This is a genomic window from Candidatus Afararchaeum irisae (assembly GCA_034190545.1).
Classification (GTDB): domain Archaea; phylum Halobacteriota; class Halobacteria; order Halobacteriales; family Afararchaeaceae; genus Afararchaeum; species Afararchaeum irisae.
In genome coordinates this window covers 1-44,330 of record JAXIOF010000057.1, presented here as the reverse complement: position 1 = coordinate 44,330, position 44,330 = coordinate 1, and the positions used below count along the sequence as shown (strand labels likewise).

Annotated in this window: 49 protein-coding genes and 3 pseudogenes; 18 read left to right on the top strand and 34 right to left on the bottom strand. The window is 55.8% G+C overall.

Annotation, left to right across the window (positions count from 1 at the left end):
* The 3 genes from SV253_07315 to SV253_07305 all read right to left on the bottom strand — a co-directional run.
* On the bottom strand, positions 1–336 hold a 336-nt coding region (locus tag SV253_07315), incomplete at its 3' end, for a DbpA RNA binding domain-containing protein (GenBank protein ID MDY6775866.1).
* 70 nt (positions 337–406) lie between these two features.
* Complete coding sequence (locus tag SV253_07310; protein ID MDY6775865.1) at positions 407–1,621, bottom strand: protoglobin domain-containing protein; 1,215 nt, start codon at positions 1,619–1,621, stop codon at positions 407–409.
* A 55-nt stretch (positions 1,622–1,676) separates the two neighbouring features.
* Entirely contained in the window at positions 1,677–2,267 is a 591-nt protein-coding gene (locus SV253_07305) for a NifU family protein (GenBank protein MDY6775864.1), read from the bottom strand.
* Positions 2,268–2,352: 85 nt separating this feature from the next.
* On the opposite strand from SV253_07305, the gene SV253_07300 reads away from it, so the two are divergent.
* A complete protein-coding gene (locus SV253_07300; GenBank protein MDY6775863.1) occupies positions 2,353–3,195 on the top strand; it encodes a bifunctional 5,10-methylenetetrahydrofolate dehydrogenase/5,10-methenyltetrahydrofolate cyclohydrolase in 843 nt (280 codons plus the stop codon).
* Positions 3,196–3,205: 10 nt separating this feature from the next.
* Here the strand turns inward: SV253_07300 and SV253_07295 are convergent, their stop codons facing one another.
* The 8 genes from SV253_07295 to SV253_07260 form a co-directional block, all read right to left on the bottom strand.
* A complete protein-coding gene (locus SV253_07295; protein ID MDY6775862.1) occupies positions 3,206–3,871 on the bottom strand; it encodes a hypothetical protein in 666 nt (221 codons plus the stop codon).
* 58 nt (positions 3,872–3,929) lie between these two features.
* On the bottom strand, positions 3,930–6,554 hold the full coding sequence (locus SV253_07290) for a valine--tRNA ligase (GenBank protein MDY6775861.1): 2,625 nt from the start codon (positions 6,552–6,554) through the stop codon (positions 3,930–3,932).
* Positions 6,555–6,833: 279 nt separating this feature from the next.
* Complete coding sequence (locus SV253_07285; protein MDY6775860.1) at positions 6,834–8,096, bottom strand: transposase; 1,263 nt, start codon at positions 8,094–8,096, stop codon at positions 6,834–6,836.
* A gap of 170 nt (positions 8,097–8,266) precedes the next feature.
* Positions 8,267–13,261, bottom strand: a complete 4,995-nt coding sequence (gene polC / locus SV253_07280; protein ID MDY6775859.1) for a DNA polymerase II large subunit — start codon at positions 13,259–13,261, stop codon at positions 8,267–8,269.
* A gap of 55 nt (positions 13,262–13,316) precedes the next feature.
* Positions 13,317–13,763: a peroxiredoxin gene (locus SV253_07275; GenBank protein MDY6775858.1), complete on the bottom strand. Its 447-nt coding sequence runs from the start codon at positions 13,761–13,763 to the stop codon at positions 13,317–13,319.
* A gap of 40 nt (positions 13,764–13,803) precedes the next feature.
* Positions 13,804–14,667, bottom strand: a complete 864-nt coding sequence (locus SV253_07270; GenBank protein MDY6775857.1) for a DUF2250 domain-containing protein — start codon at positions 14,665–14,667, stop codon at positions 13,804–13,806.
* A 42-nt stretch (positions 14,668–14,709) separates the two neighbouring features.
* Entirely contained in the window at positions 14,710–15,036 is a 327-nt protein-coding gene (locus SV253_07265; GenBank protein ID MDY6775856.1) for a hypothetical protein, read from the bottom strand.
* A complete protein-coding gene (locus SV253_07260; GenBank protein MDY6775855.1) occupies positions 15,029–16,033 on the bottom strand; it encodes a PGF-CTERM sorting domain-containing protein in 1,005 nt (334 codons plus the stop codon). Before SV253_07260 ends, SV253_07265 begins: the two co-directional genes overlap by 8 nt.
* Before the next feature lie 102 nt (positions 16,034–16,135).
* Between SV253_07260 and SV253_07255 the strand changes: the two genes are divergently transcribed.
* Together SV253_07255 and SV253_07250 are read left to right on the top strand one after the other, a co-directional pair.
* A complete protein-coding gene (locus SV253_07255) occupies positions 16,136–17,578 on the top strand; it encodes a sulfatase (GenBank protein MDY6775854.1) in 1,443 nt (480 codons plus the stop codon).
* A gap of 3 nt (positions 17,579–17,581) precedes the next feature.
* On the top strand, positions 17,582–18,025 hold the full coding sequence (locus tag SV253_07250; GenBank protein ID MDY6775853.1) for a GtrA family protein: 444 nt from the start codon (positions 17,582–17,584) through the stop codon (positions 18,023–18,025).
* Here SV253_07250 and SV253_07245 read toward each other — a convergent pair.
* The 3 genes from SV253_07245 to SV253_07235 are packed head-to-tail and all read right to left on the bottom strand — an operon-like array spanning position 18,015 to position 19,567.
* Entirely contained in the window at positions 18,015–18,254 is a 240-nt protein-coding gene (locus SV253_07245) for a GIY-YIG nuclease family protein (protein MDY6775852.1), read from the bottom strand. The two genes, SV253_07250 and SV253_07245, sit on opposite strands and share 11 nt — an antisense overlap.
* A gap of 20 nt (positions 18,255–18,274) precedes the next feature.
* Entirely contained in the window at positions 18,275–18,535 is a 261-nt protein-coding gene (locus SV253_07240; protein ID MDY6775851.1) for a UPF0058 family protein, read from the bottom strand.
* 48 nt (positions 18,536–18,583) lie between these two features.
* Positions 18,584–19,567 (bottom strand): THUMP domain-containing protein, encoded by a 984-nt coding sequence (locus SV253_07235; GenBank protein ID MDY6775850.1) that lies wholly within the window; start codon positions 19,565–19,567, stop codon positions 18,584–18,586.
* Positions 19,568–19,701: 134 nt separating this feature from the next.
* Here SV253_07235 and SV253_07230 point away from each other — a divergent pair, with 134 nt between their 5' ends.
* From SV253_07230 to SV253_07220, 3 genes are all read left to right on the top strand, one after another.
* Positions 19,702–20,262, top strand: a complete 561-nt coding sequence (locus SV253_07230) for a TATA-box-binding protein (protein MDY6775849.1) — start codon at positions 19,702–19,704, stop codon at positions 20,260–20,262.
* Positions 20,259–20,720 (top strand): methylated-DNA--[protein]-cysteine S-methyltransferase, encoded by a 462-nt coding sequence (locus SV253_07225; protein ID MDY6775848.1) that lies wholly within the window; start codon positions 20,259–20,261, stop codon positions 20,718–20,720. The genes SV253_07230 and SV253_07225 overlap by 4 nt, the downstream gene beginning before the upstream one ends.
* Before the next feature lie 144 nt (positions 20,721–20,864).
* Complete coding sequence (locus tag SV253_07220; protein ID MDY6775847.1) at positions 20,865–21,317, top strand: DUF302 domain-containing protein; 453 nt, start codon at positions 20,865–20,867, stop codon at positions 21,315–21,317.
* A 35-nt stretch (positions 21,318–21,352) separates the two neighbouring features.
* Here the strand turns inward: SV253_07220 and SV253_07215 are convergent, their stop codons facing one another.
* The 14 genes and pseudogenes from SV253_07215 to SV253_07150 all read right to left on the bottom strand — a co-directional run bounded on the left by SV253_07215 (position 21,353) and on the right by SV253_07150 (position 30,871).
* Positions 21,353–21,688 carry a winged helix-turn-helix domain-containing protein gene (locus SV253_07215; protein ID MDY6775846.1) on the bottom strand — a complete coding sequence of 112 codons (336 nt, stop codon included), beginning with the start codon at positions 21,686–21,688 and terminating at the stop codon, positions 21,353–21,355.
* A 78-nt stretch (positions 21,689–21,766) separates the two neighbouring features.
* Positions 21,767–22,945, bottom strand: coding sequence for a redox-regulated ATPase YchF (locus tag SV253_07210; GenBank protein ID MDY6775845.1), 1,179 nt, complete (start codon positions 22,943–22,945; stop codon positions 21,767–21,769).
* Positions 22,942–23,670, bottom strand: a complete 729-nt coding sequence (locus SV253_07205) for an SDR family oxidoreductase (GenBank protein ID MDY6775844.1) — start codon at positions 23,668–23,670, stop codon at positions 22,942–22,944. Before SV253_07205 ends, SV253_07210 begins: the two co-directional genes overlap by 4 nt.
* A 58-nt stretch (positions 23,671–23,728) precedes the next feature.
* On the bottom strand, positions 23,729–24,412 hold the full coding sequence (locus SV253_07200; protein MDY6775843.1) for a TMEM165/GDT1 family protein: 684 nt from the start codon (positions 24,410–24,412) through the stop codon (positions 23,729–23,731).
* A gap of 64 nt (positions 24,413–24,476) precedes the next feature.
* Positions 24,477–25,463, bottom strand: a complete 987-nt coding sequence (locus SV253_07195) for a class I SAM-dependent methyltransferase family protein (GenBank protein ID MDY6775842.1) — start codon at positions 25,461–25,463, stop codon at positions 24,477–24,479.
* A 7-nt stretch (positions 25,464–25,470) separates the two neighbouring features.
* Positions 25,471–26,145, bottom strand: a complete 675-nt coding sequence (phoU, locus tag SV253_07190) for a phosphate signaling complex protein PhoU (GenBank protein ID MDY6775841.1) — start codon at positions 26,143–26,145, stop codon at positions 25,471–25,473.
* An 87-nt stretch (positions 26,146–26,232) separates the two neighbouring features.
* Positions 26,233–26,559, bottom strand: coding sequence for a rhodanese-like domain-containing protein (locus SV253_07185; protein ID MDY6775840.1), 327 nt, complete (start codon positions 26,557–26,559; stop codon positions 26,233–26,235).
* 1 nt (position 26,560) lies between these two features.
* The gene (locus SV253_07180) at positions 26,561–26,857 is read right to left on the bottom strand and encodes a sulfurtransferase TusA family protein (protein MDY6775839.1); all 297 of its coding nucleotides are present in this window, start codon (positions 26,855–26,857) and stop codon (positions 26,561–26,563) included.
* 31 nt (positions 26,858–26,888) lie between these two features.
* Positions 26,889–27,161 (bottom strand): annotated as a pseudogene (locus SV253_07175) (dCTP deaminase).
* Positions 27,162–27,200: 39 nt separating this feature from the next.
* Positions 27,201–28,604 (bottom strand): annotated as a pseudogene (locus tag SV253_07170) (LAGLIDADG family homing endonuclease).
* A 12-nt stretch (positions 28,605–28,616) separates the two neighbouring features.
* Positions 28,617–28,970: pseudogene (gene dcd, locus SV253_07165) on the bottom strand (dCTP deaminase).
* A gap of 29 nt (positions 28,971–28,999) precedes the next feature.
* Positions 29,000–29,770 (bottom strand): HD domain-containing protein, encoded by a 771-nt coding sequence (locus tag SV253_07160; GenBank protein ID MDY6775838.1) that lies wholly within the window; start codon positions 29,768–29,770, stop codon positions 29,000–29,002.
* Positions 29,771–29,777: 7 nt separating this feature from the next.
* Positions 29,778–30,347, bottom strand: a complete 570-nt coding sequence (gene pyrE / locus SV253_07155; GenBank protein ID MDY6775837.1) for an orotate phosphoribosyltransferase — start codon at positions 30,345–30,347, stop codon at positions 29,778–29,780.
* Positions 30,341–30,871 carry a CDP-2,3-bis-(O-geranylgeranyl)-sn-glycerol synthase gene (locus tag SV253_07150; GenBank protein MDY6775836.1) on the bottom strand — a complete coding sequence of 177 codons (531 nt, stop codon included), beginning with the start codon at positions 30,869–30,871 and terminating at the stop codon, positions 30,341–30,343. Before SV253_07150 ends, pyrE begins: the two co-directional genes overlap by 7 nt.
* A gap of 96 nt (positions 30,872–30,967) precedes the next feature.
* Here SV253_07150 and SV253_07145 point away from each other — a divergent pair, with 96 nt between their 5' ends.
* The 7 genes from SV253_07145 to SV253_07115 all read left to right on the top strand — a co-directional run bounded on the left by SV253_07145 (position 30,968) and on the right by SV253_07115 (position 36,505).
* Positions 30,968–31,885, top strand: a complete 918-nt coding sequence (locus tag SV253_07145) for a cation diffusion facilitator family transporter (GenBank protein ID MDY6775835.1) — start codon at positions 30,968–30,970, stop codon at positions 31,883–31,885.
* A gap of 24 nt (positions 31,886–31,909) precedes the next feature.
* Complete coding sequence (locus tag SV253_07140) at positions 31,910–32,506, top strand: hypothetical protein (GenBank protein ID MDY6775834.1); 597 nt, start codon at positions 31,910–31,912, stop codon at positions 32,504–32,506.
* Between the two features lie 12 nt (positions 32,507–32,518).
* A complete protein-coding gene (locus tag SV253_07135) occupies positions 32,519–32,866 on the top strand; it encodes a rhodanese-like domain-containing protein (protein ID MDY6775833.1) in 348 nt (115 codons plus the stop codon).
* Between the two features lie 43 nt (positions 32,867–32,909).
* On the top strand, positions 32,910–33,887 hold the full coding sequence (locus SV253_07130) for a cation diffusion facilitator family transporter (GenBank protein ID MDY6775832.1): 978 nt from the start codon (positions 32,910–32,912) through the stop codon (positions 33,885–33,887).
* Positions 33,888–33,908: 21 nt separating this feature from the next.
* On the top strand, positions 33,909–34,487 hold the full coding sequence (gene tmk, locus SV253_07125; protein MDY6775831.1) for a dTMP kinase: 579 nt from the start codon (positions 33,909–33,911) through the stop codon (positions 34,485–34,487).
* Positions 34,488–34,818: 331 nt separating this feature from the next.
* Positions 34,819–35,190, top strand: a complete 372-nt coding sequence (locus tag SV253_07120; protein ID MDY6775830.1) for a hypothetical protein — start codon at positions 34,819–34,821, stop codon at positions 35,188–35,190.
* A 127-nt stretch (positions 35,191–35,317) separates the two neighbouring features.
* Positions 35,318–36,505 (top strand): redox-regulated ATPase YchF, encoded by a 1,188-nt coding sequence (locus SV253_07115; protein MDY6775829.1) that lies wholly within the window; start codon positions 35,318–35,320, stop codon positions 36,503–36,505.
* A 138-nt stretch (positions 36,506–36,643) separates the two neighbouring features.
* Here the strand turns inward: SV253_07115 and SV253_07110 are convergent, their stop codons facing one another.
* The 4 genes from SV253_07110 to SV253_07095 form a co-directional block, all read right to left on the bottom strand.
* Complete coding sequence (locus SV253_07110; protein MDY6775828.1) at positions 36,644–36,823, bottom strand: hypothetical protein; 180 nt, start codon at positions 36,821–36,823, stop codon at positions 36,644–36,646.
* A 38-nt stretch (positions 36,824–36,861) separates the two neighbouring features.
* Complete coding sequence (locus SV253_07105) at positions 36,862–37,356, bottom strand: hypothetical protein (protein ID MDY6775827.1); 495 nt, start codon at positions 37,354–37,356, stop codon at positions 36,862–36,864.
* Entirely contained in the window at positions 37,349–37,939 is a 591-nt protein-coding gene (locus SV253_07100; protein ID MDY6775826.1) for a nucleotidyltransferase domain-containing protein, read from the bottom strand. The genes SV253_07105 and SV253_07100 overlap by 8 nt, the downstream gene beginning before the upstream one ends.
* A 600-nt stretch (positions 37,940–38,539) precedes the next feature.
* A complete protein-coding gene (locus SV253_07095; protein ID MDY6775825.1) occupies positions 38,540–39,301 on the bottom strand; it encodes a Nif3-like dinuclear metal center hexameric protein in 762 nt (253 codons plus the stop codon).
* A gap of 60 nt (positions 39,302–39,361) precedes the next feature.
* Between SV253_07095 and SV253_07090 the strand changes: the two genes are divergently transcribed.
* The 5 genes from SV253_07090 to SV253_07070 all read left to right on the top strand — a co-directional run bounded on the left by SV253_07090 (position 39,362) and on the right by SV253_07070 (position 43,005).
* Positions 39,362–40,144, top strand: coding sequence for an SAM-dependent chlorinase/fluorinase (locus SV253_07090; protein ID MDY6775824.1), 783 nt, complete (start codon positions 39,362–39,364; stop codon positions 40,142–40,144).
* Positions 40,145–40,200: 56 nt separating this feature from the next.
* On the top strand, positions 40,201–41,046 hold the full coding sequence (locus SV253_07085) for a ribose-phosphate diphosphokinase (protein MDY6775823.1): 846 nt from the start codon (positions 40,201–40,203) through the stop codon (positions 41,044–41,046).
* Between the two features lie 149 nt (positions 41,047–41,195).
* Positions 41,196–41,360: a hypothetical protein gene (locus SV253_07080; protein MDY6775822.1), complete on the top strand. Its 165-nt coding sequence runs from the start codon at positions 41,196–41,198 to the stop codon at positions 41,358–41,360.
* A 45-nt stretch (positions 41,361–41,405) separates the two neighbouring features.
* The gene (cyaB, locus tag SV253_07075; GenBank protein MDY6775821.1) at positions 41,406–41,954 is read left to right on the top strand and encodes a class IV adenylate cyclase; all 549 of its coding nucleotides are present in this window, start codon (positions 41,406–41,408) and stop codon (positions 41,952–41,954) included.
* A 25-nt stretch (positions 41,955–41,979) separates the two neighbouring features.
* Positions 41,980–43,005, top strand: a complete 1,026-nt coding sequence (locus SV253_07070) for a DUF5784 family protein (protein ID MDY6775820.1) — start codon at positions 41,980–41,982, stop codon at positions 43,003–43,005.
* A gap of 42 nt (positions 43,006–43,047) precedes the next feature.
* Here the strand turns inward: SV253_07070 and SV253_07065 are convergent, their stop codons facing one another.
* Together SV253_07065 and SV253_07060 are read right to left on the bottom strand one after the other, a co-directional pair.
* A complete protein-coding gene (locus SV253_07065; protein MDY6775819.1) occupies positions 43,048–43,386 on the bottom strand; it encodes a rhodanese-like domain-containing protein in 339 nt (112 codons plus the stop codon).
* Between the two features lie 68 nt (positions 43,387–43,454).
* A complete protein-coding gene (locus SV253_07060) occupies positions 43,455–44,240 on the bottom strand; it encodes a helix-turn-helix domain-containing protein (protein ID MDY6775818.1) in 786 nt (261 codons plus the stop codon).
* Positions 44,241–44,330: the final 90 nt, after the last annotated feature.

The window sequence follows — 44,330 nt, the reverse complement described above, 5'->3', positions numbered from 1 at the left end:
CGAGCCCGCGAGATCGGAGATCTCGGAACGGGGCTTGTCCCCGAGGTACTTCACGTACTCACGCACTGCCTCCGTCTCGTCGTCGAGACGTCTCACACAGACCTCAGACCTACCCACCCTGTCGACCTCGTCGACTACTCTATCTACAGTATCCTCGCCGACCTCGACAGTAGCCTCGGCGTCCTCGATGCTTATCTCTCCTATTGCCTCGGGATCGACATCCGCCTCGTTCGTGAAGGCTCCGACTACGTCTCCGGGCTCCTCGTCTCTCAGACCTGTGATGAGAACCTCAGTCTGTGCTTCCGTGTCCGAGGACTCCGACTCTTGAGCCTGCATGTTCTCGTCTCTACGTAGATTTCACACGCCAAAATGCGTTACTCTACCGTCTCTGTCCTCTGTCGGTCTGTTAAGCCGACTCAACGCCCCTTATCTCGAACCTCGCGCCACCGTCGTCTCCCTCCACGACCTCGATTCTCCAGCCGTGAGCCTCTGTGATCTCCTTGACTATCGAGAGACCGAGACCCGTGCCCTCGTCGGATGTCGTGAATCCCGACTCGAAGATATCGTCTCTCTTCCCTTCGGGTATTCCCACACCGTCGTCCTCGACGTAGAAGCCGTCTTCGAGTCTTCCCACACGTACCTCCGAGACGTCACCGCCGTGATCCATCGAGTTCCTGAATAGGTTTTCGAGAAGCTGTATCAGACGGTCGTGGTCCGAACAGACCGAGTCGTTTCTGTCATCTACCTCAACTTCTATCTCGGCGTCTCTGGTGTCGACGTTGTCCCAAGCCTCCTCCACGGCGTCGGAGAGACTGACTGCGGATACGTTCTCTATCGACCTCCCGTGGCGCGCGAGTTCGAGGACGTCGTGTATCAGGTCTTCCATTCTTTCGAGAGCCTCATCGACCTCTCTGAGGCTGTTCTCAACCGTCTCATCGGTCGTCTGTGAGGCTGCTATCTCGAGATGACCCTGCGCGACGTTGAGAGGGTTCCTGAGGTCGTGTGAGACTACCTCCGCGAACTCCTCGAGACGGTCGTTCTTCCTCTCGACCTCCTTAGTGTACGAGTCTATGTAGGTGTCCATGGCGACCTGAAGGTCGAGGTTGGTAGCACGCAGGAAAGAGATAACCCTTTCGTTAGCCTCGTCTATATCGGCTTCGTCTGTCTTCTCCGACTTGAGCCTCTCGAAGATCTCAGAGATAACCCTGTCGTAGTAGAGCATGTATGTGCCGACGTAGTACTTGACGGGCATGTCGACCATCTCGTGGAGCTTCCCTATACGTGTCCTGTCCTCGAAGTACTCCCTGCCGTAGTCTCCCATTCCCATACGCGTGAGATAGGGTCCGTGAACCTTCTTGAGGTACTCGCTCGTCACGTCGGATCTGTCTATGACCTCGCGCGTCCCCTCGAAAGACATAGTGTGGTCATAGAAGTCCTCGGCGATCTGGTTCTCGAGACTCTCGAAGACCGACATCATCTCCTCAAGAGTCTGTGTGTCGTCGCCGTCGAAGCCGACGTACTCCTTCCTCTCGTGAATCTCGTCGTCGTCGAGACCTATCGCCTCGGCTAGCTCAGACCCCGAGATCTCCCGACGTCTTTTCTCATAATCCCTCGGGTTCATATAGAATGAGAGTAGTAACGAGGGGAACCAAGTAAGTCTTTTTGGCTCAGCCGTCTCAGAACGGTACGTCGGCACCCGCGCCGCCCGATCCCGCGTCGACCTCGACCCTAGATATGTCCTCGACCGTCTTGGGCAGTTTCCTCATTATCGCCTCGGCGGTCGCGTCGGATATGCCACAGCCCGAACACGCCCCCTCTAAGCTGAGCTTGACGTATCCCTCGTCCTCGTCGAGTTCCTCTATGATTGCCTCACCGCCGTGTCCCTGTATCTGTGGGAAGTTACGCACGAGGAACGAACGCACCTGTCCCTCGACTGTCGACTCGTCGAACTCCGCCTCGTCTTTCCCCCCAGCAGACTTCACCGTGAAGCCTCCCCTTCCGTTCTCGACTACGTAGTCGAGTGTGCTCCCCTCGACTGCGGCTTCTGACTCGGAGTCGATAAAGAGTGTCAGACCGTCAGTCTCGACGATCCTGTCGGAGTCCATCGGCTTCTGTGAGAACTCGAGAGAGTAGTCGGCGTCTCCTCCCTTGTAGTCGACGGAGATACGTATCCCGTAGCCGTCGAGACCCCTGTCTTCCATGAGTTCGTTTGCCTTTGTTGCGGCTTCTGATGTGACGTTAATAATGTTGTCGGATTCGACACTCATGGTAGTTACTTATGGAAACGGAAGTAAAAAACTAGCGGTGGCGCGGTTCCGTTAACTTGAATCGCCTCCGGGTCGATTTCGAGACATGGAAGTAATCGACGGCGAATCCGTGGCTGAGGAAGTAAGGGACTCTGTAACCGAGGAGGTCGAGGAGATGGAGACACCTCCTAAGCTGGTTGCAGTTCTCATGAGCGACGACCCCGCGAGCGAGACATACGTCTCGATGAAGGAGAAGGACTGCGGCGAGGTCGGCATAGAGTCGGAGGTCGTACGTATAGATCCCTCGGAGTCCGAGGAGAAGCTGATGTCGGTGATAGACGACCTCAACCACGACGACTCGGTCGACGGCTTCATAGTCCAGCTTCCTCTTCCCGACCACGTAGACGAGACGAAGGCACTCGAAGCGGTCTCACCCGAGAAGGACGTCGACGGCTTCCATCCCGAGAACAAGGGTCTTCTGATGGAGGGACGTCCGAGGTTCGTCCCCGCGACTCCGATGGGTGTCCAGAAGCTCCTGACGGCGACCGGCAACTCGCCCGATGGGAAGGACGTCGTTATACTCGGTAGGTCGGACATAGTCGGGAAGCCCCTCGCCAACCTCTTAGTCCAGAAGTCGGACGGCGCGAACGCGACTGTGACAGTCTGTCACTCTGGAACTCGGAACGTCAAGGAACACACCCGACGCGCCGACATAATCGTAGCCGCTGTCGGAGTACCCGAGTTCGTGACCGCTGAGATGGTCTCGGAGGAAACAGTCGTTATAGACGTCGGAATAAACAAGGTCGACGGTGAACTCGTCGGGGACGTCGACTACGAGGGGGTCAGCGAGAAGGCGGCTGCGATAACACCCGTGCCCGGCGGTGTGGGTCCCATGACACGTGCGATGCTCCTCCGTAACACGGTCGAGGCGGCTAAGCTTTCTGAGTAGAGGTAAACGATCAAGAAGTAACTTCTTCGTATGCTTCCCTGAGGTCTCTGAGACCGTCGACTGCGTCGTGTCTCTCGCCGCTGGTTGCCTGTGTCCTCTTCGCCTTGTCGCGCGCTGTCTCTATCTCCGACGGGACGTCAGTCTCGTTCTCGTTTATACGTGCATACCGCCGTATCTCCTTCGAGTACTCGTCGACGAGACGCGCGACTGCGAGGGCGTGGTAGCTGTCGAGTGACGACGGACGCTTCTCGGGTGCGGGAGGCTCTCCCGACTCTATGCCCCTGAGGAGATCTATGACGTACTCCCTCTCCTCGTCGTCGACGTCTCCCCGGGAAGTCAGAAGACCGTTTGCGATCTCGGTGACCTCCGCAGCCATGACGTACTCGGGGGATGGTGGCTGAAGCTCTCCCGCGTCTATAAATCCGTAGTTCGAGACGAACTTACGGCATGACTCCTCAGCCTCCGACAGAGTCTCCTCGAAGCTCGCAGTCTTCGAGACAAGCTCGTTGAACCCTATCCCTATCCCCGAGTTGGCACTTCCCTGTGTGTCGAGACGTCCCGATGAGGTGCTCTCGCTTCTCATGCTGCCGCAGTCGGGACATCTTATCCGGTTGGTCTCGAAGTAGCTCCACTCGTATCCGCATTCGAGACATCTCCTGTCGCCACGTATCTCCATAGAAGGAGTACGAACTCGATCCTTTGAAAGGTGTTGCTTATACTGTCGCGTCGCCGCCTTACTCGAAGACTAAGACCGTCGCGCCGTCAGTCTCTATGACCTCGACCTCTCTCCCGCCGCTACGTAGCTCGTTTTCTATACCGACGGCGTCGGAGTCGAGCTCTATAACCCCGTCGTTGACCTCGACCTCGACGGCTCCGGTCTCCTTCTCCTCTCTGACCTCCGAAGGATCGGACGACTCGAGAGCCGAGACTATCTCTCCCGCGGTGTCCCTGTACTCGGGTCCTATCACGCTCATGTCGGGGTCGACACCGACGGGCACCTCTTCGAGGTCGGGCTCTCCGGTCTCGACTGTGACTTCGGAAGACAGGGTGTCCGAGAGGTCGTCAATGTCGAGTCTCTCGCCGACAGACTCCGACTCTGCGTAGACCTCGACCCTGTCGAGCTCTGCGTTGAGTGCGATCCCTTCCTCGCTCTTCCATCTCCTCACAGACGAAGCGATCTCAGCCTGGAGCTCTCCGGCTTCGAGGGCGTCGGCGTCGTAGACCTCGACCCGGGGCCAGTCGGCGTTGTTGACGCTCTCGTCCCTGAGACCCGAGTAGACCTCCTCGGAGAAGAAGGGTGCGACGGGCGAGAACATAACGACGACCGACTCTATCAGCGTACGTAGAGTCCATCTCACAGCCTCGTAGCCGTCGCCGTCCTCCTCGTAGAGACGTCCCTTGACCATCTCGACGTAGTCGTCGGCGACGTCGTCCCAGACGAACTCCCTTAGCTCCTTGAGTGCGAGGTCGAAACGGTGTTCGTCCATCGCTTCCTCGACCTCGTCGGCTGTCTCGGAGAGCTTCGAGAGTATCCATCTGTCAGCGAGGCGCAGATCGGCATCGGGAGCCTCGTCCTCGTAGTCGTAGACGTCCTTCGTGATATGCGACGCCGAGAAGCGGTAGATGTTCCAGAGCTTAGTCATGAACTTCGAGGCGCGTTTGACCTCCTTCCACCGGAACTGTATGTCGCTTCCGGGACGTCCACCCGACGCGAGAGACTGTCTGAATGCGTCGGCGGAGTACTCGTCGACAGCCTCCTCAGGCTGGACGAAGTTGCCGCGTGACTTCGACATCTTGTGTCCGTCGTCTCCGAAGACCATTCCGTTTATGAGTGCCTCCTCCCACGGTATCTCGTCTTCGAGTGCCGCAGTACGGAGAATTGTGTAGAACGCCCACGTCCGTATTATGTCGTGACCCTGTTCCCTGAGCTGTGTGGGCTCGAATCCCTCTTCGGGCCAGCCAGCGACGTGCATCGCGCTGATCGAGGAGTCCATCCACGTGTCCATGACGTCTTCCTCGGGGGTGAACGACGTACCACCGCAGTCCTCACAGGGCGTCTCGGGGTCTTCCTCAGTGGGATCGACCGGAACCTCATCGACCGAGGCGAACTTGACACTGCCACAGTCGTCACAGTACCAGACGGGGAAAGGCGTAGCGAATACGCGCTGGCGCGATATGACCCAGTCCCACTCCATTCCCTCGGTCCAGTCGACTAGGCGGCTGTGCATGTGGTCGGGTATCCAGTCGACCTCCTCCGCCTTTTCGAGTATCTCGTTCTGTCTGACCTCTATGAACCACTGTTCCTTCGAGAGTATCTCTATCGGCGTGTCACATCTCCAGCACTTTCCGACGTTCTGTTCGAGAGGCTCCTTGTCGTAGAGATATCCCTCGTCCTCGAGGTCTTCTATGATCGCTTCCTTCGCCTCGTCTATCTCCATCCCCTCGTACTCTCCCGCTATCTCTGTGAGCCCTCCCGTCTTAGTGAACGCCTCTCTGAGATCTATGTCGTACTCCTGCCACCACTCGACGTCCTGTTTGTCACCGAATGTACAGATCATGACGGCTCCCGTACCGAACTCGGGGTCGACTTCCTCGTCCTGTATGACCTCGGCGGTCTGTCCGAATATAGGAACCTCGACCTCCTCTCCGACGTACTCCTCGAAACGTTCGTCGTCGGGGTCGACAGCCACCGCACCACACGCAGGCAGAAGCTCGGGACGTGTCGTCGCGATCTCGATCACGTCGTCGTCTCCTACGACGGGGAACTCGAGGTAGACAAGGACGCCCTCCTCCTCTTCTCTCTCGACCTCGGCGTCGGCTATCGCGGTCTCACATCTCGGACACCAGTTGACGGGATGTTTACCCTGGTAAGCGTAGCCGTCGTCTGCCATTTCAAGGAAAGACCTCTGTGTCTTCCCCCAGTACTCGGGCTCCATCGTGATGTACTCGTGTGACCAGTCCTGTGAGAAGCCGAGTACGTCCATCGTGTCACGCATCTCGTCGATCTGTTCGTAGGTGTGGTCGATACACATCTGCCGGAACTCGTCCCTCGGCACCTCCGATCTGTGGACGCCCTGTTCCTCCTCGACCTTGACCTCAGTCGGGAGTCCGTGGCAGTCCCATCCCTGTGGGAAGAGGACGTTGTAGCCCTGGAGCCTCTTGTACCGCGCCACGAAGTCCATGTAACACCAGCCTAGGGCGTTTCCTATGTGGAGGTTGCCCGTCGGATACGGCGGAGGTGTGTCTATCCTGTAGTCAGGAGCGTCGCTGTCGGGATCGTGGGCGTAGAGAGAGTCATCCCATTCGTCGCGCCATCTCTCCTCGACCTCGGAGGAGTCGTACGACTTCGGAACTTCCATGTTCGAAGATTGTATGCTAGGGTTTAAACAGTTCCGAGTCCTCGGCGGCAGTCGGAGGTAGAGTCACAGTCGAAGCCACGTCACGTCACCTTCTCCGCCCTAAAGGGCGTTCGTCAAACTTTGTTTGACGTGCCCGCGAGAACGAAGTTCTCGGGACGTTCGGAAATCTTCGATTTCCGAGCCCGCGAATTCGGAGAATTCGGGACGGAGCTTGTCAGTGGACTTCACAAGATCTTCGATCTTGTGGATTGTGAAATCAGAGATTTCACAACTCCCGTTCTAGCCGAGAAGTTCGGCAGGTCGATACTGACCATTCACGTTCAACACCCCTGACTTGAGGGCTAGGTGACTGGTAGCCCCTCCGCCGTGAGACTTTTGCTCACGGCGGAGATACTTCATAGCTATATTCTTCGATGCGTTGTAGTCGGCGTTTAGCTCATAACCACACTTCAGGCACTCGAAATCGTCACCATCACGGTTCTTCTCATGCGTAAAACCACACTTAGAACACCGTCGGCTCGTGTATTCGGGATTGACCTGTTCCACGTCAATCCCTCTCTCTTCGGCTTTATACTCCACGTACTCGTACAACCGGTTGAATGCCCACTGCTGAAACTTCTTGTCGTTTGATATATTCTCTCTAATACCTTCTAAGTCCTCGAAAGCAATGACCATACAACTGTGTTCAACTGCCTCTTCAACGATCTCGTTAGCAGTCTCGTGGAGTTTTTGCTCGCTCCAGCGAGCAAAGCGACTACCTACGCTCTTCATTGTCAGGTGAGCTGAACGAGTGCCTTTTTCTTGCATCCCACCACGTCGTTTTTCGTACTCGTTACGGACGTGGTTGATGTAGTCAGCCGATTCTACGAAATAACCTGTTGAAGTGACGGCGAAACCACCTGTTACGTTTAGATCTACGCCGAGAACCGTTCGCAAATCTTCGATTTGCGAGCCATCGAAGCTCCCGCTTCGAGACGTTCCGTTCTCGGCATCCTCCGACTCTTTATCCTCTACTTCTTTCCTAACTGTAACGTGTAGGTAGTAGTCGCCGTCTCTGTGGTGTAAAGTAGCTTCTCTTTTCTCCCAGTCTTCACTCAGATACTCTGTCTGTGGGTTGTCGTTATCATCTTCGTGAGGGAGTATGAAGTCAGCGTGGATGCGGTCATCGACGGTGGCGAGGGACACGCCACCGTCTTTGAATGTCATGGTTCTCTGGTTGTGTACCACGACATCCGACGTGAACGTAGGCTTACTTGCTTTTTCATCGTTTTCTAGCTTTTTGACACAGCCTTTGAGTGCGTCGGCTGCGAGGTTTCGTGCTAGTTGGACGTGGCTAGCCTGTAGGTCGGTAGCTTCACGTAGGCTGTCGTAAGTTCTTTCGTGAAGTTCAGTTTTGTTGTCGATTATGTAGTCTTCGGCGTGCCAGCCTACGTCTGCGACGTGTTGGCACGCTTTCTTGAACTGTTTGAAAGTCTCTTGGAGGAGTGTGTCAGCGTGGTCGTCCACGTCGAGTTTGACAGGTACTGTTCGGCGTATTTCCACGTTTCATATGTGTAATTATATATTTATCAATCTTTATATTATTTTGAATGTTTAGGGGAGTCGTAATGGTTGTGAGAGTAGTTAGTTGGGTTGTGGAGACGCGATCCTCCCCGCCCTACTATCATCGGATAAATCCGATTCACTAAAGGACAGGGTTTCCGCGCTGTTATCTACATGAAGTCGGCTATTCCCGACTGTCTCGACTTGTCGTCCTCGAATATGCTGTCTATCGACCTCTCAAGCTGTTCGAGACGCTGGAGGGTGTAGTTCGACGCACCGTACTCCTCTCCGACACGTAGCGAGACGTCGAGGTACTTCCTCACGCTTCCCTCGTGGACTGTGAGAGTGAGTTCGCTTCCACAGTCACATCTACCCGAGAGAGGCGGACGTCTGTACTTCGAGTTGCAGTTGGTACACCGAACCTCCTGCTGACCGAAGGCACGCAGGTTACCTATCAGATCGGGGAGGAAATGTGACTCAATTATCCTCTCGGCGACGTCGTCCTCCTTCACCGCGCGTATCTTCCGTGCGAGCTCCAGCTGGTTCTCTGTCTTGTCGAGCATCGACCCGAGTGTCTTGTACGACGAGTTGTCGGGTCCTCCGGCTATCTCGGTGGTCTCGACTGTGTGGTCGAAGCTCAGGTCGGGGTCGTTGAGACCGTCCTCAGCTATCGGTACGTCTACGGACTTCGAGTCGGCGATCTCACGAGTAGCCTCGTAGAAGTCGAGGGGGTAACGGTCTACGGTGTCTACGTTGTGGGACTCGTCGTCTATCTCCTCGGGGTCGATACGTGTCGTCATCACGAGAGGCGCGTCCATCTGTCCACCTCTCTTGTCTGGGAGATACGACTTCGAGAAGTTGAGAAGACCGTCCATCAGTAGCATCACACAGTCTTCATCACCGTCGCACTGCTTAGCACCTAAGTCGTTGGCTACTAACGAATGTGTGTCATTTACCGTAAGACAGTACACGAAGTCGGTGTCGCTCTTGGTGTACTCAACTTCTTCCACCGACTCGATGAGTATCTCCTCTTCGTCTGAGCTACCGTCGAAGACTATTCTTCTCTTAGCAGTTGTTTTCTGACTGAGATGTTGGGAGAGCACTGACTGTTTCCTCGGGAGATGGAATCCGACTTTCTGACCGAACGTGGCTGCGTCTTTCGAGGAAATAGACAGCCTGTAAGTCGGAAGAGAAGTCTTCTCGGTACCGGCGTCGTAGTAGTCAGGGAACTTCTCGTGGAGGCGAACTGGCTCTTTCTCTCTCACCTTCGCTTTTATACCCAGACGTGTGAGTACTGCGAGGAGATCCTCTTTCAGCTCGTCGCTTACGGTCGTCGCGTGTACCTCAAGCACGTCGGAGGAGACGTGTCCGTCACCGCTGAAGTATCCCTTAAGGTATGCCGCGGCTATACTCGGGGGAGCATCGAAGACAAAGTCGGGAACACGTTTCGTGTGTGAATAGACCCCGGCTTGTAGAACTGAATCTAACAAGACCCGTAGTAAACGTCCTGAAACAGTAATCTTGAACTCATTTTCGACGTATGGACTCACGCCAAACTCTTCCTCTAGTGTACGGAGATAGAAGTCACGGGCATCTTCCTCGGCTCCACAGAAGGTTGTCTGGTGTATACTTCCCTTTGAAGTCTCCTGTTCGCGTACAAACCCCTCAGCGGCGTAGTAGCCGAGAAGGGTTGCGACGTTCTCGTTGACATCGATGAACCGGTCTATCTCCACCGAGTCGCGTTTAATTCCGAGCTTTAGGTTGTCAGGTGTTGAGCTGACGACGTTCTCGGCTGACCCAAGTAGTTCGAGTAGTATACTCGCCGGAAGACTCCCACGGTAGATGTAGTTGCTGAGAGACTTCTTAGTCATGCCGAGATACTCCGCTGTGCTTTTTAATGGGTAGAACTCCCCGACCCACTCAGTTTCGAGACTCTCCTCGAAAAGCTCGTAGATCTCGTCTTTCTCCCAGCCCTTAACCATCAGACGGTCGTTTTCGACTTCCGGGATTCGTAGGAACTCCTCAAGCAGGTCGAAGCGGAGGTCTGAGGAGTCAGAGTCGACCGGGAGGTCATGTGGTGTTATGAGGTGGTCGTCCTCGGACATCTCAACTGCCTTTTTAGTATGGATCTCTCCCGAAGACCTGTCATAGACCTGTAACTCGTGGTCGGGTGTCAAGGACAGGCTTCGTCCGCTGCGTGTCTCTATCTCGATTAAATGTTCGGGGGAAGGATGTTTCGAAAGTGCGTCTATCCTCTTAACGACTGTCTCGCCGTCAGAGTCGACTGAGGGAACATAGAGGTCTCTGTCGTCTTCTATTTCCTGTATCAGATTACCGAAGTCGTCACGTCTCGGGTCTTCGAGATTCCCCTCGACCAACTCCTCTATACGTTCGTATCTCCAGCCATCCTCGTCTTTCACCCATACTTTAGTCTCCGGATGGAAGCAGTTCCGTCTCTTGGCTGCGTGGAAGAATGGATGTGCGTATCCCACAGAAGCTGACGTGAATCCGACGACCCTCCCGAGGACTCCCGCGCTCGTGTGTGGCGCGAGTCCCATCACGAGCTCTCCGACGAGATCGTCCCTGTCGTCTATCCCGTAGTAGGGCTCAGTACCGTAGTACTCTTCGAGGAGATCGTCGACGTAGTCGGCGACTGATACCATGTACTCGGCGGCGTCGTCGCTCAGAACCACGTCCTGTGGCTTGAGTTCGACGACCTGTTCGGGGTCTCTGAGGGGCTCGCCGTCTATGTCGGTCTCGTATCCGAGTTCGCGCACCTTGTCGACTGAGACGTCTAACTCAGCGGGTTTGAACGCCGTGAGTGGAAGGTCGGTGAGGTCGTACCGCGAGGTGCCGTCCTTGAAAGCCGAGACGTCGTGTTTCGCTCTCAGCACACCCTTTTCGAGGGGCTCGGGTGTCTTGTCCTCCGATGAGAGACCTTTGACGCATTTGAGTATGTCGTAGCTGTCACGTTCGCCGAGTTCGTCGAGTGCTTCCCTGTACTCCGACTTTATGTCGATAGTCGTCTCCTCGACCGACGAAGTCTCGCCGCCACATCTCGGACATTCGTCTCTGTCGTCGACCTCGACACCACATCTCGGGCATTTCTCGACGGGCTCTGTCCTCTCGCCGCAGTCACAGACGGTCTCGTAGGTAGTCTCTCCGCAGTCGGGACACCGTCTCACGCCGACTTCGACGTCTATACGTCCCGTGCTCTCACGCATAGTTTCAGAGTACGAAGTCGCCTCGTCTATGTCCCTCTGTGAGCCTCCCGCTTCGCCTATCGGGAAGAGACAGTGGACACGCGGGTTCATGTCACGTCTCTTCGACTTCTCGGGACGTCCCATACGTGCGCCTACACTTGTCGGCGCGCGCTCTCTCGTCTCTATTCCCGAGACCTCCTCTACGGCGTCTAAGACAGTCTCGGCGTCGTCCGGCGGAGAGTCGGCGTCGAGGTACCTTTCGAGTACCACGGAGTCCCTGTCTCCGACCCGTACGGTGTCGTCGTTCTGTATATGCGGGACGAGGAGCTTTTCGAGTAGCTCGGAGACGTCGCCTTCGAGGAGAAGCTTGCCGTCTTTCTTCTCTATCACACTATTGAGAAGACGTGAGTACTCGTCGAGGCTTATGTCGTGCCAAAGATACGTAAAGCTGGGATGGAGAGGAACCCCGTACTTGTCGCTCAGCCTGAGAGCCTGTCTCGGGTCTACATCTTCGAGGTCGAAAGCCTCCGATAGCTCTTCGACATCCGCCTCGGTCTCTCCGAGCTCCTGTATCCACCAGTCGTAGACGTAAGACGCCGGAGCAAGTGGATGGTTATTTTCGAGGAAGTCGCCGTAGTTGACGGCGATCTCGCCCATGTCGATGATCTTCTCGACTCCGTTTCTGATCCTCCTCGCCTCGTCGGCGTCGTCTATACGTCTCACCTCGCCGTTGTGGAGCCTCACCGTAGGACCCTCCAACGAGTCGACTGGAGCGACCCCCGCCGCCTTACCCGGTCTCTCGGTCTTCAGCTGTGTCCCGGGCGCGAGGAAGTCGTCGACGAGAACCATCGTCGCGGGACTGATCCCAGAGGCGGCGTATCCCGTGTTCCGTGCCCTCGCGTAACGCAGACGGAAGCCGCCCTTCGCCGAGGGATGTGAGAAGACGGGTCTTCCGGCTATGAGATCCTGGAGGAACTTGTCGTTGGGGTCGACACGGGGACGTGGACGTGGACGCTGACTACCGTCGGTGTCGTCCCCGTCTTCCTCTGTTTCGTCTTCGCCGTCCTCTGACTCGGCGTCGTCGTCGGACGAGTCGTGTATGAAGAAGTCGAGCCAGTCCCAGCCGTCGAGGCCCAGGCTAGTGACGTGTTTCTTTATCTTCGGAGCCTTGAGGGCGATTCCCTCGGCGGCGACGAGACACATGCCTCCGCGCGCCCTGTTGGTCTCTATCCGTTCGAGATCCCTGTAACCCGAGACCTCGCGCTCGCTCGTGGGCTCACCGTCTAAGAAGATCGGACAGTTCTCGACTATCTTACGTACCTCCTTGTCCTTCGGAGTGTACTGGAGACCCGTCTCCGAGGCGTAGAGGTCGATCTCCTCGACGTATCTCTCGACCTCGTCGTCCCTCGGCTTGTACTCGTCTATCCCGACCTCTGTACGGACGTAGTCAGCGACTAAGACGCTCAGAGCCTGTGCTGTACCACCCGCGCTCCGTATCGGACCCGCGTACTCGACCGAGAGGTACTCGGTACCGTCGTCGTTCTGTCTGACCTCTACGGCATCGATGCCTTCGAGGGGCGCGGCGACTACTCCCTCGGTGAGGAGTGCGACGGCGGTTCTTATGGCGTCCTCTGCCTTCCCCGCCTTCGAGTCGGAGTCTCCTATCTCACCTACTGCGAACTCCTCGGCGAGCTTGAGAGCGACGTTCTCACGGCTCATCTCGTCCTCTAACTCACGTATCCTCTCGGAGATACCTTCGATTCCTATGAGGTTTTCGACCCTCTCGGCGAGATCCTTTGCGACGGGTATCTCGACCTCCGGACTCGGGTCTCCGCCTCTCGAACGTGCCTCGTTCGCTATCTCCATCGCGTTCCAGAGACGGTCTTCGAGCTCCTGTAGGTAGTCGTCACGTCTCTGGTTCTGGCTCTGACTCTGACTCGGTCGATCCATCTCGTCCGACATCTATGTACCGTATGTGTCTTCTGTCGCTTGCCTAATAACGCCGTCGTTCAGCAGGTCAGATCTGGCGCAGAGTTTCAATAGAGACCTCGACGTGTCTGTCGGCACTCAGCATTCCCTTGACGCGTCCGACGACCTCGCCGTCCTCGATCACGTAGGTCACGCGTTTCGAGTAGAGTCCGAGTACACCCTTCGCGCCGTACTTCTCGGATATCTCTCCGTCGGTGTCGCTCACGAGAGGGAAGTCGAGACTGTTTTTCTCCGCGAACTCTTCGAGACGTTCGACTGAGTCGTTCGACGAGACCCCTACGACGGTCGCATCGACATCGTTGAACTCGGCTGTCGAGTCACGGAACGAACAAGCCTCCTTCGTACATACTCGGCTTCCCGCCTTAGGGAAGAAGAACAGTACTACGGCACCCTCGTCGTCCGCCTCCGACAGGTCGAATCTCCCCTGTGTCGTCTCGGCACTCAACTCAGGGGCTGTGTCTCCGACTTCGAGCATATCCTATGTCCGTTCTCGCGGCATAAGACAGTATCCCGTCTCAGTCTTCCCAGTCCCTGAGTATGAGGTCTACGTCGCGCGTCGTGACGTAGTAGGTGTGTTTCCTGTGGGTCTCGTCCTTCGGCTTGAGCTTCCTCTCTTTCCCTTTTATTATGCTTCCGTCGTAGGTCTCGGCGACTCCCGCGAGAACCATCGCCTTGTAGAGCTTCCGGACGTGGTCGAGGTCGAGGTCGAGATCCTCCGAGGTCATACGTGGGTAGTCGGGTCCCCCCTCCGATATACGCCGAGCCACCGTGAGGGCGTTGTCGACCTTACGCAGAAAGCTCTCCTTGCCGTCGTCCTCCTCCAAGAAACGTAGTAGATGGTCGCCCTCGCGCGACAGACGGTAGTAGGTGTGGTGCTGGTGTGTCTCAAGAGACCGTTTGAGCTTGACCTTACGTCTCTTGAGCATCCCCGACTCTATGCGTTCTATCAGACCCGCGCTCTCTAGCTGATCACACAGGTCGACTACGTCTTTTCTCTCGGCGTCGAGGTTCATCGCCATAGAACGCGGGTAGTCGCCCTTGACCTTCTTGAGATGGTAGAGTATGAGGTAGGCGAGGGGGTCTGACGGCGCGCCCGCGAGCTCGCCCTCGACCTCTTTCTTCTCCTCTAAGACCTCCTCCATCTCCTTCGCCTCCTCGTATCTCTCCTGTGCGTTCTCGGCGGCGTCCTTATCGAGGTCGAGTTCTACTTCTATCTCGTCCCCCGACGGCGTTTCGAGGCTGAGGTCGAGGCTTCCGTCGTCCCAGTGGTCTCCCTCTTTCTTCCTCGCGTCTTTGAGCGCGCCGTTAACCTCGTCTATACGTGTGAATATCGTCTGGGCTTCCTGCCTTAATGTCTCTATCTCCTTCTGGGAGACCATACTGTGTGATAGATGAACATGGTCGCCTTCAAGCTTTTCGGATCACGTGATCTTTCTGACCTGTCTCGTGATCCCGATTCCGACAAGGAGTAGGACTATCAGGTTGAACGCCGCCTGGAAGACGTCTACGTAGGCGTCGGTGACCCAGTAGTCTATCGCAGCGGTCGCGCTCAGGTAGAACCTCAGAGACGCGACGAAGCCTATCACGAGGAGTATACCGAGAACCCCCCTCTCGACGTAGTACCTCGCGTCTCTCCCGTCTCCCGTGTCTGTCTCGGTACCTGTCCCGTCGTCTGTTTTCTCGGTCTCAGCCTCAGTCCGGGTCTGGGTCTCAGTTTCAGTTTCAGTCTCAGTTTCAGTCTCAGTCATAGTACCACCTTCTAACTCCGACGGCGGAGACTGCCAAGACAGCCGCGACGACTCCGAGACCCGGCTGTCCCTGTCCGTCCTCCGGAACTTCCGACTCCAACTCGTCGCTCCGGGACTGTGGCTCGTCGTCTCTCTCGAAGTCCTCGACTCTTATCCCCACCTCCTCCTGGGTCACATTCGTCGGTATACTCTTACTAGGGTTGAGACTCGCTCCGCTTCTCGTGGTACCCAAGACCACGTCGTCCTTCCAGAGGACTGCGTCGAGGTAGTAGTTGTATCCGTCGGGAACAACCAGACGCCCGTTTACCCTGTCTGTCTCGCCCTCGTCTATCTCGCCGACATCGACGCGTCTCTCATCGGCTACTATACCAGACTCCGACTGGCGAGCCTTGAGAACGACGTAGGTGTTCCCGGTCTGTCTCCCTCCGGTGTTGGTTACGTACGCCGTCACGTTGAGAGCCACAGTCGATCTGTCTACCTCGTCTACCGAGTACTCTATGCTCGGCTGTGACCCAAAGCTCTCGAATCCGAGTGGACTACGTGCGTACTCGGGCTTCAGGCTCCCGACCCCCTCGACAGACTTCGACGCCGACGAGACACGTCTTCCGTCGGTGTAGACGACAGAGTCTACTCTGTAACCACCCGACCTCTCGACGGTGACGTTATGTGTCACACTCACCTCTCTTTCGTCTTTGACGTCTCCGACATCTTTCGTCCGGGTGGTTTCGAGGAGACCCGTCTCGGTACTCGTGGCTCTGACAGTGACGGTCGTGTTCTCGGAGACGCCCTCGGAGTGATCGAAACGTGTCTCGACCCTGAGTGTGACGTTCGAACCCGTGACAGAGACGGGCTTCAGACTGACTTCGTTGACGTGTATATAGCTCCTTCTCACGGGGTCTTGGGGCTTCTCGACGGCACCCGGGACGAGAATAGTCACGCCTAAGACAAACAGAACTACGGCTAAGACACCGAGTCCGAGTGCCGTCTCCCTTCTCATAACCTTTCCACGTCTCTGTAGCTTAAAGCACTTTTCCCGGCACGTGTTAGATCTGCGTCTTCCTCCGACAGTATAAAGTCACATGTATTATAAGACAAAAGTATGAGCGCCGAGCCGGTTACAGAAGCTACGAACACGGTACTTATAACCGTGGACTCTCTCCGGGCTGACGCCGTCGAACACGATCCCGAGAGCGAGGTGACACCTGTCTTAGGCGAACTTTCGAGCCGATCTACGTCGACAGTCTTCGAGAACGCCTTCGCACACGGCAACTGGACTCCCTTCTCGTTTCCGAGCATCTTAGCTTCGAGATCCGTCTTCTCAGACAGCCGTAACATAGGAGCACCCGAGACGCCGACACTCGCCGAGGCTCTGTCACGTGAGTCGGTGTCGACGGGTGGTTTCAACGCCTCGAACGGCTTCCTGACCCACCACTGGGAGTACGACAGGGGGTTCGACGAGTTCGAGGACTTCATAGAGTCGAACGACAGGATATACTCGAAGTATCTCATGGCACATCCCACCGTACAGGGCTGGATACAGCTAGGCACGTCGCCTTTTAAGCGTCTCGCGAGTGCTGTCAAACGCGAGGGCGACGACACACATTTCGCCGACACGTCACGTATGATAGAGCTTGAGGAGAGGGCAAAGGGATTCATACGTGAGAGGTCGGACGGCTCTTTCTTCATATGGATACATTACATGGACACACATACGCCGTATGTCCCGGCTCCACGCCACGTCCGTGAGGTCTCTTCGAGCCATATGGGGACTCTCGGTATGCTGAGGGCACATCTCTACACGGGACTCGGATGGGACGTCGACGAAAAGATACTCTCACGTCTCCGGACTCTCTACGAAGCGACCGTCCGACAGGTCGACGAGAGCATAGGACGTCTCCTGAGTCTACTCTCCGATGAGGGTATCAGAGACGAGACTTGTGTCGTAGTCGCGGGTGACCACGGTGAGGAGTTCCAGGAACACGGACATCTCGCACATTACCCAAAGCTCTACAACGAGCTAATAAACGTGCCTCTGATTGTAGACCTCCCCAGAGACGGCTTAGAAGCCGACTCGGTCTCGGAGCCCGTCGGACTCAACTCGGTGCCACCGACGGTATGTGACGTCATGGGTGTTGAGACTCCCGAGGACTGGGAGGGAGAAAGTCTCCTCCGAGACGGCCCAGACGACGAGCCCGTAGTCTCGGTGACGGTCAGGGGCGACTCCGTGACACAGCAGCCGATTCCGAAGACTCCCGACGAGGGCGACCTCCTCGTGAGCGCACGTACCTCCGACTGGACCTACATAAAGAACACCGAGACGGGAGAGAAGGAGCTTTACAACACAGCCGAGGACGACTTCAAGAAGAACGACCTATACTCTGAGTCGAACACCGAGTTCGGAGACACCGAGATTATAGAGTCCTTCCGGCGTAGGGTTCACGAACGTGCCGAGGAAGTTCTCTCGAACGAGAGTCACGAAGAGGAAGACGACGGTATGTCGGACGAGGTATCCAAACGTCTTGAGGCACTAGGATACAGATAAGAGATGTCGAGAGTCACGGATATCCTCGCACCGCCGCGGGGACGCGTTCTCAAGTTCTTCGTAGTCGGAGTCTTCGCAGCGGGAGTCCAGACTCTCTTACTCTGGGGCTTCGTCGAGGCACTCGGGATGTACTATGTCGCCGCCGCGGTCGTCGCTATAGAGATCACCATCGTACTCCAGTACGTAATCAACAACGCGTGGACATTCAAAGTCGTCCGTCACACCGACAGGGGAGAGTACATACGTGGTCTCGTGAGGACGAACGCGGTGAGGGGGTCGGCAATTCCGATACAGGTGGGTATACTCTACGCACTCGTAACCTGGGGAGGACTCGGATCGTGGGGTGACCTCGGATACATAGTCGCGAACGGCGTAGGTATACTAATATCCGGGGTATACAGGTACGTCTTAGACGCGAGATGGACGTGGCAGATAGCTAACCAGTAAGTAAGTCGATCTTCTCGTCGCGTGACATCTGTTTTATCTCGTGTTCCCGTCGCATAGCCTCAGAACGTGATCCGTACTCCTCCTCGTGTACTAACTCGACCGGCGTCCTCCCACGCGTGTACTTAGCTCCGTCACCCGAGTTGTGCTCCTCAAGGCGTCTGTCGGTGTCTGTCGTGTAGCCAGTATAGAGGCTTCCGTCGGAACACTCGACTACGTAGACGTAATGCATCGGGCTTCAGTTCAGGTCAGTTACTTACTTCTCTCCTCTATGAGCTCTTTCATCCTCTCTCTCACCCTGCCGACGTCGGAGAACTCGTCCTCTGCCATCGCGTCGGCGAGCTGGTTTCCGAGTGCGAAGACAGCCTTCTCGTGTTCTTCCTTGGGCTTGTGTACGTCGGTAGGTCGTACGTCGAGAGAAGAGTCGTCGAAGGAAGCGAGGTCGTTCTCCTCCAGGAACTCCAGAGTCTCGTGGAGAAGAGCGTGGATATGTATAACTTCGTCCTTCTGCATACTACTACGTACGTAATACACACATTAAACCGTTTGGTCAGACTCGACTTATTTCTTCGACTCAAGAGCCAGAATCCGTCTTGTCAGCGACTTGTGTACCCTGTCCTCGAGCCTCTCGACGACCTCGAATCCCGCCGCCTCCGCCTCGTCGACGAGCCATCTGTCACAGACTACGACACATCTCCCTCCGTCGCTCACTACTCTCGAAAGCTCATCTAAGACGTTCTCGGCGAGTGACCTCACAGAGTCGGCGTCGACCGACGAGGCTCTGCCGTACGGGAAGTCCGTCACAGCACAGTCTACCGACGACTCCCTGAGAGGAAGACGTGAGGCGTCTGCGGCTCCGAGGTGCCATCCGTCGCTTTCGAGATACTCGCGCAGGTTGGTCTCCGCCCCTCTCAGAACCTGTCTGTCGGAGTCGAATCCCACGACTTCTGATCCCACGAGACCGCCCTCGACGAGTACACCGCCCGTGCCACACATCGGATCGAGAACGAGTCTCGACTTGCCCGCGCCCGCGATGTTAGCGAGTGTCCGCGCGAGCATAGGCGACATGCTACCGGGCTTGAAGAAGGGCTTGTCAGTCGGACGGTCGGAGAACTCCTTCGAGACGTCGACGACCACCTTTCCGAAGTAACATCTGTCGTCGGTGAAGACGAGACGGAACTCATTGTCGGGATCTTCGAGGTCGACCTCGTGCCCTCTCTCGTGTATCACACTCCCGACCTTCCTTTCGAGGGTCTCAGTACCGACGGGGATCTCTGTTTCCTCGACCCCGCGGGCGCGGACGCTGAAGCTCCCTGAGAAGGCGTACTCACAGGTCTCGACCGCTCTTAGGACTCCTTCGAGTGAGGCGTCCGACTTAGCCATGTACCTCAGGACGCGGTGTGACATCCCGAGTCTCTTTGCGCGTTCGAGGTCGAGAGCCTTACAGACGGCGACTCCCCGAGCTGTCTCATAGACGTCTCCGACGGAGCGTGCCTCGGCGAGGGCGAGTTCGTGGTTCGAGCTCTTGAGTTCGAGGAGGTACACAGACGAAAGACGCGAGGGCGTCTATAATAACTTCCTCAATCAACCGTAGAATCCCCCTATCGTCTATGTCTTGGCGAAATCACGTTACGTTTTTCACCAACCTTTATAAGACTTTAAATAGAGGTTTAAACGAAATGGTTGATCCAAAGGACACGATAGAGATAGAGAACGTAGTCGCATCAACCTCGATAGGTCAGGAGCTCGATCTCCAGCAGGTTACTATGGACATGGAAGGAGCGGATTATGACCCCGATCAGTTCCCGGGTCTCGTCTACCGGACGGCGGAGCCCAAGACGGCGGCGCTCATATTCCGGTCAGGTAAGATAGTCTGTACGGGTGCGAAGAGTATAGACGGCGTCGACGGGGGGCTCAAGATAGTCTTCGACAAGCTCCGTGACCTCGGAATAGACGTCGAGGAGAACCCCGAGATCACCGTCCAGAACATAGTCGCGAGTGCTGACCTCGGACACGACCTCAACCTCAACGCGATAGCCATAGGTCTCGGACTCGAGAACATAGAGTACGAGCCCGAACAGTTCCCGGGTCTCGTCTACCGTCTCGACGACCCCGAGGTTGTCGTACTCCTCTTCGGAAGCGGAAAGCTAGTCGTCACAGGAGGAGAGAAGCCTGAGGACGCAGACAGGGCGGTAGACAGGATACTCAATGAACTGGAGAACCTCGATCTCTTAGGATGAAGACGGGTATCTTCCACAGATACTCCGACTACCTCGAAAGCTATGTACAGGTCGGGACGGCGGGAGACAAGGTAGTTAGCGTCTCGTTTCCCGAGACGCCCGACGAAGACAGCATAGAGGACGGGCTCGAACTTCTCGACTCTATATTTGAGTACCTCGACCGAGAAGACACTGACCTCTCGGAGTACGACGTCGGACTGACACTCGGAGGCATCGAGAGGTCGGCTCTTCTCAGGACACGTGACATACCCCGCGGCACGACTATCACGTACGAAGAACTCGCCGAGTCGATAGGTGCCGACGAGGACGACTACGACGACGTGCGTGAGGCTCTCGTCTCGAACCCGGTTCCTGTACTCCTGCCGTGCCACAGGGTGGTCGAGGAGTCTGGGATAGGAGACTACACCGGAGACACCGAGATTAAGAGACGTCTTCTCGAACTCGAAGACGCTCACTAATCTCCGACTGATTAGCCTTAGCCTGTTAATCTCTGATTAACAGACACAGACGCCGAAGTCATCTGGCTCTGACGTATTTCTGCGGTTTTTCAGACGTCTGAGACACCGCGGTGTATTTATATCTTAATACAACCAACCTCAGGTATGTCCATAATGAACAAGGCGATGTATGCCGTCGGTGGAATGGAGTTCACTGTAGAAACACGTGTGAGAGGAGATTTCGACGAAGTCGTCGAGTTCGTGATAGAGACCTTAGAGGACGAGGGAATGGGAATACAGGCTGACCTCGACCCCGGAAACGGCATACAGCAGAACATCGACGAGGAGTTCCCCAACTACCGTATTCTCGGGGCTTGCGCTCTCGAATACGCCTACGAGGCTCTCTCGACCGACAAGAGAATGGGGGCTATGATGCCGTGTAACATGGTAGTCTACGAGGACGACGAGACCGACGAGATAGTCGTCCGAGGCGTCGACACACAGAGGGTTCTGCCTGTCACGGGCAACTCGGAGCTACAGCATCTCGCCGACGAGATAAGTGAGGTCTTCGAGACGGTTCTCGACAGGGTCGACGAAGAGTTCGAGTCAGTGGAGTAGTCCCCCGGCTACCCAGTTTCGACTTGGACTCGGATCTACGTCGAGGTTGTCGTTGCTTCTGATCCTGCTTCCGTCTCGGCTGTCTCGAAGAAGTCGTACTCCGACTTCATGAGTATCTTCTCAAGTTCCTCTATCTTCGACTCCATGTTCTCGGTGAGGAAGTAGAGACAGCCGTATCCCTCACCGTGTTTCTCTATGAGGCTGTTGTCCTCTAGGACTTCGAGGTGATGTGACACCGTCCTGTAGTTGAGGTCGAGCTCCTCAGCGAGCTGGTTGGTGTTCATCGGGTTGTCGACTAACTTCCAGAGTATCCTTCCCCTGTTCTCTCCCCCCCTTGTACCTGCTACGAGGTACCAAAGTGTTCGATCCATACGTATACTGTGATACTTGTTCACAAATTATAAAGATATGGTCTTCTTGGGCAGTCTTGAGACCACAGCCCAATACGGCTATGCGGTGCTCACGATCTTTATGACGTCACCCTCCTCGACCTCGTAGTCGTTGGCTATCCTCTGGCGTGTCCTCGCGTCTACGGCGTGGAGATATCCCTCACCGACGTCGGAGTGGACTGAGTAGGCGAGGTCGACAGGAGTCGATCCGCGTTCTAAGAGGAAGGCGTCGGGAAGGACGTTACCCGAGCCGTCGGTCCAGCCCGACTCGTTCTCGACGGGGTAGACAGTGACGCGTTCGAGGAGACCGTAGACGGCGTCGTTGAGAACCTTCTGTATCCCGGTTCCTCCGTACTCATCGAACACGCCGCGTATCTCTCCGAGTGCCTTTAGCTGTGAGTCGGATACGCCGTCGTCTTCGAGTATCTCGAACTCCGAGTCACCGGGTGCGTAGCTCAGAATCCCAGACTCATCTCCGTTTCTGAGTCCGAGTTCCGCCTTCCCGGTCGTCGGAACTACGACTCCCTCGGTGTCGAGGAGTTTCTCGACGAGGTCGTCTGGAGCTATGTCGACCTTGTTCGCGGCGACGGCTATCGGCTTCGTGATACGTCTTATCTCCCTCGCAAGCAGTCTTATGTCGGAGTCGTCCCAGTCGCCGAAGCTCTCGGGCTGGTCTATCCTCCGCAGAGCGAGACGTATCTCGTTCTCGGTCGCTCCGACGCCCGTGAGTACGTCGGTTAGCTCCGACTCGAAGTCGAAGTCAGGCGTCCTCGAACGTCTCTCTATCTTCTCCCAGTTGTCCCTCAGAATACCGTATGTCCACATGTCGAGCTCCTCCTCGAGGAAGTCGACGTCCTCGACAGGGCTGTGTTCACCGACAGCCACGGGCTCGCCCTCCGAGTCGGTCGCACCCGCGGCGTCGACGACGTGCACTATGACGTCAGCCTGTCTCAGCTCGTCGAGGAACTGGTTTCCGAGACCGCGTCCCTTGTGTGCCTCGGGGACGAGACCCGCGACGTCTATTATCTCGACCGGGACGTACCGTCTTCCGTCTCTGCAGTTGCCACATCTCTCGTCGAGTTCGAGACACGGACAGTCGGTACGGACGTGGGTGACCCCTCTGTTCGCCTCTATCGTCGTGAAAGGGTAGTTTCCGACCTCTACGTCCGCGCTCGTCGCCGCCTTGAAGAAGGTCGACTTACCCGCGTTGGGCTTTCCCGCGAGACCCACCGTGATCATCCGAGCCTCTCCTCCCAGTCGTCTGCGGAGATCGACTCTCCCGTGACCCCGTTTTTGTCCTGCTGAGCTAGCAGGACAGCGGCGTCGTTCATGACGTCAGGCGGAAGTATCTCGTCACGTTCTTCCTCGGGGAGATGTTTCCAGAATCCCGTCTCGACTCTGCCTCCGGGGTATACTCCGTTTACGTTGACTCCGTCGTCCTCGACTTCGAGTGCAACCGTCCTCGTGAGTCCTTCGAGACCCCATTTCGAGGTCACGTAGGGCGACCAGCCCTCAGCGGCTTTTCTCCCGAGACCTGACGAGATATTTATGACGTTGCCGCCGCTTTCCATACTCGGAAGGACGTACTTGGTGAAGAGGAAGACACCCTTGAGGTTGGTCTCTATCACTGTGTCCCAGTCCTCCTCGGAGACATCGACGAGGTCTTTTCTCTCGTCGTAGAGGCTGAGGAGTCCCACACCCGCGTTGTTGACGAGCGTGTCTATACTTCCGAACTCATCTACTGCGACGTCGACTGTCGCCTCGACCTCCTGCGGGTTTCGGACGTCTGCGGTAGCCACTAGGGTCTCGCCGTTCGCCTCCTTGGCTACGTCATCGAGTTCGTCTCCGTCCCTCGCTACGAGGACTACCTTCGCTCCCTCATCGGCGAAACGCAGAGCCATCTCTCTTCCCATTCCCTTGCTCGCACCCGTCACGAGAACCGTCTGTCCTTCGAGACTGGTCATACTCTGATTATGGGATCGAGATCAAGATAAATGTACTGTACCGTACCGTGGCGTGTCGTCAGCCTATTGGTAGAAAAGACCTGCCTATCGCGTACTTCGCTGTGGTGTCGAATGCGAAGAGGAGGAAGATTCCCGCCGAGACGAGATGGAACCATCTCTGGTTTATACGGTGTGACGCTCTGTTAAAGAAGTAGGCGTTTGCGGCACTCACGGGGATTATGGCGAGCATCTCGCCCACCCAGATTCCGGGATGTACGCCGTAGGTAGCTGCGAGACCTATCGTGATTATCTGTGTCTTGTCTCCGAACTCTCCGACTGCCATCATCGAGAATGATGGGATAAAGCCGTAGAACCTCGTCTCGTCGGGCAGGTCTATCTCACTCAGTTGAGTCCCAGTCTCGTCTGTGTCTTCCTTACTCTCAGACCCGCCGTCGGAGACACGTCTCTTTTCACTTCCTTTCCCTCTCCCCGGCGACGTGTAGAGTATCCAGAACGCGAATATGAAGAAGAGCGCCGCGGTCGCGCCGTCGAGGTAGACCCTCGGGAGAGCGTCCTTGAGGGCGTTTCCGAGGAGTATTTCGAGAACTGTCCAGCCTCCGAATGCCGTACTCGCACCTGCGACGACCATCCACGGGCTGTACTTCGTCGCAAGCCCCGCTATGACTAGCTGACCCTTCTCACCCGGGAGAGACATTAACTGGAGGAAGAAAGCCGTCGTAATAACCTCTATCCAAGCAGCCATGGGACTGACTGAGATTCACGGAGCGGCGTCTTATAACTGGCGCTGGTACCGTGTGGGGCGGCTCCTATACCCCGACCTCTACGTCAAAGACGTAATGCGACACACCCTCTGAGTATCCCTTTATCCTTCTCGTCTCGACCGAGGCTCCGAGTCCCCTGTCCTCGACGAGTCTACGTATCTCCTCCTCGGTCTCGGCGGGATCGTAGGCTGCGTCGTGTACGTGTAGCACGCCTTTGCCGTCTACTGACGACACCGCGTGTCTCATAAACTCCTCCGAGACGGCGTCGAAATGACCCATCAGCACCCTGTCTATCTCCCGGTCTGGGGCCACGTCGAGACAGTTCTCGTTGTAAGCCTCGATACGGCTTTCGACACCGTTGAGACGTGCGTTTTCCTCGAGGTAGGAACACGAGACCGGGTTTATCTCGGCGGCGACGACCTCGGCACCCCCGACCGCTGCGGGTACAGAGAAGTAGCCGATCCCCGCGAACATGTCGAAGACTGTCTCGCCCTCGCCGACCGTCTCGCGCATACGCAGCCTCTCCTCGGCGTTTCCGACAGAGAACATCACCTCGGCGGGGTCGAGCCTGAACTCGAATCCGTTCTCACGGTGGAGAGTCTCAGTCTCTTCGTCTCCAGCTACGAGACCGACATCCGGCTTCCTCATCTCACCCGACACACCCCTGTAGTCGAGGACTGTCCTCGCGCTCGTAAGTTCGAGGAGAGACTCGCCTATCTCGGTCTTCTCCTCTGACGTGTAGCCTCCCAGATTCACGAGGACGACGTCGCCTACGGTCTTCCAGCTTGAGGGCGGATCTTCTACGTCTGTTAGGTCTTCGAGACTCGTCTTCCTGTACTCGGGACTCTCCTGTTCGAAGGCGTCGTAGCCGTCGAGAGTCACCTCTCCCGTAACCGGTATCTCGGTCTTCTCCTCGCCAGCCGTCTCCGACTTCTTGACGCTTCTCGCGTCGTCATAGACGCCCTCTTTCTCCGCCTTCCGCATCACGGCTTCTGTCTCTTCCTTCGGAACACGGACGGCGTACTCTGTCATCTCCCCCTTACCAGATGAGTTCGTCGTCGTTCTCGACCATGTAGAGAGTCCGTGCGGCTATGTTGACGGCGTGGTCTCCGACACGTTCGAGGTCTCTCACAGTCAGAAGGAGACGTGAGACCTCGTTGAGTGTTGTCTCTATGTCCTCGTCGGCGTCCCCCGTCTCCATCTCGATCAGGTTACGTATTATCTCGTTGCTTATCTCCTCACACCTCTGGTCGAGACCGTCGTCGTACTCCGAGATCTCGTATGTGAGATCGGTGTCCTCGTTCTCGTACGCCTCCATCGCCTGACTCACCATCTCGGAGGCGTCGTCGCCTACGTTACGTATGTCGACCTCGGGGAAGACGTACTTCTCAGCGTCGAGGGCGTAGTCGCCGAGGTTGGTGGCGAGGTCTCCGACGCGTTCGAGGTCGGTAATTATCTTAAAAGAAGCCACTATGAAACGCAGGTCACCCGCTACGGGCTGTTGTAGAGCTAAGAGGTCTATACACTCCTGTTCTATCTCCAGATAGAGATCGTTGACCTCGCTGTCCTTCTCTATGACCTCCCACGCGAGGTCGTCGTCCTTCGTCTCAAGGGCGTCGAGTCCCTTTTCGAGACGGTTTATGACGACCTCCCCCATGTAGAGGACGTCCTGCCGAAGATCGTCTAACCTTTCCTGGTAGTCCTTTCGCGCCATTGGTTCCTGGATACTCTATCCCAGTCTACCACTTGAGTCCTTCGGGTCACCAAGGAGTGGAACCGAACGAACCCAACAGAACAGAGGCTACTCGCCGTCGGTCTCGGTGTCGTACTCCCAGTTCTCCATACCTCCCTCCATGCTCGCGACTTCGGCGTCGTCGCTGACGCCCTCGTATGCCTTTATGAGACGTGCACCCTGTACGGAGCTTTCGCCGATCTTACAGACAACCACGACGTCGTCCCCCCAGTCGTGTTCGCCTATCTTGAGAGGGAGTTCGTCGAGAGGTATGTTCTCCGCGCCGGGTATATGCCCCTCTTCGTACTCGTCCTCCGAACGTATGTCTATGATCTGGGGCTTCTCCCCCGACTCTATCCTGTCGTGAAGATCGTCAGTGCTGATATACTCCACCATACTATCTTTTCCAGAGGAATATCCTGTAGGTTCCGCCGTCGCTCCAGACTTTTGCCTCGGCGTCGTCGTCGACCGCGTTAGGGACGTTCTCGGCGCTCGGGACATGGTCTGTCTCCTGGACGAGAAGCTCCCCTTCCTCCATCTCGTCGACAGCCTTCTTCGCCTCAAGCTGAGGATACGGACACGTCTCCCCCATCATGTCCTGCTTCGTGTCAGCCTCCTCGTATAGCTCCTCGGCTGTCTCGTCGTCGACCTCGTCAGGAAGCTCGAGAACGTCTTCCCACCTAACTTCAGTCATATCTGTGGGTAGGACGCGGAGCCAAATTATACTATCGTTCGTCGTCGTCGACCTCGGTACCTTCGTCCGACTCCGTCTCCCACTCGGCGTCGCTCTGTATACGGCTCGCTGTCGGACCCTCCTGGTTCTGGTACTTCGAGCCCCTCTCCTCTCCGTACGGAAGCTCCGCACGTGACGAGAGTTCGGTGAATACGACCTGTGAGATACGCATCTCCCTCGGACGTAGTGCGACGGGCGCGGTTCCGAGGTTCGAGAGCTCTAGGGTGATCTGTCCCTCGTAACCCGGATCTATGAAGCCGGCTGTGTTCGACAGGAAGACACCTCCGCGTCCGCCGATGAAGTTCTCGATACACCTTCCGTTGGGCTGTACTTCGAGGTCGTAGGTAACCTCGCGATCGCCGGTTTTCTCGACCGACTCGACGCGTTCGAACCTGACTCCGCCGTCGAGTATACTGTCTAAACGCCGTGTCTCGACATCCTCGTCGGCGTATACCTCGCGTAGCTTCCGGAGAGTCTCACGTTTCACGGAGCTGTACTCACAGTTTTCGAGGTTCGACACGCTTGACTTCGACGACCAGCCTACCTTTTCGGCTACCTCTTTCATACCCATACCGGCTTCATGTCTGTACTCTCTCAGAACTCCGTCGACGTTTGGAACGTACTGCCCCTTCTTGTGAGCGTCTTCGGAGATGTCGACGTTCCATTCTGTTCCCGTCTCGCGCTCTCTTGAGTAGACAGAAGACAGTTTTCCGAGACGTGAAGCGAGGTGGACGACGTTGTACGCGAGATCCTCGTTAAAGGTGTAGAAGGTCTCCCGCGATTCACGTCTGTGTCCGTCTCCGTCAATCAGACCTTCGAGAAGGGATTCGAGTACATCGTCGGACCAGTTCCAGGCTTCGTCTGGTATGTTCTTGTCGCTGCCTTCGTCGGCGAGACGTCGGAAGATCTCTGACCAGAGAGCCGAGGATACCGTAAGCTGTCGTACACCCCTGTCGTCACAGTTCCGTGTGATAGTCGTGCCGTACTCCTCGAACCATGACTCGACCCTGTCGAGGTATTCCTCGTTCTTGTTGGTGAAGACGACGTGTTTTCTCCTTGCGTACCCCTCAGCTATGTAGAAGCCGAGAACCCAGCCGAACTCGGCTGTCACGGGTACTGTGTCGGGTAGCTTGAAGTCACTCTGTTTGAAGCACAGATCTACGTCGGAGTCACGCGCTTCGACAGGGCTAACCCTTCTCAGGGGCGCGCTGTTACGTCCCTCGTAATGGCGTCTCGTAGACTCTCCGATGCCCTCCCAGTCGACATCTGTAAATCCTTGATTCTTGCCTTTGCCTCTGCCTCTGCCTCTGCCTCTGCCGTCGGATGCGTACGCGATTATGTCCTCAGAGCCGTCGAGAAGCTCCACGAGGTCGACTTCGGTCTCATCGACTACGGGCTCGGGAAGCTTATGAGGGACTGCCACGAGTTCGCCCTCGGAGTCTTCGGTTTCTATCCTGTCGACCTTACCCTCTGAGTCGAGCGTGAAGAGGTTGTGATCCTCTGTTACCCTGACCTCACGTCCGGATTCAAGTCTCACGCGGTATATGTCCTTTCTGGGGTTGGTTATGTAGTCGGTGATCTCGTGGGTACTGACCCTCAGATTCTCGGGGTCGAACGAGACCGCGCGTGCTTCTTTCTCGTCTTCGACGACTTCGCCTATCTCGTGGAATCCGAACCCGTCATCGGGTGTCCAGATGAACACCTCCTCGTCGTAAGGTAGCGAGGCGTGTACTACGACTGCAAGCCTCCCCAGACTCGAACGTCCCTCAACACGTGCGACGAGGTCGTCGGGTATCTCGACCCTCTCGTAGGTCGTCCCGAGAACGAAGTCACCCGGATGGAGTATGTACGAATCGCCGTCTTCGACGACCTTCCTCCGCGTGTAGGCGTCGGTCTCCTCCTCGCTCTGGGGATGTATACACGGTATGTTCGAGCGCTGGAACTCGAGGAACTCGTTCCCGAGGCGCATGTCGACGCTCGCTGGCTGTATCTGAAGGTCGGGATCTTCGAGCGGCTCTATGGATAGATCGCCTTCTTCGAGTCTCTTACGTATGTCGCGGTCTGAGAGTATCATCTGTCTTGTCTCTGGTGTTAGTCGTTCTCTTAGAACTCTATCTTTCCGACTATGTCGTCGCCTTCGTTTACTGCTACTATACGTATCTGGTTCTTGATCCCGCTGTCCTCGACTTTTGACCTCAGGAGTGAGTCGACCTGGTATATCCCCGCGGAGTTTCGAAGGTCGATCTCTATCAACACGGGAACGCCGTGTTCGTCTCTTCCGTCGAGAAGACGTACCTCCTTCACAGCCTGAGACGACACGGTGTCGATACCTCGTCTCCCCTTCTCGTACGGCAGACGTGACCTCCCCATCTCCATGTCGAGAGCGTCTGCGACCCTGACTATACCCGCCTCAGCCGTCAGGGGCGACTCCTCTGTGTGGTGGCAGAGTATCGCGTGGAGGACGTCGCCCTTTACCGCTATCTTCTGCTTCTCGGTGTAGACGTCAGCTTCCCCGAGTATCCTGTCGACTATCCCGTCGGCGAGATCGACGGAGTAGTAGGGATGTCTGTCACGGTGGACGACGTGTCCAACGTCGTGGAGCGTAGCGGCGAGGTAGACTACGACCTTCGCGTCCTCGTATCCGAGCCCTTTCTTGTGTTCTTCGACGCCTAAGCCGACCCCGTCGTGGTTCGAGTCACCCGCGAGGAGTTCGAGGAGTTCGAGTGCCCTCTCCTGGACTATGCCGATGTGTTTCCTGCCGTGGTCGTTGTAGCCGAGGCGTTTGACCGCTGTCGTGTTCTGCGCCTCGAGGTAGCCCTCTATCTCGTCGTCGTCATCGACTATACGACGTACGGTCTCGAATTTACCCGTCATCCTCTATCTAGTCCCCGGCTTCGAGTATGTCGTCGGCGGTGAGGAGTGAGTGTAGTCTAAGACCGTGTGACTCGATCTCCTCCTTTCCACCCTCCTGTCTGTCGACGACTACGACGACATCGTTGACCTCGGCACCCGCGTCTCGGAGAGTCTCGACTGCGTCTATAGCACTCCCACCAGTCGTGACTATGTCCTCGACTACGACGACCTCCTCGCCGTCTTCGAGGTCTCCCTCTATCTGGTTCGAGGTGCCGTACTCCTTAGCCTTCTTCCTCGCTATGACGTACGGAAGGCCCGACTTTACACTCGCTACGGCGGCGAGGGGCACCGCTCCAAGTGCGACGCCCGCTATCTTGCTCGCCCCCATCTCTCCGAGTTTACGTGCGATCTCCTCTCCGACGAGGTCGAGTACCTCGGGATCTGTCTCGAAGACGTACTTGTCTATGTAGTAGTCGCTCGTCCTCCCGCTCGAAAGCTCGAACTCGCCGTAGAGAACCGCCTCCGACTCGCGGAGTGCTTCTACTAGACTCTTCTTCCCGTCCGTCGTGTCTGTGTCTATGTCTGTGTCGTTTACCATGGTTCGTTCTTGACTCCTATCTTGTAACCGACTACGTTTACCGTAAGATGGAGAAGGGGGGTAATTATAAGAACTGCTATGATGATCTCGGCTGTGAAGAGCCTCAGGAACCAGTCGGTGTCGAAGACTGCTGTCAGCCCCCACGCTCCGGCAACGAAGTCTAGCTGGTCGAGGAGGGGGAAAGACTCGCCTCTCTCGCGTCCGAGACGTCTCTTGACGAAGCTAGCTCCTATGTCCCCTAAGACGGCTCCGAGTGGGAGTGTGACAGCCGCCCCGATGCTGAACTCCGGAACCCCGGAGGCTGAGACGAGGTTCAGAACGAGAGCGACCACGAGTCCCGAGACGAAGCCGCCTACGGAGCCTCTCCATGTCTTTCCGTCCCCGAGTATGCGTCTGCCACCCCACTCCTTACCTGCGTCTATCCGGCGTCCGCCTCCGAAGATAACGGCGGCGTTGTTGGGTATGTAGGCGGGTAGCATCAGCCAGACGGCTGTCACGGCTGTCTCAAGTATGGGCTGTATCATGTCTCTGTGTCCGTCCCCGCGTGGTTGAGGTTTCGTATAACCCTACTGTACTCGGGGATTCGAAAACGTTTTGGGTTGGTTCGGAGACACGTGAATGTGGCATCCACAAAGAAAGTAGTATACGCAGCCCTTGTAGCCAACTTCCTGATAGCCGTCGCGAAGTTCGGCGCGTGGACGGTTACGGGAAGTTCGAGCATGCTCTCGGAGGCGTACCACTCGGTGAGCGACACCGGAAACCAGGTTCTCTTACTTCTCGGAATACGTATGAGTGAGAAGGGGACGTCGCCCGAGTACCCTTTCGGCAGGGGCAAGGAACAGTACTTCTATGCCTTCGTCGTCTCTGTCATACTCTTCGGAATAGCGGGATACTCGTCTCTGACCGAGGGCATCCACCGACTCGGCGAGTCTTACCACGAGTCAGAAGTCCTCATCAACTACGTCCTACTCGGACTCGCTCTCGTCTTCGAGGCGTACTCCCTCAAGAACGCCTACGACGGCTTCAGGAAGGAGATGGAGGAGAAAGGCTACGACTCGTTCTGGACGGCTTACACGAACAGTAAGGACGCGGCTCTCATCACAGCACTCACGGAGGACACCTTAGCGATACTCGGAATACTCGTGGCTATCGCGGGCGTCTACCTAACCGAGGTGACACAGAACGTCTTCTACGACGCGGCTTCGAGCATACTCATAGGACTCTTACTCATGGGATTCGCTGCCGTCCTCGCATGGGAGAACAGAGGTCTCATAGTCGGTGAGGGGGTCACGCCGTCGGAGAGGGACGAGATACTCGGAGCCATAGAGACACACGATGACGTCGTCGGTGTCGCCGACCTCAGGACGATGTACCTGGGAGCCGACGAAGTTCTCGTCGCTGTCGAGGTCGAGTTCCGTGACTCGATGGAGACCTCCGAGATAGAGACCGCCGTCGACGAGGTCGAGTCCCTGATACGCGACTGTGTCCCAGCCGCAGACAGGATATACGTTGAGGCGGGAGGACTTACTAAATATTAAGTCGTCTCGGAATCAGTCTGAGGTATGAGTGTCCAGATCGAAGACGACACAGCAGAGTACGCATACGCATGGGGATATGCAGTCGGAAGCCGCGGCGTCGAAGACGGTGAGATAGAGTTCGAGGTAAAACACAGGGAGACTGCCGAGAAGCTAGCCGATATACTCGGCGGCGAAGCCGATCCAGTTACGAGGGAGCGCGAGAACGCCCACAGGGACGTCGAGGGCGAGGAACGCGTCTACGAAGTCTCGGCGAAAACAGACGCCGACTTCCACGACGACATCGAGAGGCTCAAGAGCTTCGTAGACGACGGCTACGAGAAGGTTTCTCTCAGAGGTCTCTTAGAGTCGTGTGGCACTATCTGTTACAAGAAGTCGACGAAGAGCCTCGGTGTCTCGTTCTCGACACCTTCCCACCGTCTTACGACGACTATACAGGATCTAATAGAGCCCGACTTCGAGACGGGACACATAGAGAGGGCGTCGTCGGGCAACTACTGGTTCAGCGTCGAGGACGTCGACGACTTCGCCGACTACGTCTACGAAGACAAGGCAAACCTCTACTCGCCGCCGCGCCACGACAAGCTCGAAGGCTGCCGTGAACAGGTCAGACAGGCGGAGTAGAGAGAAATGGTAATGGTCTTAGTAGCCAAGCTACTCGAACTCCTCGGTCTCCAGGAGTACGAGACCGCAGACCCCAACGACGCAGAGGAGATGGTCGAGTCGGACGACTACTACGTCGTAGACGTACGTGGGAGATCTGACGAACAGATTCCAGGCACCGACGAGACAGTCTCGATGCGAGAGATCGACGAGTTAGCCGACGGCTTGAGAGACACGGAGAAAGAGGGAGTCGTGGTCTACTGCAGGTCGGGTATGAGGAGCGCGGGCGCGGCGAGGAGTCTGTCGAAGAAGGGCTACGACGCCGTGAGTCTCAAAGGTGGAATAAAGGGATGGAAGGGGTCGGGGCGCAGGGTCGAGTAGCCTAACGCAAGACGGATTACACAAGAGACTCTACCTTCTCATTATGAGCCAGACCGACGGCGGCGTCCAGAGCGACGAGTCCGACTTCATGAGGGCGTCGTACCTCAACGTGGGGGCTAACCTCGTCAAGATAGCCGTCGAAGGTAGCGTCGGACTCTTCTTCGGGAGTATGGCACTCGTCGCTGATGCGGCTCACTCCGTCGCCGACCTCGCAGCTAGCCTCGTCGTCTTAGTCTGGGGACGTCTCTCATTCGTGGAGCCAGACGAGAGCCATCCCCACGGTCACGAGCGCGTAGAGCCACTCACCGCACTCTTCGTCGGCGGTGTGATAGTCGTACTCGGCGGCTTGCTACTCTATGACAACGTCCACAAGATACTCGGCGGCGTCGACTCGTCTTTCAGTCCGTTGCTAGTCGCGGGTCTCGTCTTCTCGGTCGCTGACATGGGTTTCGCCTTCTGGTACACGAGACGTATAGCCGAGAGGATCGGATCGCCGAGTCTCGATGCCCTCGCGAAGGACTGCCTCAACGACATATATACCTCGGGCGTCGCACTCATCGGGGTCGCAGGAATCTGGGCGGGCTTCCCGGTTCTCGACCCCGTAGTCGGAGGTATAGTAAGCATATTCGTCGTACGTCAGGGGGTCGAGATATCGCGTGAGAACATAGACTACCTCGCGGGGAGAGCACCGCCTGAGGAAGAACAGGAACGGATTGGGGAGACGGTGAGAAGCCATCCCGAGGTCAGGGGAATACACGACTTCACGGCACATTACGTCGGGTCGAAGATAGAGGTCGAGACACACGTCGAGATAGACGCAGACCACAGTCTGAGAGAGGCACACGACATAGAGTCGGAGATCTACAGGAGTCTCAAGGAGATAGACTCCGTCGGAGACGTACATATACATCTCGACCCAGCCGGAATAGGTGAGTGGAAGGAAGCGTCGACTGAGGACGGTAGCTACACAGACACAGACACGGACACGGAAGACCGGGAAAGATACCGTAAACGCGATTAGAGACACCTTCAATCCTTATCCATGCTCGTGACCCTTGAAGGAATAGACGGCGCGGGTAAGTCGACCGTAGTTGAACGTCTCGACGAGGTCTTTTCCGACGCCGTCTTCACTCGCGAACCTACCGACTCGTGGATGGGAGAGGCTGTCACCGAGTCGGTCGAGGGAGAGAGGGATCTTTCCTCTATGGCTGAGTTCTTCCTCTTCGTGGCTGACCACGCCCAACACGTCGACAGAGTGATTGACCCCAGTCTCGAAGAAGGAAGTCTGGTGATCTCGGACAGGTATATCGACTCTCGGCGAGCGTATCAGGCGGTCTCGCTCGAAGACGAGGTCGAGTCGCCTCTCGAATGGATACGGTCGGTACACGACGCCTGGACAGTCTACCCCGATCTCACGCTGCTTCTCGACATAGACCCCGAGACAGCTATCGAGAGAACCCACGCGACTGCGAAGTATGAAAAGACCGAGTTTCTAGAGAAAGTCAGGGAGAACTACATCGATATAGCCTCCGACGAGGATAGATTCGTGGTAGTCGACGCCGAGAGACCCGTCGACGAGGTAGTCGATGACTGCCGACACGTGATAGAGTCACGTCTGTAATTTTTACCTCTTTTGTAGAATAGTTTGCCGAAAAGTAAAGTCGGAACCACGTATACACGTATCTGCTGAGGCGACTGTGGATACCGCCGTCTTCGTATTCACGCCCCCAGTCTCAGCTACATCCCATCCCATCGGATTCACCTGCCTGCACCGCCAGTAGGGCTTCAGACTCCGTCTGTGCTACGAAGCCTTTGGCGAGCACGTGCCAATCTCGAACTTCGCTTTTATTTCGGAAAGGCAGAAATATGTCAAGGATATGATGGCTATCGTGTGGTACATTTCTAGAATCCCGACCACATTTATATGTAGGAAGTCTAATGAATTCATTTATATGGCACAGGCAAGCCAGTCGCAGCCGGCATTACGTATCGACGAGATAAATATCCTCGAATGGGTTGCCGTAGTAACCGCGTTTATATCTGGCTCTATACACCTTGTTCTGGCTCCCGGTGTCATGGATTTCAGCCAGACAATGGGGATGCTCTTCCTGACGGCAGGTATTGGCTACTATATAGGAATAGCTTGGTTCATGACCCGCTACTGGAACCGTTACCTCTACCTTGTCGCAGCATTACTTACAGTCATTCAGATAGTCATGTGGGTAAGAGGAGGAATGCATAATATACCATTTGCCGTTCCAGATAAACTCTCTCAGGTAATCTTCATCGGCGCTGCGCTCTACCTCTTCAAGCAGGAAAGCTGAGAAAACCAAGCTAAGAACTTATTTTCATCTGTGGCTCGTTGGAGGACTCTGGACTGTGAAGACACCACATAGCATAGACGCAGTCATGTAGAAATCTGTTTAGGCGCGCGGAACCTCTGAGTACCTAATGAGCTACAGAATCGGATTAGTCGGCAAGCCCTCAGTCGGCAAGTCGACCTTCTTCAACGCCGCGACGATGAACGACGTCCCCGAGGGCGCGTATCCCTTCACGACGATAGACCCGAGCATAGGCGAGGCTTACGTCCGCACCGACTGTGCCGCCCCCGAGTTCGACGAGGAGTGTCAGCCCTCGGTCGGGAAGTGTGAGGATGGCACGCGTTTTGTCCCCGTGAAACTCGTCGACATAGCGGGTCTCGTCCCCGGGGCACACGAGGGAAAGGGTCTCGGAAACCAGTTCCTCACCGATCTCAACGAGACTGACGTTCTGATACACGTCGTCGACTTCTCGGGTAAGACAGATCCCGAGGGCGAAGCCACAGAGGGTCACGACCCGAGGCAAGACATCGACTTCCTCGAAGAAGAGCTCGACGCGTGGTACCTCGACATACTTGAGAAGGGCATCGAGAGGTACGAGAGCCAGAAGATGTCGAATCCCGATCCCGAGGAGGTACTCGCCGAACAGCTCTCGGCTTTCGGAATCTCGGCGGCGGGGATCAAGCAGGCGGTACTATCAGTGGGTCTCGAAGTCGATCCGCTGTCGTGGGACGAGGACGACAGGAAGACAGTCGCACGTGAGATACGTGAGAGGACAAAGCCGATCGTGATAGCTGCGAACAAGATGGACACACCCGAGGCACAGGAAAACTGGGACGAGATTACCGACGATCCCGAGTACGAACATCTCGACTTCGTCCCTGTCTCCGCACACGCCGAGAAGGCACTCAAGAACGCGAAGGAACAGAACTCAGTCGAGTACATACCCGGCGACGACTCCTTCGAGATCACGGCTGAGCTCCCCGAGAAGAAGAGGGAAGGTCTCGAACAGATACGTGAGTTCGTCGACGAGTACGGCGGCACGGGTGTACAGAGATCACTCGAAACCGCAGTCTTCGACGTCCTCGAACTCAAGGCGGTCTTCCCCGGCTCTGCCTCGGGAGACTGGACCAAAGGTCCCTTCCGAGACTGCTTCCTCCTACCCGGGGACGCCACAGCCGAGGAGTTCGCCTACCATCTACATTCGGACATAGGAGAGGGATTCCTACACGGAATCGACTGCCGTAACGACCGACAGGTAGGAGCCGACACAGTATTAGATCACCGCGACGTGATAGAGATAATGTCTACTAATCAGTGAGACATGGAAAGATGAGACCTCGGCAACCATATTTTCGGTGTTTGCGTAGGTAATAAAAAGGCTAAGGCGTAGTTATTTGATGTGCGAGGCTGAGGGCACAAACCCGCTCGTCTCCTGCCAAAAAAGAGGTCGAAGCTACTATGTCAGAAGAAGATAAGAAACAGTGGAAAAAGACCAGTGGTCTGGCAGAAGACCCCTGTATTCCCTTGCTTTTTCCCTGTAAAGCTTAGTTAACTCCTCGATCTCTTCCTCGCTCCAGGACTTTACCTTTTCCAAGAGTTCTTCAGCTTCTCCAATCCTTCTGGCAAAACAGTTCATACAGCAGTACTTGGTAGTCACGTAGTAAATGTTTGTAGTCAAGCCGTGTTGCAGATACACTCATGGCTTTTGCCGGCTAACTGAGTCACGTGGCTATGTACTCCTTCTGCGAGTTCAAGCATCTTGTCGGCTCTTTTTCTGCTGCCTACGCCTTCTCGGTAGTATGAGCGTGAACGGTTTTCTCTCCAGAGACCTATCAGCTTCTGTTTGAACTCGTCGCTGTATAGTCCTGCTCTGCTACCTCTCTCATAGACTTCTCGGTGGTCGACGTATTCCTCCGGGTCCAGAAAGTTGTTGTCTACCAAGTAGAACTGGATCGTCCTCTCTATCGCTGCGAAAGAAGCCTCTATGACAACGGTGTAGTAGCCGTTCTCCTGTTTCAGATGTCTGGCTGCTTCCAGCAGTCTACATGCCTTCCGTAACTGGAGCATCTCAGCACCGTCGACGTGCAAACCTGTTTCTATTTCTTCAGGTCTCTTGTCGAAGAGCTCCTGAACCTCATCTAACTTGTCTTCAATATGGCTGTTATCCATCCAGAATCACCTTTCGTAGTTCGTCCAGTTTGTCTGTCTGGTAGAGCGTTATGGCTTCTGAGAAGATCTCGTGAAGTTTGTCTCCGTAATCCTCGGCGGTGTCTACCGATTCTACCAGAACCTGTAGTTCGTAACGGTTTCCTCCGAACCTCGTCTCTTCGACTTCCTGTCTGATGTCATGGATGCTTCTCCGTGATTCCAGTAGATCTTCCTCCACGATCACCTGTAGGTCGATGTCACTGGCTCTATCGCCCTCACCTCGTGCCACGCTACCGAACAGGAGAACACCGACTAAGTTGTCCTTTTGATCGTTCTCTACTTTATCCACGAAGGTGTTCACAGGGGTTCTGAATTCTTCTTGTGGTATTTCTAGGATGGGGTCATCGGGTTTGTGTATCCGGTCTCTGTTGATGCTGATAAGCTTCTGGTTCCCCTCTCTCCTGGTTTGGATGAGGTCGACCTGTTCAAGGAGTTTTATCGCTGTATCCGTTGTCTGTGCTCCGTGTTCTGTGATACCCCGAAGTTGTCGGACGCCAAATTCTTCGTGTGGGTTTCTGTATAGGAGTTCTGTTATGTCTTCCATCGCTTGGTTGCGGAACACTCGTTCTTCACCGAGTGGGATAGGAAGTATGACACCGGGCGATGTTTGGTCTGTCATTATGACCACGGTCAACATTAATGACCGAATTTTATATACTCATCGGACATTAGAGGACTGAACCTCTCCTAAATCCTCCAGCTTATCCAGGACTCCTTCATCATCAAGCTGTTTAAGCCGCTCTAAGACATCTTGCTTCTCCTCTTTCGACTGTGAAACAGGACTTAGACTGCAAACGACTAAACACTGTACCCTGACTTTTCCTCACTCAAGAGAAGATAAGACGAAATGGGAAGCAAGCAGCCCCCCAAAACAGTACTGAACCCCCTTACCTCATTACGTTCTACCACTCCAATCCACAGCCACAACAACAGAAACCACCCCTATCAGCCAAGATACAAAAACAGCTTTAATATCGATAATTATCCAAAGAAATTCCGTTAAACTATAGCAAAATCCAACTAATTTCCTATATAGGAGATGAGGCCTCGGCACTCATAGGGTTCATCATCCTCCTGTTCAGTCCTGAGTCTCGTCATCGGCCTCGGTCTTTCTATGACCGCTAAGATATAAAGGAAGGGTGGTTCAGACCGAGGTCGGAGCGTCTATAAACGTCGTGGCGACTCCGAACTCTTCCTCGACTACTCTCTGTAGCTCGCGCACACCGAATGTCTCAGTGTGGTAATGTCCCGCGAAGACGGCGTTGACTCCGTGTTCCTTGGCGTCGTGGTAGGCTCTGTGTTTGGGCTCGCCCGAGACGAAGACGTCTGCGTCGACATCCGCCGCCTCGTCTATATGTCCGCCTCCTGCACCCGTGAGGACGGCGACCCTCTCGACCTCGTCGTCTCCGAATCCGAGTACGTCGGGGTCGAATCCCGTAACAGACTTGACCCTATCGACGAACGCCTCGAATCCCACTGATTCGTCGAGTTCGCCGACGTAACCCACATCGCGTCCTCCTATTTCCCCGAATCCCTCGTCGGGAGAGCCTCCGAGTTCGCGTATAAGGACTGCGTTGTTTCCGATCTCCCCGTGGGCATCGAGTGGTAGATGTGAGACGTAGAGGGCGATGTCGTTCTCGACGAGTCTTCTGAACCTGTCGTAGCTCTGTCCCGTGAGTCTCTCTATGCTTCCCCAGACTATCCCGTGGTGGACGACGAGCAGGTCGGCGTCCCTCGAAGCCGCTTCGTCGATAGTCTCTACACATGCGTCGACCGCAAACGCCGCCTTCTCTACCTCTCCCGAGTTCTCGACCTGTATCCCGTTGACCGAGGCATCGATCCCCGCCCAGTCGTCGTTCTCCAGAAGATCTTCGAGAGACTCGCCTATCTCCGTGAGACTTGCCATACTACGACTCGCGCAGCCACAAAGTCAAGCCTTTTGGCTCCCGAAGACCAAACGACTCCGATGACAGACACCGACGTGGTCACGCTCCTCACGGACTTCGACGACTTCTACGTCTCGGCGATGAAAGGCGTTCTGTCGTCACGCACCGACGCAGGTACACGTCTCGTAGACATCTACCACTCGGTACCTCCCCAGGACGTGCGTGCGGCGTCTTTCATACTCTCAAATGTAGCAGCCTACTTCCCCGATGGAACCGTCCACTGTGTCGTAGTCGATCCCGGAGTCGGAACCGACAGACGCGCCGTCGTCGGCGAGTCGGGAGGTCAGTACTTCGTAGGTCCCGACAACGGCGTCCTTCTGAGAGCGATGAGACGTCTCGGCGAGCCGACAGTCTACGACTACGTCTACGAGGACGCCAAAACCGAGTCAAACACCTTCCACGGAAGAGACGTCTTCGCGCCTGCGGCTGCCGAGGTCGCTGAGGGAGAGTTCGAGTTCGCAGATGAGAACGAGATAGACGGCTACGTAGACCTCGACTGGGAGACTGCGAGGCTTGAGGACGGCAGTACTACCGCCGAGGTCGTCTACGTCGACAGCTTCGGAAACGTAGTCACTAACCTCGACGGCGACGAGATGGTCGAAGAGGTGGGATACGGCTCTTACATCGAGGTCGACGGACGTCGTGTTGCGTTCGAGAGAACATACGCCGGAGTCGACGAGGGAGAGCCCGTCTGTACTGTCGGAAGCCACGGCAACTTCGAGATCAGCGTCAACCACGGAAGTGGGAGCGACGAGTTCGGTCTGTCGTCGGGCGACAGGGTCGAGATGGAGATTGGTGTCTGAGAAAGCGACACCGGATACCGTGATGCTTAAAGCCGGCTCTCACGATTTGGTATCTAATGATAGTAGCAGGTTCGGAGTCACAGGCACTCGCCGCACGTGTCGCCCACGAGTCGGGAGACGATCTCGTAGAAGTCGAGTACGAGAGGTTCCCTGACGGCGAGAGTCTCGTGAGAGTCCCGGGTATAGAGGACAGTAGAGCCGTAGTAGTCGCGAGTACACCTACTGACGAGACGTATATAGAGCTCCTTCAGACCATAGACGCGTGCTCCGACGCCGAGAGAGTAGACGTAGTGATGCCGTACATGGGATATGCGAGACAGGACAAGAAGTTCGAGGAGGGCGAGCCTGTCACCGCGAGGGCACTCGGACGTGCAGTCTCGGACGGTGTCGACTCGGTCACCACGGTCAACGTACACGAGCCTTCTGTACTCGACTGGTTCGACGCTGAGACCCAAAACCTTGATGCAGTGTCGGTTCTCGGAGAAAAGCTGGAAGACACCGTCGAGTCGGACTCTCCAATCGTCCTCTCGCCCGATGCCGGCGCGATAGAACTCGCCGAGTCGGCACAGTCTGTTCTCGGTGGTGAGGTCGACTACCTAGAGAAGACACGTATCTCGGGCGACGAGGTCGAGATACAGCCCAAGGAGCTCTCTGTCGAAGGGAGAGAAGTCGTGATAGTCGACGACATGGTAGCCACGGGTGGCACTATGAGTACCGCCGTCGAGCTTCTCGAAGAACAGGGTGCCGAGAAGGTCTACGCGGCGTGTGTCCATCCAGTCTTCGCCAGAAACGCCGTCCTGAGACTCTACTCCGCGGGCGTAGAAGAGGTCGTAACTACTGACACGCTCAAGTCGGGTCTCGACACAGTCTCTGTAGCGAGTCTGATCGCAGACTCTCTGTGAATGCCAGGACAGCTTCTCAGAGGACTCCGTCTGAGACCGTGAGACCGAAGCTAATAATAGGTGGCGTTCTGCGTCGTTAGACATGGCATCGGGTGCGAGAATAGACTACGCACACACTGCAAAGATCGGGTTTTTTGGGAGGTATCGGCATGTTCGTGGTAGGAGCCGTCGGAGAGACAGCCGGAAACGCCGTCCTCGGAGGACTTCCCGACTGGGAGGACGTACTTCTCACCGATATGATAGGTATAGGGATCCTCCTCGCGTTCGTCTCCGTATTCGTCGTCGGTGTCTTTCTTCCCATAGCCCTTGAGTGAGACAGCCACCGTAAGCTGTAAGCCTCAGTCACGCCACTCTCGACTATGATAGAAGTCGAGGTCAAGGTACGTGCCGACATAGACGAGGTCAGACAGAGACTCGAAGAGATGGGAGCCGAGAGACACGGTTCGAAGACTCAGGTCGATACCTACTACTCGGCACCCCACAGGGACTTCGCAGAGACTGACGAGGCGTTACGCATAAGAAGGTTCGACGGCGAGACACGTCTGACCTACAAGGGTCCTAAGCTCGACACCCAGACGAAGTCACGTGAGGAGTTCGAACTTGAAGTCGGTGATGACGACACGATGGACTCCGTACTCACCTCGCTCGGCTTCGAGGAGTTCGAGACTGTCAGAAAAGAAAGAGAGGTCTATGAAGTCGACGGCTACCACGTCCTTCTCGACGACGTAGACGGTGTCGGGGAGTTCGTCGAAGTCGAGACAGAAGCCGACGAGGAGAGCCTAGACGACGCACGTGACGGAGTCAAAGACGTCTTAGGGGAAGTCGGACTCGATCCCGGGGACTCGATAACCACGTCGTATCTGGGTCTCCTCGTCTCACAGGAAGAGGAAGAGGGGCAGAAGACCTAAGCACCTCGGCGACATAACTCAAGTAGTGGCAGGTCCTCTGCGTTTCAGACGTTCGAGACAAAACTGGAGCCGAAAACGGGTCGAGGAGTCGCTTCTCAAGCCTCTCGACTCTAAGATAGGAGCACGTATAACAGGCGGCTTCGACGTCCCCGAAGCCTACTCGTCGTGCAGGTTCGAGATGGACAACGGCGACATAGCCCTCTTCGCTTGGAAGAACGACGCGAGAGAGGGTTACTGGCTCGGAAATACTCAGACTCCCGAGGTACTCTGGGAGACCGACAAGTACAGATTTGGGCACGATGCTGTACCGTACGGTATCTCGAGGGGAGCACAGAGAGAACTCCTCGGCGAAATCGAGGAACGTATGCCGTGGGTTTCGTCGTATCCCTACCTCTCGTGGTTCTTCCTTCCGGTTCTCCTCTCGAAGGACGGCAGGAAGACCGTACCCGACTTCTTCCGTGAAAACGCCGCGGGATTTCCCGACGCAACACACGATGACGCGGCGTCGTTCTACGAGGAGTTCCTCTCGACGGGTATTCTCGACGACTACAGATACGAGATGTCGACTAAGGTCGGAACTAGCTCCGAACTCGACCTCACGAGGATGGCGTCGGCGATGTCAGAGTTCACCGCTGCGCGGATACTCGACGAGGCGGGCTACGAGATCACTCCCGAGATAGGCGTCGACACGGGACACAGCCTCGACTTCGCCGCCGAAAGTTCGGATGGAGTTCGAGACGACCCTCTTCTGATCGAGGTCACGCGTCCACTTCCTCCCGACAGACGGTCGGCGAACTGCCCCGTCGAGGCTGTACACGAGACAGTAGACGCGAAATCGAGTGGACAGCTAAGAGACCACGACGCAGTCCTCTTTGTCGACTGTTCGAACTTCGGTGACGACGACTGGGAATCCGTGGTCGAATCTAAGCCGTCTCTGAGTCACAAGCCGGCTGTCGTCTTCCGGACACGTCCTGACAGGGACTCACACACTCGTGCGTACCTCGACGGCTTCACGTCCCTAAATATAAACAGCGTGGTCGACTGGGTCTGATACGGAACAAAACACAAAACACGTAAGAGAGACAGTTACGGCTCACACTTCGGTCTTCATCCCCGACTCTACCTCGCGCCCTGACTTCTTCCATCCGTCTACACCCGCCTCGAAGTCGATCACGTTCTCGAATCCGAGGTCTTCGAGCTTCTCAGCCGCCCTCGGACTCGCCGAACACTCGTCATCGGCACAGTAGACGACTATCTTCTCGTCCTTGTCGAACCTCGAAAGTGCTTCGCTCGCTATTCGTTCGAGGGGTATGTTTAGGGCACCCGGTATATGCTCCTCCTCGAAATGGTCTTCCCCGAGCACGTCGATGAGGACGAACTCCTCGCCGCTTTCCTTCATCTCTTCGAGTTTATCTGCGGTTATGGTTTTCATAGAACCACCAAATAAGGTATTATGCTCGCAGATGTAAAAGCATGGCGGCGAATACTGTACGGTGTTGGCTATACCATGAAACCGAGCTCTTCAGATTCGCGTTCATAATTCCTATATACGTTTCTAGCCCACTGAACTCCCTGTCCCGACTTATTTTCCACGAGGCAACGTGGCATCTGGGTGCTTCCGTATGACTTCAGAACCAAAGTATTATCAGCTATACCGAGTCCGTACTCTATCTCGTGATCTGTTACGAGTATATTTGTATTTTCTTCCTCAAGTATATCTGTTATCTTCCCTTCTCTATCCATAGACACCAAACTATCTACCACATCCTTTTCAAATATAAGATCGGCTTTCATACCTTCCATTATACGTCTATGAAAGACATCTACATAAGCCGGGAGCACGACGGGTGTGAAAGCATGTACTCTGTCTGTCGTCTCAATAATCTGTTTGAATCTTCTAACAGGTGCGTGGGGTCTTCCCTCCTGAGGTAGAATGATCCTCGAACCCGTTAGATTACTTAGATGTATCTCATCGAGTCTATCAGTCGGTATGTGTTTCAAAAAAGGCTTTAGAGTTTCAGAAGCTTTGAAACAGTCATTTAGATCGATAAAACCGCTTAGAACCACATAACCCTCTGGAGTTATTTCGTACTCTCCTGAGACCTTCTTCACCCAATCTCTTTCAGCCAGCTTGTTGAGATTTCCCTGCAACGTAGTTCTCGGACAGTCGAGTTGATCCATCAGTTCGCGAAGTGATAGGCTCTCTTCCGAGAGGGCGCGAAGAATACGGATACGGTTATCGGATCTCAGTAGGAAGCTGATCTTATCAGAAGACAGATCTTCCATAATGAGTGTTGTATGATAGAGTCTATATATGAATTTTCAGTACCTCACGAAGTTCGGTACTGATACCGCACCGCGACCGCAGATGAACGC

Coding starts and splice junctions, on each gene's coding strand:
- SV253_07220 (MDY6775847.1), top strand. CDS start 20,865: ATGTCCATAATGAACAAGGCGATGTATGCCGTCGGTGGAATGGAGTTC.
- SV253_07290 (MDY6775861.1), bottom strand. CDS start 6,554: ATGGAAGTTCCGAAGTCGTACGACTCCTCCGAGGTCGAGGAGAGATGG.
- SV253_07105 (MDY6775827.1), bottom strand. CDS start 37,356: ATGGATAACAGCCATATTGAAGACAAGTTAGATGAGGTTCAGGAGCTC.
- SV253_07060 (MDY6775818.1), bottom strand. CDS start 44,240: ATGGAAGATCTGTCTTCTGATAAGATCAGCTTCCTACTGAGATCCGAT.
- polC (MDY6775859.1), bottom strand. CDS start 13,261: ATGTCGGACGAGATGGATCGACCGAGTCAGAGTCAGAGCCAGAACCAG.
- SV253_07255 (MDY6775854.1), top strand. CDS start 16,136: ATGAGCGCCGAGCCGGTTACAGAAGCTACGAACACGGTACTTATAACC.
- SV253_07270 (MDY6775857.1), bottom strand. CDS start 14,667: ATGGTCTCCCAGAAGGAGATAGAGACATTAAGGCAGGAAGCCCAGACG.
- SV253_07230 (MDY6775849.1), top strand. CDS start 19,702: ATGGTTGATCCAAAGGACACGATAGAGATAGAGAACGTAGTCGCATCA.
- SV253_07275 (MDY6775858.1), bottom strand. CDS start 13,763: ATGCTCGAAGTCGGAGACACAGCCCCTGAGTTGAGTGCCGAGACGACA.
- SV253_07295 (MDY6775862.1), bottom strand. CDS start 3,871: ATGGAGATACGTGGCGACAGGAGATGTCTCGAATGCGGATACGAGTGG.
- SV253_07215 (MDY6775846.1), bottom strand. CDS start 21,688: ATGGATCGAACACTTTGGTACCTCGTAGCAGGTACAAGGGGGGGAGAG.
- SV253_07245 (MDY6775852.1), bottom strand. CDS start 18,254: ATGCATTACGTCTACGTAGTCGAGTGTTCCGACGGAAGCCTCTATACT.
- SV253_07090 (MDY6775824.1), top strand. CDS start 39,362: ATGACAGACACCGACGTGGTCACGCTCCTCACGGACTTCGACGACTTC.
- SV253_07135 (MDY6775833.1), top strand. CDS start 32,519: ATGGTCTTAGTAGCCAAGCTACTCGAACTCCTCGGTCTCCAGGAGTAC.
- SV253_07265 (MDY6775856.1), bottom strand. CDS start 15,036: ATGACTGAGACTGAAACTGAGACTGAAACTGAAACTGAGACCCAGACC.
- SV253_07130 (MDY6775832.1), top strand. CDS start 32,910: ATGAGCCAGACCGACGGCGGCGTCCAGAGCGACGAGTCCGACTTCATG.
- SV253_07185 (MDY6775840.1), bottom strand. CDS start 26,559: ATGGTGGAGTATATCAGCACTGACGATCTTCACGACAGGATAGAGTCG.
- SV253_07160 (MDY6775838.1), bottom strand. CDS start 29,770: ATGACGGGTAAATTCGAGACCGTACGTCGTATAGTCGATGACGACGAC.
- SV253_07250 (MDY6775853.1), top strand. CDS start 17,582: ATGTCGAGAGTCACGGATATCCTCGCACCGCCGCGGGGACGCGTTCTC.
- SV253_07260 (MDY6775855.1), bottom strand. CDS start 16,033: ATGAGAAGGGAGACGGCACTCGGACTCGGTGTCTTAGCCGTAGTTCTG.
- SV253_07065 (MDY6775819.1), bottom strand. CDS start 43,386: ATGAAAACCATAACCGCAGATAAACTCGAAGAGATGAAGGAAAGCGGC.
- SV253_07150 (MDY6775836.1), bottom strand. CDS start 30,871: ATGATACAGCCCATACTTGAGACAGCCGTGACAGCCGTCTGGCTGATG.
- SV253_07195 (MDY6775842.1), bottom strand. CDS start 25,463: ATGACAGAGTACGCCGTCCGTGTTCCGAAGGAAGAGACAGAAGCCGTG.
- SV253_07200 (MDY6775843.1), bottom strand. CDS start 24,412: ATGGCTGCTTGGATAGAGGTTATTACGACGGCTTTCTTCCTCCAGTTA.
- SV253_07225 (MDY6775848.1), top strand. CDS start 20,259: ATGAAGACGGGTATCTTCCACAGATACTCCGACTACCTCGAAAGCTAT.
- SV253_07120 (MDY6775830.1), top strand. CDS start 34,819: ATGGCACAGGCAAGCCAGTCGCAGCCGGCATTACGTATCGACGAGATA.
- SV253_07115 (MDY6775829.1), top strand. CDS start 35,318: ATGAGCTACAGAATCGGATTAGTCGGCAAGCCCTCAGTCGGCAAGTCG.
- SV253_07110 (MDY6775828.1), bottom strand. CDS start 36,823: ATGAACTGTTTTGCCAGAAGGATTGGAGAAGCTGAAGAACTCTTGGAA.
- phoU (MDY6775841.1), bottom strand. CDS start 26,145: ATGGCGCGAAAGGACTACCAGGAAAGGTTAGACGATCTTCGGCAGGAC.
- tmk (MDY6775831.1), top strand. CDS start 33,909: ATGCTCGTGACCCTTGAAGGAATAGACGGCGCGGGTAAGTCGACCGTA.
- SV253_07240 (MDY6775851.1), bottom strand. CDS start 18,535: ATGCAGAAGGACGAAGTTATACATATCCACGCTCTTCTCCACGAGACT.
- SV253_07140 (MDY6775834.1), top strand. CDS start 31,910: ATGAGTGTCCAGATCGAAGACGACACAGCAGAGTACGCATACGCATGG.
- SV253_07305 (MDY6775864.1), bottom strand. CDS start 2,267: ATGAGTGTCGAATCCGACAACATTATTAACGTCACATCAGAAGCCGCA.
- cyaB (MDY6775821.1), top strand. CDS start 41,406: ATGATAGAAGTCGAGGTCAAGGTACGTGCCGACATAGACGAGGTCAGA.
- SV253_07085 (MDY6775823.1), top strand. CDS start 40,201: ATGATAGTAGCAGGTTCGGAGTCACAGGCACTCGCCGCACGTGTCGCC.
- SV253_07210 (MDY6775845.1), bottom strand. CDS start 22,945: ATGATCACGGTGGGTCTCGCGGGAAAGCCCAACGCGGGTAAGTCGACC.
- SV253_07300 (MDY6775863.1), top strand. CDS start 2,353: ATGGAAGTAATCGACGGCGAATCCGTGGCTGAGGAAGTAAGGGACTCT.
- SV253_07205 (MDY6775844.1), bottom strand. CDS start 23,670: ATGACCAGTCTCGAAGGACAGACGGTTCTCGTGACGGGTGCGAGCAAG.
- SV253_07080 (MDY6775822.1), top strand. CDS start 41,196: ATGTTCGTGGTAGGAGCCGTCGGAGAGACAGCCGGAAACGCCGTCCTC.
- pyrE (MDY6775837.1), bottom strand. CDS start 30,347: ATGGTAAACGACACAGACATAGACACAGACACGACGGACGGGAAGAAG.
- SV253_07310 (MDY6775865.1), bottom strand. CDS start 1,621: ATGAACCCGAGGGATTATGAGAAAAGACGTCGGGAGATCTCGGGGTCT.
- SV253_07180 (MDY6775839.1), bottom strand. CDS start 26,857: ATGACTGAAGTTAGGTGGGAAGACGTTCTCGAGCTTCCTGACGAGGTC.
- SV253_07095 (MDY6775825.1), bottom strand. CDS start 39,301: ATGGCAAGTCTCACGGAGATAGGCGAGTCTCTCGAAGATCTTCTGGAG.
- SV253_07100 (MDY6775826.1), bottom strand. CDS start 37,939: ATGGAAGACATAACAGAACTCCTATACAGAAACCCACACGAAGAATTT.